59 protein-coding genes and 3 riboswitches (1 of these 62 only partly in view) are annotated in these 56,815 nt (G+C 42.7%); of the genes, 14 read left to right on the top strand and 45 right to left on the bottom strand.

Going from position 1 to position 56,815, the window contains the following annotated elements:
- Positions 1-270 precede the first annotated feature (270 nt).
- Complete coding sequence (locus ACTHRG_RS07795; protein ID WP_076258795.1) at positions 271-1,263, top strand: M23 family metallopeptidase; 993 nt, start codon at positions 271-273, stop codon at positions 1,261-1,263.
- Between the two features lie 38 nt (positions 1,264-1,301).
- On the opposite strand, the gene ACTHRG_RS07790 is transcribed toward ACTHRG_RS07795, so the two are convergent.
- Both ACTHRG_RS07790 and ACTHRG_RS07785 read right to left on the bottom strand, forming a co-directional pair.
- Positions 1,302-1,409 carry a methionine/alanine import family NSS transporter small subunit gene (locus tag ACTHRG_RS07790; protein WP_076258797.1) on the bottom strand — a complete coding sequence of 36 codons (108 nt, stop codon included), beginning with the start codon at positions 1,407-1,409 and terminating at the stop codon, positions 1,302-1,304.
- Positions 1,409-2,926, bottom strand: coding sequence for a sodium-dependent transporter (locus ACTHRG_RS07785; protein WP_076258799.1), 1,518 nt, complete (start codon positions 2,924-2,926; stop codon positions 1,409-1,411). Before ACTHRG_RS07785 ends, ACTHRG_RS07790 begins: the two co-directional genes overlap by 1 nt.
- 461 nt (positions 2,927-3,387) lie before the next feature.
- On the opposite strand from ACTHRG_RS07785, the gene ACTHRG_RS07780 reads away from it, so the two are divergent.
- A complete protein-coding gene (locus ACTHRG_RS07780; RefSeq protein ID WP_076258801.1) occupies positions 3,388-4,254 on the top strand; it encodes a YsnF/AvaK domain-containing protein in 867 nt (288 codons plus the stop codon).
- Between the two features lie 94 nt (positions 4,255-4,348).
- Here the strand turns inward: ACTHRG_RS07780 and ACTHRG_RS07775 are convergent, their stop codons facing one another.
- From ACTHRG_RS07775 to ACTHRG_RS07650, 26 genes are all read right to left on the bottom strand, one after another.
- Positions 4,349-5,926 (bottom strand): Na+/H+ antiporter NhaC family protein, encoded by a 1,578-nt coding sequence (locus ACTHRG_RS07775; RefSeq protein ID WP_076258803.1) that lies wholly within the window; start codon positions 5,924-5,926, stop codon positions 4,349-4,351.
- Between the two features lie 159 nt (positions 5,927-6,085).
- Positions 6,086-6,292, bottom strand: a riboswitch (Lysine riboswitch).
- 64 nt (positions 6,293-6,356) lie between these two features.
- Positions 6,357-7,103: a sporulation protein YunB gene (gene yunB, locus ACTHRG_RS07770; RefSeq protein ID WP_048011994.1), complete on the bottom strand. Its 747-nt coding sequence runs from the start codon at positions 7,101-7,103 to the stop codon at positions 6,357-6,359.
- 220 nt (positions 7,104-7,323) lie between these two features.
- The gene (locus ACTHRG_RS07765) at positions 7,324-8,418 is read right to left on the bottom strand and encodes an HD-GYP domain-containing protein (protein WP_076258806.1); all 1,095 of its coding nucleotides are present in this window, start codon (positions 8,416-8,418) and stop codon (positions 7,324-7,326) included.
- Between the two features lie 221 nt (positions 8,419-8,639).
- On the bottom strand, positions 8,640-8,942 hold the full coding sequence (locus ACTHRG_RS07760) for a YunC family protein (protein WP_035329361.1): 303 nt from the start codon (positions 8,940-8,942) through the stop codon (positions 8,640-8,642).
- Between the two features lie 116 nt (positions 8,943-9,058).
- Positions 9,059-9,904 (bottom strand): DUF72 domain-containing protein, encoded by an 846-nt coding sequence (locus ACTHRG_RS07755; protein WP_076258808.1) that lies wholly within the window; start codon positions 9,902-9,904, stop codon positions 9,059-9,061.
- Between the two features lie 179 nt (positions 9,905-10,083).
- A complete protein-coding gene (gene sufB / locus ACTHRG_RS07750) occupies positions 10,084-11,481 on the bottom strand; it encodes a Fe-S cluster assembly protein SufB (protein ID WP_076258810.1) in 1,398 nt (465 codons plus the stop codon).
- A 106-nt stretch (positions 11,482-11,587) separates the two neighbouring features.
- Entirely contained in the window at positions 11,588-12,037 is a 450-nt protein-coding gene (gene sufU / locus ACTHRG_RS07745; RefSeq protein ID WP_076258812.1) for a Fe-S cluster assembly sulfur transfer protein SufU, read from the bottom strand.
- Positions 12,027-13,256 (bottom strand): cysteine desulfurase, encoded by a 1,230-nt coding sequence (locus ACTHRG_RS07740; RefSeq protein WP_076258814.1) that lies wholly within the window; start codon positions 13,254-13,256, stop codon positions 12,027-12,029. Before ACTHRG_RS07740 ends, sufU begins: the two co-directional genes overlap by 11 nt.
- Positions 13,256-14,566, bottom strand: a complete 1,311-nt coding sequence (gene sufD, locus ACTHRG_RS07735; RefSeq protein ID WP_440230957.1) for a Fe-S cluster assembly protein SufD — start codon at positions 14,564-14,566, stop codon at positions 13,256-13,258. The genes ACTHRG_RS07740 and sufD overlap by 1 nt, the downstream gene beginning before the upstream one ends.
- Before the next feature lie 17 nt (positions 14,567-14,583).
- Positions 14,584-15,369, bottom strand: a complete 786-nt coding sequence (sufC, locus tag ACTHRG_RS07730) for a Fe-S cluster assembly ATPase SufC (RefSeq protein ID WP_035329355.1) — start codon at positions 15,367-15,369, stop codon at positions 14,584-14,586.
- A gap of 333 nt (positions 15,370-15,702) precedes the next feature.
- Entirely contained in the window at positions 15,703-15,855 is a 153-nt protein-coding gene (locus ACTHRG_RS07725; protein ID WP_169799774.1) for a hypothetical protein, read from the bottom strand.
- A 294-nt stretch (positions 15,856-16,149) separates the two neighbouring features.
- Positions 16,150-16,521, bottom strand: coding sequence for a carboxymuconolactone decarboxylase family protein (locus ACTHRG_RS07720; RefSeq protein WP_440230956.1), 372 nt, complete (start codon positions 16,519-16,521; stop codon positions 16,150-16,152).
- 123 nt (positions 16,522-16,644) lie between these two features.
- Positions 16,645-17,490: a MetQ/NlpA family ABC transporter substrate-binding protein gene (locus tag ACTHRG_RS07715; RefSeq protein ID WP_440230955.1), complete on the bottom strand. Its 846-nt coding sequence runs from the start codon at positions 17,488-17,490 to the stop codon at positions 16,645-16,647.
- A gap of 12 nt (positions 17,491-17,502) precedes the next feature.
- A complete protein-coding gene (locus ACTHRG_RS07710) occupies positions 17,503-18,171 on the bottom strand; it encodes a methionine ABC transporter permease (RefSeq protein WP_335687128.1) in 669 nt (222 codons plus the stop codon).
- Positions 18,164-19,189 (bottom strand): methionine ABC transporter ATP-binding protein, encoded by a 1,026-nt coding sequence (locus tag ACTHRG_RS07705; RefSeq protein WP_335687127.1) that lies wholly within the window; start codon positions 19,187-19,189, stop codon positions 18,164-18,166. The genes ACTHRG_RS07710 and ACTHRG_RS07705 overlap by 8 nt, the downstream gene beginning before the upstream one ends.
- 152 nt (positions 19,190-19,341) lie before the next feature.
- Positions 19,342-19,445: riboswitch (SAM riboswitch) on the bottom strand.
- A gap of 140 nt (positions 19,446-19,585) precedes the next feature.
- The gene (locus ACTHRG_RS07700; RefSeq protein ID WP_076258826.1) at positions 19,586-20,902 is read right to left on the bottom strand and encodes an O-acetylhomoserine aminocarboxypropyltransferase/cysteine synthase family protein; all 1,317 of its coding nucleotides are present in this window, start codon (positions 20,900-20,902) and stop codon (positions 19,586-19,588) included.
- A gap of 85 nt (positions 20,903-20,987) precedes the next feature.
- Positions 20,988-21,089: riboswitch (SAM riboswitch) on the bottom strand.
- 51 nt (positions 21,090-21,140) lie between these two features.
- The gene (locus ACTHRG_RS07695; protein WP_440230953.1) at positions 21,141-21,479 is read right to left on the bottom strand and encodes an SCP2 sterol-binding domain-containing protein; all 339 of its coding nucleotides are present in this window, start codon (positions 21,477-21,479) and stop codon (positions 21,141-21,143) included.
- Between the two features lie 143 nt (positions 21,480-21,622).
- Positions 21,623-22,894 (bottom strand): MFS transporter, encoded by a 1,272-nt coding sequence (locus ACTHRG_RS07690; protein ID WP_440230952.1) that lies wholly within the window; start codon positions 22,892-22,894, stop codon positions 21,623-21,625.
- 146 nt (positions 22,895-23,040) lie between these two features.
- Positions 23,041-23,349: a thioredoxin family protein gene (locus tag ACTHRG_RS07685; RefSeq protein WP_076258833.1), complete on the bottom strand. Its 309-nt coding sequence runs from the start codon at positions 23,347-23,349 to the stop codon at positions 23,041-23,043.
- Positions 23,350-23,364: 15 nt separating this feature from the next.
- Positions 23,365-23,718, bottom strand: a complete 354-nt coding sequence (locus ACTHRG_RS07680; RefSeq protein ID WP_076258835.1) for a toprim domain-containing protein — start codon at positions 23,716-23,718, stop codon at positions 23,365-23,367.
- 577 nt (positions 23,719-24,295) lie between these two features.
- A complete protein-coding gene (locus ACTHRG_RS07675) occupies positions 24,296-24,535 on the bottom strand; it encodes a YusG family protein (RefSeq protein WP_440230951.1) in 240 nt (79 codons plus the stop codon).
- Positions 24,536-24,695: 160 nt separating this feature from the next.
- Entirely contained in the window at positions 24,696-25,079 is a 384-nt protein-coding gene (gene gcvH, locus ACTHRG_RS07670; protein WP_076258840.1) for a glycine cleavage system protein GcvH, read from the bottom strand.
- Positions 25,080-25,153: 74 nt separating this feature from the next.
- On the bottom strand, positions 25,154-25,513 hold the full coding sequence (locus ACTHRG_RS07665) for an arsenate reductase family protein (protein WP_076259007.1): 360 nt from the start codon (positions 25,511-25,513) through the stop codon (positions 25,154-25,156).
- Between the two features lie 209 nt (positions 25,514-25,722).
- Positions 25,723-27,507: an acyl-CoA dehydrogenase family protein gene (locus ACTHRG_RS07660; protein WP_076258842.1), complete on the bottom strand. Its 1,785-nt coding sequence runs from the start codon at positions 27,505-27,507 to the stop codon at positions 25,723-25,725.
- Positions 27,508-27,572: 65 nt separating this feature from the next.
- Positions 27,573-28,748, bottom strand: a complete 1,176-nt coding sequence (locus ACTHRG_RS07655; RefSeq protein WP_076258844.1) for an acetyl-CoA C-acetyltransferase — start codon at positions 28,746-28,748, stop codon at positions 27,573-27,575.
- A gap of 39 nt (positions 28,749-28,787) precedes the next feature.
- Entirely contained in the window at positions 28,788-31,169 is a 2,382-nt protein-coding gene (locus ACTHRG_RS07650; protein ID WP_076259009.1) for a 3-hydroxyacyl-CoA dehydrogenase/enoyl-CoA hydratase family protein, read from the bottom strand.
- A 263-nt stretch (positions 31,170-31,432) separates the two neighbouring features.
- On the opposite strand from ACTHRG_RS07650, the gene ACTHRG_RS07645 reads away from it, so the two are divergent.
- From ACTHRG_RS07645 to ACTHRG_RS07635, 3 genes are all read left to right on the top strand, one after another.
- On the top strand, positions 31,433-31,564 hold the full coding sequence (locus tag ACTHRG_RS07645; RefSeq protein ID WP_076258846.1) for a YuzL family protein: 132 nt from the start codon (positions 31,433-31,435) through the stop codon (positions 31,562-31,564).
- Positions 31,565-31,708: 144 nt separating this feature from the next.
- The gene (locus tag ACTHRG_RS07640; protein WP_035329342.1) at positions 31,709-31,981 is read left to right on the top strand and encodes a hypothetical protein; all 273 of its coding nucleotides are present in this window, start codon (positions 31,709-31,711) and stop codon (positions 31,979-31,981) included.
- Between the two features lie 15 nt (positions 31,982-31,996).
- Positions 31,997-32,344, top strand: coding sequence for a spore coat protein (locus tag ACTHRG_RS07635; protein ID WP_053433798.1), 348 nt, complete (start codon positions 31,997-31,999; stop codon positions 32,342-32,344).
- Positions 32,345-32,590: 246 nt separating this feature from the next.
- On the opposite strand, the gene ACTHRG_RS07630 is transcribed toward ACTHRG_RS07635, so the two are convergent.
- The 5 genes from ACTHRG_RS07630 to ACTHRG_RS07610 form a co-directional block, all read right to left on the bottom strand.
- Positions 32,591-32,839: a YusU family protein gene (locus ACTHRG_RS07630; RefSeq protein ID WP_076258848.1), complete on the bottom strand. Its 249-nt coding sequence runs from the start codon at positions 32,837-32,839 to the stop codon at positions 32,591-32,593.
- The gene (locus ACTHRG_RS07625) at positions 32,832-33,599 is read right to left on the bottom strand and encodes an IucA/IucC family C-terminal-domain containing protein (RefSeq protein ID WP_286148611.1); all 768 of its coding nucleotides are present in this window, start codon (positions 33,597-33,599) and stop codon (positions 32,832-32,834) included. The genes ACTHRG_RS07630 and ACTHRG_RS07625 overlap by 8 nt, the downstream gene beginning before the upstream one ends.
- Positions 33,596-34,420 carry an ABC transporter ATP-binding protein gene (locus ACTHRG_RS07620; RefSeq protein ID WP_076258855.1) on the bottom strand — a complete coding sequence of 275 codons (825 nt, stop codon included), beginning with the start codon at positions 34,418-34,420 and terminating at the stop codon, positions 33,596-33,598. Before ACTHRG_RS07620 ends, ACTHRG_RS07625 begins: the two co-directional genes overlap by 4 nt.
- An 81-nt stretch (positions 34,421-34,501) precedes the next feature.
- Positions 34,502-35,557, bottom strand: a complete 1,056-nt coding sequence (locus ACTHRG_RS07615; RefSeq protein WP_076258857.1) for a FecCD family ABC transporter permease — start codon at positions 35,555-35,557, stop codon at positions 34,502-34,504.
- Positions 35,557-36,558 (bottom strand): FecCD family ABC transporter permease, encoded by a 1,002-nt coding sequence (locus tag ACTHRG_RS07610; RefSeq protein WP_076258859.1) that lies wholly within the window; start codon positions 36,556-36,558, stop codon positions 35,557-35,559. The genes ACTHRG_RS07615 and ACTHRG_RS07610 overlap by 1 nt, the downstream gene beginning before the upstream one ends.
- Positions 36,559-36,763: 205 nt before the next feature.
- Between ACTHRG_RS07610 and ACTHRG_RS07605 the strand changes: the two genes are divergently transcribed.
- The 4 genes from ACTHRG_RS07605 to ACTHRG_RS07590 all read left to right on the top strand — a co-directional run bounded on the left by ACTHRG_RS07605 (position 36,764) and on the right by ACTHRG_RS07590 (position 41,704).
- A complete protein-coding gene (locus ACTHRG_RS07605) occupies positions 36,764-37,732 on the top strand; it encodes an ABC transporter substrate-binding protein (RefSeq protein WP_076258861.1) in 969 nt (322 codons plus the stop codon).
- 268 nt (positions 37,733-38,000) lie between these two features.
- The gene (locus ACTHRG_RS07600; RefSeq protein WP_076258864.1) at positions 38,001-39,494 is read left to right on the top strand and encodes a spore germination protein; all 1,494 of its coding nucleotides are present in this window, start codon (positions 38,001-38,003) and stop codon (positions 39,492-39,494) included.
- A gap of 54 nt (positions 39,495-39,548) precedes the next feature.
- On the top strand, positions 39,549-40,649 hold the full coding sequence (locus tag ACTHRG_RS07595; RefSeq protein ID WP_076258866.1) for a GerAB/ArcD/ProY family transporter: 1,101 nt from the start codon (positions 39,549-39,551) through the stop codon (positions 40,647-40,649).
- Positions 40,646-41,704: a Ger(x)C family spore germination protein gene (locus ACTHRG_RS07590; protein WP_076258868.1), complete on the top strand. Its 1,059-nt coding sequence runs from the start codon at positions 40,646-40,648 to the stop codon at positions 41,702-41,704. The genes ACTHRG_RS07595 and ACTHRG_RS07590 overlap by 4 nt, the downstream gene beginning before the upstream one ends.
- A gap of 31 nt (positions 41,705-41,735) precedes the next feature.
- Here ACTHRG_RS07590 and rodA read toward each other — a convergent pair whose 3' ends face one another.
- The 4 genes from rodA to ACTHRG_RS07570 all read right to left on the bottom strand — a co-directional run bounded on the left by rodA (position 41,736) and on the right by ACTHRG_RS07570 (position 45,691).
- On the bottom strand, positions 41,736-42,908 hold the full coding sequence (gene rodA / locus ACTHRG_RS07585; RefSeq protein ID WP_076258871.1) for a rod shape-determining protein RodA: 1,173 nt from the start codon (positions 42,906-42,908) through the stop codon (positions 41,736-41,738).
- A 245-nt stretch (positions 42,909-43,153) separates the two neighbouring features.
- On the bottom strand, positions 43,154-43,936 hold the full coding sequence (locus tag ACTHRG_RS07580) for a DUF4931 domain-containing protein (protein WP_440230949.1): 783 nt from the start codon (positions 43,934-43,936) through the stop codon (positions 43,154-43,156).
- Positions 43,937-44,325: 389 nt separating this feature from the next.
- On the bottom strand, positions 44,326-45,081 hold the full coding sequence (locus ACTHRG_RS07575; RefSeq protein WP_286148617.1) for a FixH family protein: 756 nt from the start codon (positions 45,079-45,081) through the stop codon (positions 44,326-44,328).
- Positions 45,082-45,235: 154 nt separating this feature from the next.
- Entirely contained in the window at positions 45,236-45,691 is a 456-nt protein-coding gene (locus ACTHRG_RS07570) for a hypothetical protein (RefSeq protein ID WP_286148618.1), read from the bottom strand.
- A gap of 122 nt (positions 45,692-45,813) precedes the next feature.
- Between ACTHRG_RS07570 and spoIIP the strand changes: the two genes are divergently transcribed.
- A complete protein-coding gene (spoIIP, locus tag ACTHRG_RS07565; protein ID WP_440230948.1) occupies positions 45,814-46,947 on the top strand; it encodes a stage II sporulation protein P in 1,134 nt (377 codons plus the stop codon).
- A gap of 209 nt (positions 46,948-47,156) precedes the next feature.
- Positions 47,157-47,927, top strand: a complete 771-nt coding sequence (locus tag ACTHRG_RS07560) for a (S)-benzoin forming benzil reductase (protein WP_286148621.1) — start codon at positions 47,157-47,159, stop codon at positions 47,925-47,927.
- Positions 47,928-47,960: 33 nt separating this feature from the next.
- Here the strand turns inward: ACTHRG_RS07560 and ACTHRG_RS07555 are convergent, their stop codons facing one another.
- On the bottom strand, positions 47,961-48,596 hold the full coding sequence (locus tag ACTHRG_RS07555; RefSeq protein WP_076258878.1) for a histidine kinase: 636 nt from the start codon (positions 48,594-48,596) through the stop codon (positions 47,961-47,963).
- Between the two features lie 265 nt (positions 48,597-48,861).
- Positions 48,862-49,689 (bottom strand): DUF2935 domain-containing protein, encoded by an 828-nt coding sequence (locus tag ACTHRG_RS07550; RefSeq protein ID WP_076258880.1) that lies wholly within the window; start codon positions 49,687-49,689, stop codon positions 48,862-48,864.
- A gap of 126 nt (positions 49,690-49,815) precedes the next feature.
- Between ACTHRG_RS07550 and ACTHRG_RS07545 the strand changes: the two genes are divergently transcribed.
- Positions 49,816-49,947 carry a hypothetical protein gene (locus tag ACTHRG_RS07545; RefSeq protein WP_258751946.1) on the top strand — a complete coding sequence of 44 codons (132 nt, stop codon included), beginning with the start codon at positions 49,816-49,818 and terminating at the stop codon, positions 49,945-49,947.
- Positions 49,948-49,985: 38 nt separating this feature from the next.
- On the opposite strand, the gene def is transcribed toward ACTHRG_RS07545, so the two are convergent.
- From def to ACTHRG_RS07525, 4 genes are all read right to left on the bottom strand, one after another.
- Entirely contained in the window at positions 49,986-50,564 is a 579-nt protein-coding gene (def, locus tag ACTHRG_RS07540) for a peptide deformylase (RefSeq protein WP_076258883.1), read from the bottom strand.
- Complete coding sequence (locus tag ACTHRG_RS07535; RefSeq protein WP_076258886.1) at positions 50,557-50,748, bottom strand: helix-turn-helix transcriptional regulator; 192 nt, start codon at positions 50,746-50,748, stop codon at positions 50,557-50,559. Before ACTHRG_RS07535 ends, def begins: the two co-directional genes overlap by 8 nt.
- 211 nt (positions 50,749-50,959) lie before the next feature.
- On the bottom strand, positions 50,960-52,450 hold the full coding sequence (locus ACTHRG_RS07530; protein WP_076258888.1) for a potassium/proton antiporter: 1,491 nt from the start codon (positions 52,448-52,450) through the stop codon (positions 50,960-50,962).
- Positions 52,451-52,794: 344 nt separating this feature from the next.
- Positions 52,795-53,337, bottom strand: a complete 543-nt coding sequence (locus tag ACTHRG_RS07525) for a GNAT family N-acetyltransferase (RefSeq protein ID WP_076258890.1) — start codon at positions 53,335-53,337, stop codon at positions 52,795-52,797.
- Positions 53,338-53,608: 271 nt separating this feature from the next.
- Between ACTHRG_RS07525 and liaG the strand changes: the two genes are divergently transcribed.
- Complete coding sequence (gene liaG, locus ACTHRG_RS07520) at positions 53,609-54,463, top strand: LiaG family protein (RefSeq protein WP_440230947.1); 855 nt, start codon at positions 53,609-53,611, stop codon at positions 54,461-54,463.
- A 333-nt stretch (positions 54,464-54,796) separates the two neighbouring features.
- Here the strand turns inward: liaG and ACTHRG_RS07515 are convergent, their stop codons facing one another.
- Positions 54,797-55,795: an LLM class flavin-dependent oxidoreductase gene (locus tag ACTHRG_RS07515; RefSeq protein ID WP_076258895.1), complete on the bottom strand. Its 999-nt coding sequence runs from the start codon at positions 55,793-55,795 to the stop codon at positions 54,797-54,799.
- A 139-nt stretch (positions 55,796-55,934) separates the two neighbouring features.
- Here ACTHRG_RS07515 and ACTHRG_RS07510 point away from each other — a divergent pair, with 139 nt between their 5' ends.
- Positions 55,935-56,651 (top strand): 3-ketoacyl-ACP reductase, encoded by a 717-nt coding sequence (locus ACTHRG_RS07510; protein ID WP_076258898.1) that lies wholly within the window; start codon positions 55,935-55,937, stop codon positions 56,649-56,651.
- Positions 56,652-56,749: 98 nt separating this feature from the next.
- On the opposite strand, the gene ACTHRG_RS07505 is transcribed toward ACTHRG_RS07510, so the two are convergent.
- Positions 56,750-56,815, bottom strand: partial view of an MMPL family transporter gene (locus ACTHRG_RS07505; protein WP_076258900.1) — the end only. Its footprint extends 3,063 nt past the window's final position; 66 of the gene's 3,129 nt are visible here — the last part of the coding sequence; its start codon lies beyond the right edge, outside the window; the stop codon is at positions 56,750-56,752.

Here is a 56,815-nt window from a genome sequence, read left to right as displayed (position 1 = left end):
CCTTGTCCGCCCCTGAGGAAACTTCGAGGGGGTTATGCTGCTTGAGCTAGACAGTTTTCTGACTTCAGAATTTATACTTTCCTGCCCATTAAAAAAGCCAGTCATAAAACAAATCCGACTAAGCTGATTAGGCTTCACCTGATGCCACTTTATCATAATGAAATGAAGAGGACAAGCCGAAGATTCTGGTATTACCATTAATTGATATTTATTAAATTATCCATTCATCACAAACTATATAAGCAGACCATCACAGAAGGGAGGATTTCCGTGCGGATTATATTTACCGCTGCTGCAGCCTTATCGTTTTTTCTGATTTCCTTATGTACAGTCAGTGCCGAAGAAAATGCAGCTGATATATATACACAAAGAATGGCCTTATATAAAAGAGTTGAAGCGGTTACGAACATTCCCTGGTATTACCTTGCGGGGATTGATCAGTATGAAAGGAATGTCCGGCAGTCAAGAAGGGATATTCCCAAAGCTGAAGGCATTACAGGAATCTATTTCAAACCTGAAGAATGGGCGGGGATTTTGAATCCAAATCCATCTGATGAAAACCCTGCATCCATACAATTTTTCGATGGAATAGGATTTGACGGGGACGGGGACGGTAAAGCCAGCTTGAAAAGTGATGAAGATGTTCTTCATTCCTTTGCAAATTTCCTTCTCTCCTATGGTACAGACCATGATAATTTAAAAATTGGATTGTGGAATTATTATAAGCGGGATAAAGCTGTAGGCATTATCATCGGCAAAGCCCAAATTTACAAACAGTTCGGCCGCCTTGATCTCGATGATCACGCCTTCCCTGTCCCTTTGAGGAGCAATTACAGCTATAGAAATACCTGGGGTGACGCAAGGGGCTGGGGCGGGAGACGGATTCATGAGGGAACCGATATTTTCGCTGATTACGGGGTACCCGTCCGGGCTACTTCCTACGGAATAGTGGAAATGAAGGGCTGGAACAAATATGGAGGATGGAGAATTGGCATCCGTGACATTAATAACAATTACCATTATTTTGCCCACTTAAGCGGGTTTGCAAAGGAGCTAAGAGTCGGTCAAATCGTTGAACCCGGCATGATGATAGGCGGAGTAGGAAGCTCCGGATATGGGCCTCCGGGTACATCAGGCAAATTCCCGCCACATCTTCATTATGGCATCTACAAAGACAACGGCTATACTGAATGGTCCTACGATCCATATCCACACTTAAGATTATGGGAAAGACAAGATAGGATAAAAGCCAGAAGAAAATAAATAAAGGACTGCCCATTAGCCAGGCAGTCCTTCATAAGTTATTTAGCTTTTTTTGCTTTGGACACAGCATTTATGATACTTGCTGCAAGGCCGCCCCAGATAATGAGCATCCCAACCACCATCATTGTAATTGCACTTCCAGACATTATTGAGATACCTCCTTATCAGCTGGTATTCTAAGCTTAGACTGTGTATCATTCTTTTTAATAGCCATAAACACAAATCCTAAGATAATGGCTCCTATTGCTACTCCCCAGCCGGAATAAAGAAGGAAGCTGGTAGGGTACCCTTCATAATTCTCTTTAATATTTGTAATAATGTTTTGAATCATCATATAGCCAAGCACGATTGGTGTAATAGCTGTCAAGCATATCTTCCACCAGGAACCCAGTCTAATATCAGATACAGCATCTGCATGATTCTGAAGATTCTTGAGCTCTTTAAGCACCCATCCTACAATAACTACCTGTACCAGTCCTGCTAGCGCAACACCAAATTGGTTGATGAAGTAGTCCGCTGCATCCAGGAAGTATAGACCGCCCTGAGTCGCAAAGAGGATGGAAATAACAGCAGATAAACCGCCGCCTACAAGAACAGCTTTGTTACGTGAAACATTAAACTTATCCTGTACTCCGGCAACAAACGTTTCAACAATTGAGATTAACGATGTTAAACCGGCCAGTGTTAAACAGATAAAGAAGAAAGAACCGAATAAGCCATTTAAAGCAGGGAATTCGTTAATGATCTGCGGGAATACAACGAATGCCAATCCTACACCTGATGATACAACCTCATTAATGCCTACACCCTGCTGTGCAGCCATGAATCCAAGTGCAGCAAAAACACCGATACCAGCAAGAAGTTCAAAACCGGAGTTTGCAAAGCCGGTAATGAAAGCACTGTTTGTCAAATCCGTTTTCTTTGGAAGGTAGCTTGAATAGGTTACCATGATGGCAAATCCAATTGATAAGCTAAAGAAGATCTGGCCGTAGGCCGCTACCCAGACTTTAGGGTCCGCTATCATTTCCCAGTTTGGCTTAAAGAAAGCATCCAAACCAGCAATAGCTCCATCAAGAGTCAATGCGCGAACAACGATAATTAAGAATAAAACTACAAGAACTGGAATAAAGATTTTGTTCGCGATTTCGATACCTTTTTTAATTCCCTTGAACAGGATTCCAAGTGTCACAGCCCAGACAATAACTAACGGTATGAAGACTCCCGGTACAATTCCGCCTACATCTCCTGGTGTTTCTGCAAGCTTTAAATATTCTCCAAATAGGAATCCGTTTGGATCGTCTCCCCATTTAAGATTAAACGAGAAGCCTGCGAATGACATTGCCCATGCGATGATAACTGCATAATATGTTGAAATGACAAATGAAATGGCGACCTGCCACCAGCCCAGCCATTCGTATTTTTTACTTAATCTTGCGTAAGACAATGGTGCTGATCCGCGGAACTTATGGCCAATTGTAAATTCCATAATCAAAAGCGGTATACCTGCTGTCAGCAAGGCAAACAAATATGGAAAAAAGAATGCTCCCCCTCCATTTTCATAAGCAACTGCCGGGAAACGCCAAATGTTTCCTAGACCAATTGCAGAACCCACAGCTGCCATAATAAACCCAGCTCTGGATCCCCACTGCGGACGATTATCCATAGTAAATCCTACCCCCTGTAGATATCCCCAATTAAAAAGAACAATGGGAACTTTTTATATTTTCAGATAATTAAATCTAACTAAGCCTAGTATAGCTAGTTTTTGATATTCTGTCAAAACATTATTTTCCTAATAGTAATATTTTTCGAAATAATTAGTTTTAGCACAATACCAGAGTAAAGCGTCTAAGAAAATTAATATATTCCTATTTTAATTTCCATTTGGATTCCACCCGGTCAGGAGTTATCTTAACAAAACTGACCAAGTTATTCCTGTCCTCACCTCCTTTGTAAAATTTATTCCTAAAACTTAAAAACTTTCGCAGTTTATTCAGATAATTCTAAATACACAACCATGGATGTCAAAATTAACCTCGTTTGGTCTCGGTGGCCTCGGGAATATAACCAATGTGCTTAAAAATTTCCAAATATAGAATGAAAATCATAAGGAGGTTTTTACAAATGGATACCAATATTATCGGAGTTTATAATTCACAAAGGGAAGCGGTAAATGCCGTTCAAGAACTGCAAAATGAGGGATACCCTGTTCAGGAGCTTTCGATCATTGCGCAGTCAGAACATCTGGATACATCTCTTGAAGATAAAACCGGTGTTCATACAGAAACCTTCGAGACTAAGAATAGAGACAGCAGTGAAAGTGCAGGCTTCTTAAACAGTCTGGCATCCTGGTTTGATGATGACCGCATGAGCAGCAACTCTGCAGGTGAAAAGTTCAGAGAACTGGGCATGTCAGATGATGATGCCCGCAAGTATGAAACGTATGTGAACGAGGGGAAAATCATTTTATACAGTGAAAGAATTGATACTTCAACTGGCTTTGCCAATGCAGGAACTGCTGAAGCCAAAGAGCACAGCACTTACACTGACGGATATGATGAGCTAAGAAATTCAGCTGCAGATGATGAGCAATCATTAAAACTGCGGGAAGAACAGCTCGATGTGTCGAAGGAACGTGTACAAGCCGGAGAAGTTGAGATCCAAAAGGACGTAGTTGAAGAACAAAAAACAATAAATGTACCTGTCGAGCATGAAGAAGTATATGTAGAAAGAAGAAAAGTGGATGATCCGGATGGCGCCGGCGTCTCACCAATATCGGACGATGAAACAATCAGGATTCCTATTACAGAAGAGCGTGTGGAAGTCTCCAAAAAGCCCGTGGTCACCGAAGAGATTGTCGTAGGCAAACGGGAAGTTCAGGAAACACAGCAGGTCAAGGAAAATCTCAAGAAAGAAGAAGTGCATTTTGAGGGAGGGCATGAACACATTACAGAAGATGAAGACTTAAATAGAAAAAATAATAACCTATAAAATTAAAAGGGTTCCCTCCAGGGGAACCTTTTCATTTATGTTGGACAGCATCTAAAAAAGCCTTCTCTCAAAGAGAAGGCCTTTTTTATAGTTTCTAACTTGCCCTGTTCTCCTGCCAGGCTTCTTTTTTGCCGCGTCCAAGGAAAGCAAATGCCGCTACAAGAACAGCCACTGTAAGTAATGCGATAACAGTGCTGCCAGTAAATCCGATGACCAGATATCCAACAGCAGCGATTCCCGCTGAGATCAAGGCATATGGAAGCTGAGTCATCACATGGTCCATATGGTTACAGCCTGCACCTGTTGAAGAAAGAATCGTTGTATCTGAAATCGGTGAACAATGGTCGCCGAATACGGCACCGGCAAGGACAGCAGACATAGCCGGCAATAACAGAGAAATATCTGTTGCAGCGGCAATGTCTCCAGCAATCGGAAGCAGGATGCCGAAAGATCCCCATGAAGTTCCGGTGCTGAATGCCATAATTCCCGCTATGACGAAAAGTAAAAACGGAAGCCATGATGTGCTCATATTTGAGCTTTCCACAAGACCGGCTAAATACTTTCCAGTTTCCAGACGGCCGATTAAATCAACAATCGCCCAGGCAAACAGCAAGATATAAACAGCTGGAAGCATGGATTTAATGCCTTCCCATACTCCTTTCCCAAAAACATTCGGGTTAACGCCCTTCAAGGAGAACGCCTGACGGAAGAATAAACCTAACGAAACCAATAGACCCACGAGGCCACCAAGGATTAGGGATTTAGAGACATCCGTGTTCTCAAATATTTGTAATACAGTCGCATTTCCTTCAACCGCCTGTAAACCCGTCCAAAACATTGAGCCCACTGTACCAATGACAAGAGCAATGATTGGCCAGACAAGATCGCCGACAGATCCTTTCGAACTTGTTGGAAGGTCGTCCTTCAATTCACCAGGTGCAGGCTTCTCTGGATCCATTACAAGCCCCTCTTCAACTGCCCGCTTCTCATGTACTTTCATTGGCCCAATCTCTATGCCTCTTAACGCCACGATAAATACAATAGCAAGAGTAGCCCATACATAAAGGTTCATGGGAATCATTTGAATAAATGCCGAGAAAGCTGAATACTCGGTAACATTATGTGCAGCAAGGATTGTCCCGATCAGCGCAATAATGTATGCTCCCCAGCTGGAAACCGGTGAAACCACACAAACAGGTGCTGAAGTCGAATCAATCAGGTACGCCAGCTTTGCACGGGATACGCGCTGGCGGTCTGTAATGGGACGTGAAATCTGACCGACTGCAAGAGCATTGAAATAGTCGTCAATGAAAATGATAATACCTAAAACAGCTCCAACAATCTGTGCGCCTGCACGGGTCTTGACCCGCTTCATCGCCCATTCTCCAAAAGCGCGGCTTCCGCCTGAGATAGAGATAAATGCAGTAATAACTCCTAATACAAGCAAGAATAGAATAATATATACATTCCAGGTGTTCAGCTCTCCGTCCGAAACAAAAATTCCTTTTACAGCATCCCAAATGATGCTGAAGGTTTCTGTGATGCTGAATTCAGCCAGCAATAGTGCGGCTGTTACAATCCCCACTCCCAGTGACAGCAATACGCGCCTGGTCAGGATAACCATAGCGATTGCTACCAAAGGCGGCAGCAGGGAGAAAATCGTGTTAGTCATTTCTTGTCCTCCTCTTGTTTTTTTTGGATCACCGCCACGCGGCATGTCCGTTTTGCAATCAGGGGAACAACAAGGATGATGACAAAAACCAAAATAAAAAAAGAGTAACGATAGAGAAAAATCTATCATTACTCTTTTGAAGTAATTAGTTTCTCCATCACGATCTGTAGCTCCCCATTATGAAGGCTTTGACAAAGTATATTCATACTTTCCCCTCATAATGACAGTGTTACTCCTATTCGAAGTAACCCCAGCAAAAATAGTTCTGACTCACTAATCTTGCTTCGGCAACATTCCCTTTCGGCTGCGGTCGTCGTTGTCATCCTCACACAGCATACTTATGAACCCTGCACCTCTACCCCATCGGATATGATAAGGTTTTATGAAATTATAGTAGAATCTTATCAAAATACCAATCTATTTGCAAGCTTTATTGGCCGGCCGGTATTTCGATTGATGGCGAGGTACCCCCTCCGCCATTGTAAAATTGCGGGACCTTTCCAGGATAAATGCCATAAGCGGCCAGCACATCTTCCTGTACTGTGATAATTTTGGTGGCAAAAGGAATGATAATTTGAACCTGTACGTCCAGGCGGACCAGCACCTTCACTTCCACATTATTTATTCCGTGATCCTTTGTTTCAGTTATGAAATTGGAGGTAACGGAACCGACTGCATTAAACTTCACCGGTATACGGGGACCCAAATTACCAAGGAGGGCATTATTGGTTGCCTGGCCAAGCGGCACGTAATAGACAATTCCATTTGAGTGCTGCATTTCCTCCGTGTTGATTTCCACGTCTGTAAAGGACTCCAACGCATCCAAATCGCCCTTTTCCGCTTTTTTAATATTATCCTGAACCAGTTCGGTTACTTCCGCTTTGACTCTGTTCAGCTTTTCCACGTTTATGCTGACCACACCGCTCTCGCTCGCTTCAAACATATCTTCCAAATCCATCACATTGGTAATTTTTTTATTAATCGCATTGTTTATCACCAATGATGCGATTTTCCTTGTCTGTGAATCGGCATAGCTCATAAGTGTTGGTTTAAGCCCTTCATTGATAATCCAGAGGCCGGCAGCTGTTGAGATAACAAAAAATACAAAGGTCAAAAGAAATACATAACGAAATGGAAGAGGACCTTTCCGGGGCAGCCGGCCGCGAAATTTTGCCAAAACAAATCCCCCCTTTACAAGCTATATGTATGCTGTAAAGGAGGGAACTAGGCTCAAAAATCCAAAATAGTTTATCTCAGTCTAACGGGCAGTAAGACCCCACTCCAGACTCAGCGGAATCAAAGGAGGATAAGCGGGGGTCAAACTGCCCGTAATGGCCCGATTGGTTCAACTAACAATCAGCGGGGGATAAAGCCCCCCCACTGATTGAAGTTTCACTTTATTGTTGTACTAAAGTTGTATCACAGCCTGTAATAACAGAATTCAATTCAAGCCTTAAATCTGCTTCATATGGGACCACATTCCTGCCCTTTTCTTCAAGTATCCGGATAACAGGCCTGTCGCTGAGACCCGCGTTCTGCCGGCAGACAACACCTTTTCTTCCATCATTCAGCTCGACTGTAACACCAACTGGATACACGGCTACTGCCTTACGGAAAACTTCAATGACTTTCTTATCAAATAATTTTCCGGCCCCTGCATACAGAACTTCCAGCCCTTCGTGGGGGAGCATAGCCTGCCTGTAAATGCGGTTGGATGTTACTGCGTCAAACACATCGGCAATCGCAATTATCTTGCCGAATTCATGAATCTCGTTCCCCTGCAGGCCGCGCGGATAGCCTGAACCATTTAATCTCTCATGATGCTGAAAGGCGCAATGTGCAACGAGGAGAGGGATCGTCTCTACTTTTCTTAATATATTAAATCCATCTTCCGGATGCTTCTTTATTGATTTAAATTCGTCTTCTGTCAATTTACCCGGTTTCATAAGAATATCTGCAGGCACCTTCATCTTTCCGACATCATGAAGAATAGCACCCAGCCCCAGGATTTCAAGTTCCTTTGGCAGGAGCTGAAGCTTCATCCCGATTGCCAGTGAATAAAGAGTCACATTCAGGGAGTGTGTGAATATATAGTGATCATATGTATAAACATCTGATAGGATCGTAAGAAGCTCTTTATTTCCCCTTATTTCACTGATCAGCTGACGTATCAGCCCTGAGAGCCGCTTGGAGGCATTCTCAATTACCAGAGAGCCTGATAACTCTTTATTTGCTTGTACTTCCTTCAGAACGGTTTCAATGGTTTCGATAGCCTGTTTGCGCATTTGGGGAGTCAGAGGGTCCTTATATTGGATATCCTCAGTGCGTAAATCCTTGATATACACATAGGTAATACCCATTTCCTGCAGTTTATGTATTAATTTATCTGCCAGCTCCACACCTTCATGCAAAAGGACCTGACCCTTGTCATTATATATAGCTTTGGCCAAAACACTGCCAGTCTCAATTGTATTGGTTGCTGCTAATCTCATATGTATCTCCCATATCCATTTTTCGGTGCTACTTTATATTTCGGGCATTATTTGGTTTTATTTACATTATACGACAAATTTCCCAGCTTGAGAGTGGGTTTATGATATATTTCCGGATAGAAAGATTTATGTAAGTATAACCCGCTTTTACTTGCGGATAGAATAATTTATGTGAAAAGCGCCTAATGCATAAAAAAAGACAGGCCTATTCAGGCATGCCTTTAGATCATTTTGAGAAGTGCTTCTTTTCCGATCGTTCCTTTAACAATTCCCAGCTCCTCGGCCTCATAAGTGACAGATTCAAGCGGGGCATTTAACAGCTGATCTATCGTTTTTACACCGACAGCCCTGCCGGCAATTACTTTGCGGTCCTTAAGCTTCTCATTCAGCAAAGCTACATCCAGGGCTCCGCACATGATATACCCTTTATCATTCGTTACCACCAGCAGATTGGTCTTCGGCAGCTGCACCGAAACACTCAAAAAAGTGTGGCCATCTATATCAATCGGCTTCAAATCAATCATACCTGCACCCACTCCTTTCCTTTTCCCTTACACAATATGTGCGGACAAAGAAAAGGGTGAACGTGGCAGGCACCTATACCAGTTGGCTGAAGTGGTATAGGTGCCTATCACCCGGTTTAAAATAAATCTAGCTGTCTGGGAGCAAGCTGCTGATATTCGATTTCAAGCATTTCGATCATTTGTTTAGCGTTGTCTGCCGCGTCACCGCCGGAGTTGTTGTTGAAAACGGCGAATACATTTTTACATTTTTTCTCGAGCATTTTTAGATGTTCTGCCCATTCTGCCAGTTCTTTTTCGTTATAGCGGTAAAGATAGCGGACCTCCCGCCAGTTGTCCGCATTCTTTTTCTGCCAGCCGTGAACGTTTCGGCCGTGAAACCGAACAAGAACCTTATCATGACTGGTTGTTTCCAGAACCATTGGAATAGAACCCTCACCGGCTTGCGGCTCGTCACAGATGCTGTGAATCCAGTCTTCCTCTTTCATAAAGCTTAGCGTGCTTTCCCTAAACTCCGGCCGAAACCATGATTGATGCCTGAACTCCAAGGCACAGGGGATATCCTCCATCTGCTCCTTGCACCAGCGAAGGTAATCGACATTGGCTTTTTTGCAGTCAAACCATGGCGGAAATTGAAACAGCACCATAGCGAGTTTGCCGGATTCGATATAAGGCTCCAAAGAATCTTTAAACGCTTCAAACATTTCTTCCTTGCTTTCAAAAGGAATTTCGCCTCTCTGATGGCCCGTCATGCCCTGATAGGCTTTTACAATGAATTGAAAACCATCTGGGGTGTCTTTTACCCATCTGGCGGAGTTGCGCTTCGGCTGCACATCATAAAATGCGGAGTCCACTTCCACTGTCGGGAAATGGCCGGCGTACTCCTTTAATTTATCTCTCGGCGAAATGGCGCCTGTATAAAGACTATCATGATCGCCCCAGCCTGTTACGCCTATGATAATCATTGAAACACCTCCGTTTGGCCTTAGTCTTGATAAATTAAAATGAAAACTGATTTTGCTTTTATCAAAGTGATATATCTCCACTTTAGCAATTTATTCATCATTTTTCCAAAAATAATAGAACCTATTCTATTTAAAAACCCGTTTACCATGGCCGGTAAACGGGTTTTCTAAAATAGCTATTAACCGATGGAACCTTCCATTTCAAACTTGATCAGGCGGTTCATTTCTACTGCGTATTCCATTGGAAGCTCTTTCGTAAATGGCTCAATGAAGCCCATTACGATCATTTCTGTTGCTTCTTCCTCAGAAACTCCGCGGCTCATAAGATAGAATAGCTGTTCTTCTGATACTTTTGAAACCTTCGCTTCATGCTCAAGAGAGATGTTGTCGTTCAGGATTTCATTGTATGGAATCGTATCCGAAGTTGACTGGTTATCCATAATTAACGTATCACACTCGATATTGGCGCGTGCACCTTCAGCTTTGCGGCCGAAGTGAACGATTCCGCGGTATGTTACTTTACCGCCCTGCTTGGAAATCGATTTCGATACGATCGTTGAAGAAGTGTTCGGTGCAAGGTGAATCATTTTCGCACCTGCATCCTGATGCTGCCCTTTGCCTGCTAATGCAATAGAAAGGGTCATGCCGCGAGCGCCCTCTCCTTTAAGAATAACTGCCGGATATTTCATTGTCAGTTTTGAACCGATGTTTCCGTCAATCCATTCCATTGTGGCGTTTGATTCACAAACAGCACGCTTCGTAACCAGGTTGAATACGTTGTTTGCCCAGTTTTGAATGGTTGTATAACGGCAATATGCGTCTTTTTTGATGATGATTTCAACAACCGCACTGTGTAGTGAGTTAGTTGTGTACACAGGTGCTGTACAGCCTTCTACATAGTGTACATGTGCCCCTTCATCAACGATGATAAGGGTACGCTCAAATTGCCCCATGTTTTCAGAGTTAATGCGGAAATATGCCTGTAATGGCGTATCAACCTTAACCCCTTTCGGAACATAGATGAACGATCCGCCAGACCAAACGGCTGAGTTTAATGCAGCAAATTTGTTGTCTGTTGGAGGGATGACTTTTGCCCAGTGCTCACGGAAAATATCTTCATTTTCGCGAAGAGCGGAATCTGTATCCTTGAATACGATTCCTTTTGCTTCAAGGTCTTCCTGCATGTTATGGTAAACAACCTCTGATTCATACTGTGCAGAAACACCAGCAAGATACTTCTGCTCCGCTTCTGGAATACCCAATTTATCAAATGTCTGTTTGATTTCTTCAGGAACTTCATCCCAAGAGCGTTCAGTTTTTTCAGAAGGCTTTACATAATACGTAATTTCATCAAAGTTTAATGACGCTAAATCTCCGCCCCATTGCGGCATAGGCATGTTATAGAAATGGTTCAATGATTTTAAACGGAAGTCAAGCATCCATTGTGGCTCTTCCTTCAATTTTGAAATCTCTTCTACAATTTCTTTTGTCAAACCGCGTTTTGATCGGAAAATGGAAACGTCTTTATCGGCAAAACCATACTTGTAATCGCCGATCTCAGGCATCTTTTTTGCCATCGTCGTATTCCTCCATTCATATAGGAAAGGGTTCACACCCTATCAATTCATAGTTTTTTAGCACACAAGGCAGACGAAAAAGTTTTTAATCAAACGTTTGATTGATTTATTCCTGTTCTTCTTTCTCCGTGCCAACGCCTTTTTCCATTGCTTTCCATGCTAAAGTGGCGCATTTGATTCGGGCAGGAAATTGGGAAACTCCCTGAAGAGCTTCGATATCGCCAAGATCCAGATCATCTTCATCATATTCTTTTCCCAGCATCATGTCAGAGAAAACTTTGGAAAACTTTAAGGCTTCTTCAATATTTTTACCCTTGATGGCTTGGGTCATCATGGAAGCTGAGGACATGGAGATGGAACATCCTTCTCCTTCAAATTTCGCATCAGCCACTTTGCCGTCCTCAAGCTTCAGCGTCAATTGAATACGGTCCCCGCAAGTAGGGTTATTCATATTGATCGTCAGGCTGTCATCTTCAAGTACCCCTTTGTTACGAGGGTTTTTATAATGATCCATTATAACCTGGCGGTAAAGGGTATCTAAATTTTTAGAAGACATCGCTGAAATACTCCTTTGTTTTGACAAGCCCTGAAACAAGCTTATCAATATCTTCTTCCGTATTGTACAGATAGAAGCTTGCACGTGCAGTTGCCGACACCTTAAGCCACTTCATCAGCGGCTGTGCACAATGATGGCCGGCGCGGACTGCAATTCCTTCTGCATCCAATACAGTAGCCACATCATGTGGATGAACATCGTCTATATTAAAGGTAACCAGACCGGCCCGTTTCGAGGCTTCTTTCGGCCCATATATGGTCATTCCGTCTATAGCAGACATTTTTCCCATAGCATAGGCGGCCAGTTTGTGCTCATATGCCTCGATTTCGTCCAGGCCAATCTGCTCAAGGAAATCAATAGCAGCACCCAGCCCAATGGCACCTGCAATAATTGGCGTGCCTCCTTCGAATTTCCACGGAAGCTCCTTCCATGTTGATTCATAGAGGCCGACAAAGTCGATCATTTCGCCGCCAAATTCAACCGGCTCCATTTTTTCAAGGTGCTTTTTCTTTCCGTAAAGAACACCAATGCCGGTAGGGCCACACATCTTATGACCGGAAAAAGCAAGAAAATCACAATCCAGGTCCTGAACATCTATTTTCATATGCGGAGCACTTTGTGCACCATCCACAACCATAATAGCGCCATTTTCATGGGCGATTTTTGCAATTTCCTTAATCGGGTTCATAACACCAAGTACATTCGATACCTGCATGATCGATACGATTTTGGTATCGGCTGTTACGGTTGTCCTGACATCCTCAAGGGAGATGGTTCCGTCTTCCTGCAGGGGAAGGTACTTTAATGTGGCACCCGTCTGTTTCGCTACCTGCTGCCACGGAATGATATTGCTGTGGTGCTCCATATAGGAGATCACAATTTCATCGCCTTCTGAGAGGTTAGCGCGTCCGTAGCTTGCTGCAACTGTATTGATGGAAGTTGTTGTTCCTCTTGTGAAAATAACTTCCTCAGTAGATTTTGCATTAATGAATTTACGCACCTTTTCCCTGGCACCTTCATAGCCATCGGTTGCTCTCGTGCCTAGCGTATGGACGCCTCTATGAACATTCGAATTATATTCCCGGTAGTATTTATCAATCGCCTCAATTACCGGAACAGGCTTTTGGGAAGTAGCGGCACTGTCCAGATAAACAAGAGGATTTCCATTGACTTCCTGATCCAGGATGGGAAACATTTGCCGAATCTCACGGGCATTCATTATTTTACTTTCCTTTCAATAACGGCAGTCAGCTGCTTTTTAACGCCTTCAATTGGAAGAGCATTAACAACAGGCGCCAGGAAGCCGTGAATAACAAGACGTTCAGCCTCTTTTTGGGAGATGCCGCGGCTCATTAAATAATAAAGCTGCAATGGATCCACACGGCCGACTGAAGCTGCGTGTCCTGCTGTTACATCATCTTCATCGATTAATAAAATCGGGTTGGCATCCCCGCGCGCTTTTTCGCTTAACATCAGTACGCGTGATTCCTGCTCGGCATTTGACTTGGAAGCCCCATGTTCAATTTTACCGATTCCATTAAAGATGGATGAAGCAGAGTCTTTCATAACCCCATGCTTTAAAATGTAGCCTTCAGAATTCCTTCCGAAATGAACTACTTTCGTTGTAAAGTTTTGAGTCTGTTCTCCGCGTCCTACAACAACTGTTTTAGTATCCCCGAAAGAACCGTCTCCAACAAGGTTAGTTGTATTCTCTGAAACTGTATTGCCATCGTTCATAAGTCCAAGAGCCCATTCAATGCGGGCATCACGGCCTGCAACCCCGCGGCGGTTCACATAAGCTGTTGTTCCTTTAGCAAGTGTGTCAACCGCACCATATTGTACTCGTGCATTTGCACCTGCAATGACCTCTGTAACAATATTGAAGATGCCGTTCGCTTCCTCAACTACAGAAAGATAGTTTTCCACGTAAGTAACTGAGCTGTTATCATCAGCTACAACCAATACATGGTTGAACAGGTTTGCCTCTTTATCATCATGGATATATACAGCTTGAATCGGCGCTGAAATTTCCACATTTTTCGGAACGTACAAGAACGCTCCGCCGTTTAAAAGAGCCGCGTGCAAAGAAGTTAAACGGTGTTCGTCCGTTTTGACGCCATCCTTCATAAAATACTTCTGTAGCAGCTCACTGTGTTCTCTTGCCGCTGTAAAGATGTCTGTGAAAATAACACCTTTTTCCTGCAGTTCTTTAGATACAGTCAAATGCGTTGGTCTATTATTGCGCTGAATATATAAATTCTGATCGCCAGCTTCTGTATCAATCAGGTTTCTTACATCTTCAGGAAGGTCGTTTAGAGACGCAAAGTCTTCACTTCCGACAATGTGCTTTTCGAACTGTGTGAAGTTCCATTTATCTATTTTAGTTTTATCAGGCTTTGGCATTGGCAGGCTTTCCGCGTCTGCAAGCGCATTTAGACGGAGTTCTGTCAGCCATGCCGGCTCGCCCATATCTTTTGAAAAGGAACTAACATATTCCTTATCAAATGGTAGTTTTATTTCCGTTGTCATAGTGATCCCCCTAACGCTTACGCTTCTTGCCCAACTGTTTCGTCTTCAATGCCCAATTCTTTCTTAATCCAGTCATATCCTTCAGCTTCTAAGCGCTGTGCAAGCTCCGGTCCGCCTGATTTTACAACGCGGCCCTGCATCATGACGTGAACATGGTCAGGTGTGATGTAGTTAAGAAGGCGCTGATAGTGTGTGATGATTAAGCATCCGAACTCTTCTCCGCGCATTTCATTGATTCCTTTTGAAACAACTTTCAATGCATCGATATCCAATCCGGAATCGATTTCATCCAGGATAGCCATTTTAGGTTCAAGCATCATTAATTGAAGAATTTCATTGCGCTTCTTTTCTCCGCCTGAGAAACCTTCATTAAGATAACGCTGAGCCATGTCAAGATCCATTTCAAGGAATTCCATCTTGCTGTCCATTTTGCGGATGAATTTCATAAGAGAAATTTCATTTCCTTCTTCAAGGCGGCTATTAATTGCAGAACGTAAAAAATCGGCATTTGTTACGCCGCTGATTTCACTTGGATATTGCATTGCAAGGAATAGGCCGGCACGTGCGCGCTCGTCAACTTCCATTTCAAGAACATCTTTACCATCTAAAGTGATGCTTCCCTGTGTTACTTCATATTTTGGATGGCCCATGATAGCAGAAGATAAAGTAGATTTACCTGTACCGTTCGGCCCCATGATTGCGTGAATTTCTCCGCCTTTAATCTCAAGGTTTACACCTTTTAGTATTTCTTTTCCCTCAATAGCAACATGAAGGTCTTTAATTGTAAGTACTGATCCTGCCATAATATATACCTCCGTCAATAAAAAAAGATTTGTAAATCGGTTTCATCCGCAAATCTCTATTCTCATTTTATTCTCATTACAATCTTATAACAAATCAAATATCATAGCAACTCTTTGAGACCATAAACAAACTTTTCAAACGAAAATGTTTAGAAAGCCTGCAGATATAGATTTTATCATATAAAATCTTTGTCATCAAAGAGTGAAATTACCGGAAACCAGCATGTCCTGTCTATTTTTTCCCGGTACTGTAATTTCATGTACTGCAAAAAGAAAACCAGTGCATCATTGGCACTGGTTACTATTTACTTCATTATTATATATACCTTTAACTTAGGAATGAATTTTTCTTTCAAGATCTGCAACTAACCGCTGGCTTTGAAGATAATCTTCTTCACGTCTTTTTTCAACTTCCATTCGAATATCATGTTTCCGGCTGTACACTTCATATCCAACTCCATGGGCAGCTTGCATAGCTTTTTCCATTTCACTCGTGTAGTTCAGCTGTAACTGACTGATAATGAATCAATCCTTTCGGTTTTTATGCTTTTCAGCATTTGGTTTTACATCTAAAATCTTAACACTCACACTATACCCCGCACAAAGCGGAAAAAACCTGATTTTTTTAGCAAAATAAGGAATGAGAACTGGTGAAACGCTTTCATACTTCCTATCCTTAGAATACTGGCCGAATGCTCTGGATTAATGGTTGTTTTTATAAATTTTCTGAAAAATCATCATTTCAAAAGAAAACTCCTGCTGCTAAGCAGGAGAAGATTTTCAGTGATTTCGCTGATTCAATTCGGTCATGGCCTCCTGGACAAGCGTAACTGCCTGGCTCATTGCCGCTCCGCCGCCAAAAGCTGCTGTTACTCCTACTGCCTCAAGAATCTCTTCTTCAGACGCACCTTGATCAATGCAGCCTTTCATGTGGTAAATAATGCAGTACTCATCCTGAGAATATAAACTGATGCCGAGGGCGATCAGCTGCTTCTCTTTTTGGGATAACACTCCTTCTTTAAAGCAGGCTTCTGTAAAAGCATTATAATGCTTTGCCAAATCCGGCATTTTTTCAGTAAAAACACCTAATCCGACTTTATAATCATGCAGGGCTTCTTCTATTGAGTTTGAAGGTTCCTGATAATGTTCCATCGATCTCCACTCCATTTCAAATAGTATCAAGGTTAGTATGTTTGATTGCTTTTCAATCTATACGGGAAGCGGGATTGCTGATCCACAAAAAAAACAGGCGCTGTGAACGCCTGCATTTCTGCTTTACTCAGATACCGGCACAACGGCACCTTCATATTTTTCAAGAATGAAATCCTGGATTTCCTTGGAACGAAGCACTTCCACAAGAGCTTTAATTCCTTCTTTTTCTTCATCACCTGTGCGTACTGCAATTACATTTACATATGGTGAATCTTTATCTTCGATTGCAATTGAATCTTTAAGAGGATTTAATCCTGCATCGATTGCATAGTTGGAGTTAATCAGGACTGCGTCTCCTTCTCCATTATTGTAAATCTGAGGAAGAAGTGATGCTTCATATTCAGTATCAAACTTTAATTTTTTTGGATTTTCTTTTATATCTTCCAGTGTTGCTTCCGTTTTTTCCACATCTTCATTTAAAGTGATAAGTCCCTCAGCTTCAAGCATGGAAAGGATGCGGCCATGGTCTGCGACTGAGTTGCTCATGATGATGGTTGCACCCTTTGGAAGCTCCTCAAGTTTTTTATACTTTTGGGAATACACACCGATTGGTTCAATATGAATTCCGCCTGCATTCGTAAAATCATATCCATGCTCAGCCTTTTGTGACTCAAGATAAGGAATGTGCTGGAAGTAGTTAGCATCAAGTTCTTTAGACTCTAGAGCCTGGTTTGGCAATACATAATCCTGGAATGTTACAACATCAAGTTCAAAGCCTTTTTCTTCAAGTAATGGCTTTGCTTCGTCAAGAATTTCAGCATGAGGGACATTGGAAGCCCCCACTGTAATCTTTTTGCTATCTTTACTATCTCCGCCTTCTCCGGCATTGCCGCCCTCTTCTGAAGTGCCGCAAGCTGCAAGAACAAGTGCAACTGCCAGTGCAAGAGCAAGTGATAACCATTTTTTCATGTCAATCTCTCCTTATCGTTTGTCTAATTTTGTTGTAATGATATCTCCAATAAACTGGATGATAAATACGATGATTAAAATAATGACGGTCGCCATAAGCGTTACATCACTTCGGCTCCGCTGGAATCCTTCCAGATAAGCCAGATTTCCAAGTCCCCCGGCACCGATTACACCAGCCATTGCCGTGTAGCCAACCAGTGCGATAGCTGTCACAGTAATTCCCGAAACAAGGGCGGGCATTGATTCTGGAAGCAGAACCTTCCAGATGATCGTGCTTGTTTTTGCGCCCATAGACTTGGCAGCTTCAATTACCCCTTTGTCAATTTCCCTCAAGCCGATTTCCACCATTCGGGCATAAAACGGGGCAGCACCAATAATTAATGCAGGCAATGCCGCATCCTCCCCAATCATTGTTCCAAGCAAAAGCTTCGTGAAAGGAATCAGCAATACAATCAGGATAATAAATGGAATCGAACGGAAAATATTGACGAACGCAGAGATAACTTTATTGACTGCTGCATTTTCCCATATATTCCCTTTCGAGGTCAAAAAGAGCAGCAGCCCCAAAATCGCTCCTAAAATAAAGGTTGCAATAACAGAAATAGCTGTCATATAGAGAGTTTCCACAGTAGCTTCCCACATGGAGTCCCATTTCACATTTGGAAACCATTCATTAAGCATTGGAAATCACCTCCACGCCCACTTGCTGAGAATGGATATATTCGATTGCTTTTGCAACTTCCTCTGGTTCTCCATCAACATGGATGAATAAGGTACCGTAGGAACCATTCTGCGTCTGGGAAATCTTCCCCTGAAGAATATTAACAGTTACCTGGAAGTGACGGATCAGGTTTGTAATCAATGGCTGTTCAGCTGATTCGCCGACAAATCCTAATTGGACTACTTTTCCTTTTGGATACAAATCGACCAGATGATCAATTGTTTCCTTCGTTTCTTCAGGCTCTGTCACCTGCTGGACAAAGCGCTTTGTAATCACAGCTTTCGGATTCTTAAAGACATCCAATACAGGTCCGATTTCCACAATCCGGCCGCCTTCCATAACAGCAACCCGATGGCAGATTTTACGGATTACATGCATTTCATGTGTAATAAGGACAATGGTTAAGCCCAGTCGTTCATTGATGTCTACAAGCAGCTCCAAAATGGAATCTGTTGTCTGAGGATCAAGGGCAGATGTCGCCTCATCACAAAGCAGCACTTTTGGATTATTGGCAAGGGCTCTGGCAATTCCGACCCTTTGCTTTTGACCTCCGCTAAGCTGAGAAGGGTAGGCATCTTCCCTTCCTTCCAGACCGACGAGTTTAATGAGCTCGTCTACTCTTTTGAGCCTTTCCTGCCGGGAAACACCTGCGATTTCAAGCGGAAATGCAATATTTTCTCTTACTGTTCTTGACCATAACAGGTTGAAATGCTGGAAAATCATGCTTATTTCCTGACGAGCTTTTCTCAGCTTGCTTCCCTTTATCTTTGAAACCTCATTGCCTGCTACAGTAACACTGCCATGGGTAGGAAGCTCCAGCCCATTGAGCATGCGGATTAAGGTACTTTTACCTGCACCGCTATATCCGATAACACCGAATATTTCTCCTTCTTTTACCTCCAGGTTTACATCATCAACTGCTTTAACCTGGCCTTTTTTTGAAGAAAATATCTTCTGTACATCCTTTATGGAAATCAACGTGATAGTCACCTCTTTTATCGAAAGATACAGATAATAATTAATAGACTGCTTTTATTCCCTTATCTTTTACTCCTCATAGGCTTTCATGCGCAAAAGCAAAAATGCCTTTCTGCACATGAGCAGAAAGGCATAAAGAGATTTAGTCCTTTCTCTCATCTATCAAAGCTATGCTTTGAGTGAATTGGCACCATTTCAACTAATTGACGGTTGCCGGGCTTCATAGGGCACTTCCCTCCACCTCTCTTGATAAGAGCGTTACGTTCTATATTCAATTAATACTTTAAATGAATTAAGCAGTTTTTTAATTACGTTTGCTATCGTATCATAGCCATTAAAAAGGTGTCAACGATGAAATTTCAAACTTTCGGAAAAAAGTGAATGGTAAATTTCCCTTTACGCTTTTGCAGCAAGTGATGTGAGACCTGCAGCTGCTTCTATCGCCTGTTCCAGGTCTTCAATTAAATCTTCTGCATTTTCGATGCCGATCGAAATCCGAATTAGATCCTCCGAAACTCCCGCAGCCTTTAAGCCTTCTTCATCCAGCTGCTGATGAGTAGTGCTTGCAGGGTGAATAATCAGGCTCTTTGCGTCCCCGACATTTGCCACATGTGCCCATAGCTGCAGGCTATTGATCAGCTTGGCTCCAGCCTCTCTTCCGCCAGCTATTCCAAATACAGCCACTGCTCCGGCTCCTTTTGGCAAATATTTATCTGCCAATTCTTTGTCCGGGTGGCTTTCATGACCTGGATAGAGCACCCAATTAACGGCCGGATGCGCCTCCAGATATTCCACTACCTTTTTAGTATTGGCAACATGCTCCTTCATTCTTACATGCAGAGTCTCAAGGCCCAATGTGAACTGAAATGCACTTTGCGCACTCATTGCCGGCCCTAAGTCTCTTAACAGCTGTACACGGGCTTTGATAATATAAGCTGCTTCGCCGATTGCTTCGCTATAGACAATATTATGGTAGCTCGGATCCGGCTCTGTGAATCCCGGGAACTTAGGGGAATTCCAGTCGAATTTTCCGCCGTCAACTATTATTCCCCCCATAGTGGTACCATTGCCGAGCAGCCATTTTGTCGCAGAGTGTATGACAATATCAGCTCCATGTTCAATAGGCCTGCAAAGATAAGGGGTAGCAAAAGTGTTATCGACAATCAGCGGCACACCTTTTTCGTGTGCAATTGCGGCAACCTTTTCAATATCCAGGATTTTCAGGCTCGGGTTTCCAATCGTTTCGGCAAAGACAGCCTTTGTTTTATCTGTAATGGCGCTGCGGAAATTTTCCGGATCCTTTGGATCGACCAGTTTCACCTTTATTCCATACTTGGGAAGTGTGACTGCAAACAAATTATAAGTACCTCCATATAAATTGGATGCAGCAACAATTTCATCACCAGCTTCGGCAATATTTAAAATGGCAAGCGTAATAGCAGACTGGCCGCTGGCAAGAGCCAGCGCACCCACTCCTCCTTCAAGCAGGGCCACTCTTTCCTCAAATACACTGACAGTGGGATTATGTATTCTGCTATAAATATATCCCGGCTCTTTCAGGGCAAAGAGATCTGCTGCGTGATCTGTATTCTTGAACTGATAAGCATTATTCTGATAAATTGGGACCGCCCTCGCGCCAGTTACAGGGTCAGGCTTCAGCCCCCCATGTACTCCAATTGTTTCAAAGCGGTAATTTTTCTGTTTGTCCGTCATCGCTATCTCTCCTCTATAAAAATGATTGTATCTAATTTAGAAAAGCTGAAAAACCCCCTTCATAAGAAGAGGGCTGTATCGACTCTTCTTATCTTCCAGAGCATTCTGCTCTGCTGGATTTAGCACCGTGTACTTTACCGGTTGCCGGGCTTCGCTGGGCCAGTCCCTCCGCCTCTCTTGATAAGAATATTCAGTTAATTAATATTAAAATGATATTATCATACTATTTAAAAAACGGTCAAGTATTGTGCAGTGAAATTTTCCCTAAACAGAAAAAAGACTCGAGCAGCAACTTTTTTCTGTAAGTGGTTTCCGTCAAAATTTCATTTCGGGAGATGGCATCTCTTAATGTTACTTCTCCTGTAATCAGTGACAGTACAGCTTCTTCTGATCCCGAGATTTCCACATCAAAGTGGCGGGTGTGGCTCGCCTTCCGTATTTCTCCATTCGAAATCTTCAATGGAATGCATATATTTCCCGCTTTAATAAGCAAAGAAAAGTTTGATTTTCTTAAGAAAAATCCAAGATGCCCTTTTACCTTTAATTCCCGGATGAATACATCAGGTAAATCCCTCACAGCCTCACCTCTTTGAATGGGGTCAATTACTTTTATATTCAGTAATAAAAAGCATTAATCCTTTATTTTTCATTCGACAAAACCTGAAAGGCAATGCCTGTTTAATTGGCATTGCCTTTTCATTTCCCGAGAAATATGTCAGATCATACTATTTTCACAGAGGGGGCTGCAGTTTTTGTCTTTTTATAGCCTCTGAATACAAAGAAAAAGTAGAGAGAGCCAATCAAGTATAAAGAAGCTGTAATGGTGAATACGAGTGCATATCCCCAATAATCTCCATATCTCATGACGATTCCTGTTGAAACCGGGCCCATTACAGCCCAGCCCAGATTGAACACCATCTGATTGACTGAGTTTGCCAGTCCTTTCATCGAATCATTTACCTTTGACATCATCAATGACATTTGTATAGGATTTCCCGCATTCATCAGCGCCTGCCGGAACAAAAAGCCGATGGCAGCCAGCCAAAGATTTTCAGTATAAGCGGTTAAAAGCAGGAAAGGAAGTGACATAAGCTGCAGGATTACAACGGCTTTAACCTCTCCCACTTTTCTTACCACAACCGGTCCGATAATCATGGCAAAGGCCGTGGCAGCCTGCCCTAATGAAATAATTATGCCAATAGCTGAATTGGAGGCATCAAAGCGGTCTGCGAAGTATAGATTCAGATACGGAATAACAAGTCCTGCGCCAATTCCAATTAGAAGCTGAGCAAAAGCAAACATCGCGATAATTTTGACACCGTCATTTTTAGCTGAGAGGTTTTTGAATGACCAGCCTTTTATGCCCTTTGCATCGTGTTGATCTTTCGAAACCTCTGCGAAACGCAAAATTGGAAATAAGCCGGCTATGAAAAACACACTTGCAATCAGATGGGTGATGCGGATGCTGGTGAGCTGATCCGTAAACAAAAGAAATACATCCGTTAAGATGCCCCCGCTTAAGTTCCCGATCACATTTGCGCCCGTCAATATAGCAAAATGGATACTGAACAGATGAACCCTTTGGTCAGCCTTTGAATTTTCAGCCAGCCATGGTATGCCCGATACCTGAAGAAAGGCTGTTGTCAGCCCGGTTAAAAATGCAAATAAAATCAGGAGTTCCTGCATTTCAACTATACTTCTGAAGAGCATAACTACACCTGTTGCAACTGCACCAAACATCATCGCTTTTTTTCTGCCAATTCGGTCGCTGGCGATCCCTGCCGGCACAAGAATCATTGCTGTCGCGAGAGCAGTCATGGATATGATTTGTCCATTAACACTTTCTGAGTAGCCGAGCTCCCTTATGTAGAAATTATAGATTACCATGAATATCCCAAAACCAATTTGTGTAAGGATATTCGCCATAAAAGCCAATTTTATGTTGCGGTTATAACCTTTAAACTGACCAGCCCACTCCCTGTAAAATGCCATGCGGATCCCTTCCTGCACTTTATGATTTTTATTTCGATTCCCTAAGTATCATACTCTTTCGGAATGGATTTGTAAATATATTTCGAATAGTGAAAAGACCTTTTTAAAACATGCAAAAAACCAGGCTGCTATGCTCCTGGTTTGTGCTAATCGATGCTTCTGATTTTATCCAATAAATAGGGTACGGATCGGAAAGCATATAATTTTTCATGTAAAGTTCCTTTTCTGAAGATGAGGAGGCAGGGTACGCTTTCCACTCCCCACTTTTCAGCCAATTGCGGCATATAATTTAAGTCCGCTTTCCCCATTTTTTGATCTGGCAGTAATTGTTCTGTAACTGCCAGCATCTTTCCTGCCATCTGGCAGGTTCCGCACATAGGCGTATACAAATAGATAAGAATCGTTTCTTCTCCGCTAATCGCTTCCTCAATGTCCTGCTGCGACCATTCCTGCATTTTATCATCCTTACTTTATCTGTCCAGATATTGTGTATAAATGTCAATGTTAGCTCCGAGCAGCACTGTTGCCAAATGGTGTTCAGGTGCTGTCGCTACTTCTCTGTACATTCTATCGATGTATAGATGCTCTGCCTCTGGAAATTCCCTTCTGAATTGTTTCCTCAGCTTTTCACCTGCTGAATCGGCATCCACCAATATATATACATCCTTATCAAACAGTGTGTCAATTAATTCATCCAGTTTGGTAATGCTTATTGTTCCATTTGTGCAGATAATTTCAACAGGCTCTCTTATAATGCTTTTAACTTTTGTTTTATCTGACTTTCCCTCGACAATAATCACTTTTTCCGGAATTCCATCGTTCATCGTCATCACCTGAAAGGGGTTATTTTGAAACTGTTCGTTAAAGTTAAGCTCTTTTCGTATAAAATGTTTTATTTTGCGCATCAATGCTGTCCGTTGATTTTCGCACCAGGCTGCTCAGCGAACCGCGGGGCGGGCGGTGAGCCTCCTCGACGCTGCGCGTCTGCGGGGTCTCACCTGTCCCGCTACTCCCGCAGGACTTTGAATAAGCTTCCTTGAGTAAACAACCGCACGAAGAAAATACGAATGCATTTTCGAGGATCTCACACCTTCCGCTACAATCAACTCAGCATATAATAAATAAAAAACATCATACCCTTCGAAAACAGCCAAAGTTAAAGCCAGTCATGCATTGGTTTTTATCTTAATATATTCATTATTCTTGGTTATGGTGTGAATCTCCTGCCCATTTTGGAGGTTAGGGCTGTGCTGATTTATATATTCCTTGCCCGGTTTAGGAAAGAAAAAATGTTTTTGAAGAAAAATATATATTTTAAAAAGACTTATTTCATTGTATGCCCGTTCAAACTGCTTTAGCCTATTAAATAAACAGCGGAAGTTATTCCGCTGTTTACAGTAGTCAGCACCAGCCGCCTTCGTCACAGTCTGTGTAGCGTGATTGCGCTTGATCCGGGACGGAGACATTCTGGTATATTTTTTGGTGTTCGGTTTCAAAATGATGGGACAAGTTGAAAGAAGATCCTTCCGGAAGGCTGATTTGTCCAATTTTTTCGTTTTCAAGATAAAGATCTATCCCATTATTGTTAAGTTTGCCGACGACCCGGTCAGTTATATCGATTTTCTGCTGCTTCAATGTCATGGGTAATCATTCCTTTCATGCATCTGGGTACCCATAGTTTTGCCATGTCTCTGTAAAAGAAAAATAGCAATTAAAGGTAAGAACAAAATGCAGAAGCAGCTGGACATGATATACCCTAAAAGACGCAAAAAACCGGTTCGGAAGTGAACCGGCTCTCTAATTAGTCTTGGTTTGTCATTTCTTCATATTGCTCAGCAGTCATCAAGCTTTCTACTTCGCTTAAATCTGAAGGCTCCACCACAACCATCCATGCTTTTTCATATGGAGATTCGTTTACGAACTCAGGGTTGTCGTTAAGGTCTTCATTTACTTCAACCACTTTACCGCTTAGAGGCGCATAAAGTTCAGACACTGTTTTTACAGATTCTACGCTTCCGAATGGTTCGTTTGCACTCAGCTCATCGCCAACTTCAGGAAGCTCAACAAATACGATGTCACCAAGTTCTGATTGCGCGAAATGCGTAATCCCAATGCGTACTTTCCCATCTTCTGTTTTTACCCACTCATGCTCTTCTGAATAACGTAATTCTTTTGGTGTGCTCATTATGTATCCCTCCATATAAATATTTCAATTTATGATCAGTAATCGATCTCATGGTTAATGGTGGCTTCCAGCTATTAGGAAAGCCATGTCTTTTCATATTCCTCATCTTTGAAGCCAACTGTTACTTTCTCTCCATCTGTCATCAGCGGCCGCTTGATCAGCATGCCGTCTGTTGCCAAAATGTCGAGCAGTTCTTCATCAGAAGAGGTTTTTACTTTGTCCTTCAAGCCGAGCTCCCTATATTTTTGGCCACTCGTATTAAAGAACTTTTTTAGTTCCAAACCGCTGTTTTTATAAAGCGCTTCAAGTTCGCTTCGGGAAGGCGGATTCTCTGTAATATGTATTTCTTCATAGGACAGATTATGTTCGTCAAGCCATTTCTTGGCCTTACGGCATGTCCCGCATTTAGGATACCAATAAAAAGTCAACGCCATTTTTTCACCACCCATTTTAGCAAATTCAAGCTTATCCAAAATTGCTGCCTTTTAATTGAATAGTAACATAAAAGGGTGACAAAGCATAACCTTGATCACCAATTTAATATTCGACATTTTTCTATTTGTTCCTGCATGCCGGAAAAAGTTTTTGAATGGTTATTTTTACAATAATAAAGCCCCCTTCATCGGAAGGGAGCTAAGCCAGATTAAACGGTAAAACGTTCCGCGTCGATCAGTTTTTCTGATGCTTCACGCTTCTTGGTAATCACATTGATTGGCGTATGGCGTGTGAATTTGCGCAGTGCTGACATCATCATGCGCAGTGCATCGCCGTTTTCAACTGCCACAAGTGTTTCCTTTGCATCCTGCTCGATTTCGTTAAATGCCTCCTGGCAGAAGATTTGAGTGTACAGGAGCTTTTGTTTGCTCTTTTCAAGGCCGGCTTTTTCAATAGCCTTTTCAGTACGAAGAACAACAGATTCCATTGCATAAGCATTCGAAATAATATCCGCAATGTTTACGAGTACTTCCTGTTCTTTATCAAGAGCCTTTCCATACTTTTGTGCTGCCAGACCAGCAGCAAGCAATCCGATCTTCTTCGCGTTCTTAACCAGATATTTTTCCTGCGCAAGCGGCTCGTCACCAGGCTCTTCAGGCATCATCATCATGAGCTCTTCCTGCAGCGCCTGAGCTTTCTGAAATAGTGGAAGCTCTCCTTTAAGTGCTTTGCGAAGGTATGTGCCCGGTACTAATAGACGATTGATTTCGTTTGTTCCTTCGAAAATACGGTTAATGCGTGAGTCACGATAAGCTCTTTCAATCTCATATTCAGCCATGAAACCGTAGCCCCCGTGGATCTGAACACCTTCATCTACTACGTAGTCGAGGACTTCCGTATTGAAGAATTTATTCATGGAGCACTCAATGGCATATTCAGCAATTGACTTTGCGACTTCCTTGCCATCTTTTATTTCCTCATCTGTAAGCTTGCTCATACGGTCCTCGAACAAACCCACTGTACGATACACTGCGCTTTCTGCTGCATAAATTTTTGAAGCCATTGTGCCAAGTTTTTCTTTAGTCAAATTAAATTGAGAGATAGGTGTCTTAAACTGCTGGCGCTGGTTCGCATACTGAACAGCCAGTTCGAATGCACGCTTCGCTCCGCCAACTGCTCCTACACCTAACTTATAGCGGCCAATATTTAAGATATTAAAAGCAATCACATGGCCCTTGCCAAATTCACCCAGCAGGTTTTCCTTTGGCACCTTGGCGTCTTCAAGAATTAACGTACGGGTAGAAGAGCTCTTGATTCCCATTTTCTTTTCTTCTGCCCCTACAGATACACCTGGGAATTCTCTTTCAACGATGAATGCAGAAAAGTGTTCGCCGTCAATTTTTGCATATACTACGAATACATCTGCGAAGCCTGCATTTGTTATCCATTGCTTTTCACCGTTTAATACATAGTGTGTGCCCTCAGCATTCAGCTTGGCGGTTGTTTTTGCCCCAAGAGCGTCAGAACCTGAGCTTGGCTCTGTCAATGCATAAGCGGCAAGCTTTTCACCTGTAGCAAGTTCAGGAAGGTATTTTTGCTTTTGCTCTTCATTTCCAAATAGAACAATCGGAAGAGAGCCAATGCCGACATGTGCGCCGTGAGAGATGGAAAAGCCGCCTGCACGCGCCATTTTTTCTGCAATAAGTGCTGAGCTTACTTTATCTAATGCAAGTCCGCCGTATTCCTCTGGAACATCTGCGCCTAATAGGCCAAGATCTCCAGCTTGCTTCAATAGTTTTACCGAACGGTCAAATTCATGGTTTTCAAGATGTTCAATTTGCGGTACAACTTCATTCACTACATAATCTTCAGTCGTCTTAGCAATCATAACCTGCTCATCTGTATAGTCTTCAGGTGTAAAAACCCGGTCATAGGAAACATCTTCGATTAAAAAGCTTCCGCCTTTGATAAGATTTTCAGTTTGATTTGACATTTACTTTCCTCCATTCTGTTTTTGCAGAGAAAAGCCTGTGGCTTCTCTCCAATTTTCGATTCATCTTATAAAAGTTCAAATACTCCGGCTGCGCCCATGCCGCCACCGATGCACATTGTTACTACTCCGAATTGCTGATTGCGGCGTTTCATTTCATGAATTAGAGACAGAGTGAGCTTGGCTCCGGAACAGCCCAGCGGGTGCCCGAGTGCAATAGCGCCTCCGTTAACATTTACTTTCTCTTCATCCAATCCCAGCTCACGGATAATTTGAATGGATTGGGATGCAAAAGCTTCATTCAATTCAAATAAACCAATATCCGAAAGCTCCAGCCCTGCAAGCTTTAATGCTTTAGGAATGGCCACAACCGGGCCGACACCCATGATCTCAGGAGGGACACCGCCTACGGCAAAGCTTCTGAATTTAGCCATTGGCTTCAATCCTGATGATTCTGCTTTTTCCCGGTCCATAACCATTACGGCTGCTGCTCCATCACTTGTCTGAGATGAATTTCCGGCTGTGACACTTCCGGTTACCGAGAATGCGGGACGCAGTTTTCCAAGTGATTCCATCGTGGAATCTGCACGAACACCTTCATCCTGGCTAAATTGGATTGTTTTTTCTGTAAGCTTATTGTCTTTTCCAACAGATCTGAACGTTACGTCTACAGGTACAATTTCATCTGCAAATTTTCCTTCCTGGATTGCCTTAGCAGCCTTCTGATGACTTCTGACAGCAAATGCATCCTGGTCTTCACGTGTAATGCCATACTTTTTTGCAACCTCTTCAGCTGTATGTCCCATACCCATATAATATTGAGGAGCTGTTTCCGCCAGTTTGGCGTTCGGGCGGACTACATGCCCCATCATTGGCACCAGGCTCATAGATTCTGCTCCGCCGGCGATAATTGTATCTGCATGGCCAATCATGATTTTTTCAGCTGCATAGGCAATTGCCTGCAGGCCTGAAGAACAATAGCGATTGATCGTTATCCCCGGCACTTCATGTGAAAGTCCGGCAAGGGCGCCGATATTCCTGGCCATGTTCAGCCCCTGTTCTGCTTCAGGCATAGAACATCCGATAATTAAATCATCGATATTTCCTTCATAATTTCCTGCACGCTTTAGGGTTTCTTTTACTGCGAGTGCTCCTAAGTCATCCGGCCTGACATTTGCAAGCGTACCTTTTTTGGCTTTGCCGACCGGTGTCCTGGCACCTGCAACTATAACCGCTTCTCTCATCATGTTCCCTCTCTTTCTATTAATGTCCCACTCTATCACTTAATTGCGCAATGGTTTCCCTTTTAAAAGCATGTGCTGCATACGCTGCTGTGATTTTGGTTCCGCAACAAGGCTAAGGAATGCTTCGCGCTCCAAGTCAAGCAAGTATTGCTCATCAACTTCTGTTCCGTATGGCACTTTTCCGCCTGCAATTACATAGGCAAGCTTTTTGGCAATTTTCAAATCATGCTCTGAAATATAGCCGGAGTAAAGCATTGCCTGTGCTCCCAGCAGAAGGGTTGCATAACCTGTTTCACCGACAACAGGCACCTTTTTGCGGACAGGGGGCTTATAACCTTTCTCATGCAGTGCAAGGACAGCCTGCTTTGCATCATAAAGGAGATGATCCCCATTCACACTGATGCCATCTGCCAGGTTCAGGAAGTTATTGTCTCTTGCTTCCTCGCCAGATGTTGAAACTTTTGCCATTGCAATCGATTCAAACACTTTATTCGCAACCTTTTGAAGGTCAAATTCCACACCATTTGGCATATTTTCAAGATGCTTCAAATAAAGCTCCTTGTTTCCGCTTCCTCCCGGGATCAGGCCGACACCCGCTTCAACCAGCCCCATATATGTTTCGCTTGATGCCTGAATATGTGCAGCAGGCAGACATACCTCAGCCCCGCCGCCAAGTGTCATGCCAAATGGAGCGGCAACAACCGGCTTTGCGCTGTACTTAATTTTCATCATGGCATTCTGGAAGTGGCGGACTACCATATCCAGCTCATAAATATTGTCATCCTGCGCTTCCATGAGAATCATTCCAAGATTGGCGCCTACACAGAAGTTCTTGCCCTGATTCCCGATTACAAGCCCTTTGTAGTTCTTCTCCACTTCGTCTACCGCAAAGTTGATCATCTGGATAATATCCAATCCAATGGCATTGCTCTGCGAATGGAACTCCAGCAATGCAACCCCATCGCCTATATCAACAAGGCTTGCACCGGTATTCTTTTTAATAACACCTTTTTGCTTCTTAAGCTGTTTTAAATTAAGTACTTTAGGGTTTTCCTCGATTAATCTGTACTCGCCATTATGATAAAAATATTTCCGTCCCTCTTCTTCTTTGTAGAAGGAATTAATGCCTTTTTCCAGCATCTCTTTTACCCATGCCGGCACTTCTTCGCCTGCTTCCTCCATTTTTCGAACCGATTTCTCTACTCCAATGGCATCCCAGGTTTCAAACGGGCCCAGTTCCCAGCCAAAGCCCCATTTCATCGCACGGTCTATCGCTGTCACATCATCAGCTATTTCGCCGTGAAGCTGTGCTGAATAAAGAAGAGCCGGGCTTAGAATGTTCCACAATAATTGGCCAGAGCGATCATCTGAGTATACAAGCGCTTTCAATTTTCCCGCAGTGCCTTTTTCCTGTTTGGCCAGTTCAGTCGAAGCTGTCTTAAGCTTTTGGCGCGGGCCATATTCCAAAGTTTCCGGATTCAGCTCCAGAATCTCTTTGCCTTTTTTCAGGAAAAATCCTTGCCCTGTTTTGCTTCCAAGCCAGCCTTTTTCCTGCATCACTTTCATGAAGTCCGGAACTTCAAAAACATCCTTTTCTTTCCCATCCACCTGGCCATAAACATTGTTTGCCACGTGTATAAATGTATCAAGCCCTACCACATCAAGTGTTCTGAAGGTAGCACTTTTCGGCCTGCCTATCAGCGGCCCTGTGATGGAATCTACTTCGCCGACACTGTATCCGCCCTTCAGCATCTCCTGCACTGTAACCAGCAGGCCATACGTGCCGATCCGGTTGGCGATAAAGTTCGGTGTATCTTTTGCTTCAACTACTCCTTTACCCAGTACATCTTCGCCAAACTGCTTCATAAATGACAGCACTTCAGAAGAAGTGTTTTTAGTAGGTATGACTTCAAGAAGCTTTAAGTAGCGGGGAGGATTAAAGAAGTGCGTTCCCAGGAAGTGTTTTTGAAAATCTTCCGAGCGCCCTTCTGACATTGCTTCAACAGATATCCCTGACGTATTGGAGCTGACAATGCTCCCAGGCTTACGGTGCCGGTCTACTTTTTCAAAAACCTGCTTCTTTATGCTGAGGTTTTCCACAACAACTTCAATAATCCAATCGACATCCTTCAGACGCTCCATGTCATCTTCAAAGTTTCCTGCCTCAATCAAAGCCATATTCTTTTTAGAAGTTAATGGGGCGGGCTTTTGTTTTAACAGCTTTTGGCGGTTCCCTTCACTGATTCGATTGCGGACTGCTTTATTTTCAAGAGTAAGACCCTTCGCCTTTTCGGCATCCGTTAATTCGCGAGGCGCGATATCCAGTAAAAGTGTTGGAATTCCGATATTGGCCAGATGGGCTGCGATCCCCGATCCCATTACTCCTGAGCCTAAAACTGCCGCCTTTTTTATTTGTTGGATCAACTTTGTTTCCCCCTTTTGCTTTTTTGAATGAATACTCATTCATTTTATTTTCAAAAAAAATATGCTTCTCTTCTGAATGAGTTCTGTTAGTTATAACTATAAAATATTTGCAAAATTTACGCAATGATTTTAAGCGGAAATTTAAAAATGTTTTGAAATTTTATATTGTCTCAGCTGTAATTTTTTTGTGCAATTTGTGATAAGTGTTTTGGACACTCTAAAAAGGAAACATTTTTAATTCGTGAGCGGAGGTGAAAGAAATGGGAAAAATGAAAAAAGATCCTTCTAAGGCAGGAGTCAGCGCTGCTAGTGTCCAGGGAGATGCAGGCCCGACTGTTGAGAGGGAAGGACCTAAGAAAAGAAATAGCCAAAATAATCAATATAAGCGATGAGCCGTTTTTTTTGAAAACAGGCTGCCTTCGGTCTTTTTATAATTTGCATTATGCAGATAGGTAAATCATCTTCAGCAGAATAGCAAACATTTTTCAGAGGCAAGATATGTTCGAATAACGCTATTAGAATTGGAGGAACAAATTATGCAGCAGCAAAATATGAACATGCAGAATCAGCAGGGCATTATGCAGCAGCCTCCTGCTGTCATTTCCACTAAAGATGCCCTTTACTTAACAGACATGCTTTCATGGAATCTTCTGGCATGTAAAAAAGCGCATTTTTACGCGCAGCAATGCCAGGACCAGGAGCTAAAAACACATTTCGAGCAATGCGGCCAAATGCATCAGCGTCACTATGAACAGCTGCTTGTTCATTTAAACCAGCAAAGTCAGCAAAACTTTATGGGAATGCAATAGGAAGGAGCATTGAAAATGAACCAGAACCAGAATCCCAATACGATTCAAAATCCCGAAACACAGGTAAATAAAACACCCCAAATGAATGAGCGGGATTTTACAAATGATATTCTATCTACTGAAAAGTATATGACAGATGCCTATTCGGTTGCCTTAAATGAGGCAAGCCACCAAAGCCTGTATCAGGATATTCTTGCGGCATTTAATGAAACACAAAACCAGCAGAGAGAATTTTACAATCTAATGTTCAGAAAAGGCTGGTATAAGGTTGAAGCTGCAGATCAGCAAAAGCTCCAGCAATCCTATCAGCAGTTTCAGGGCTACACCAATCAATTGCCTTATGGCAATGGCCAGATGCAATAAGAAAAGCGGAAGCGCCTTGTCCACCCCCGACAAGCACAAGACGAGCCTCACGGAAAGGCGTTCTTTGCCTTTTTGGGAGGCTTGGCTTGTGACCTCGAGGGGGTAGGCGCTCCTCCTAAAAGCTAACGCTTTTAGTCGTGCGATGATGTTGCTGTCGAAGTGTTCCTTGTGGAGCTAGACAATTATTGCAATATGCTAAAAGAACCGCTGCTTTTGATGGCAGCGGTTTATTTAAATACATAAGGTTTACTTTTTTTTGCTTCTCATCTCTTCATTCAGTGTTTTTATTTCAGCTATGAGAGTTTTCATTTCTTCTTTTGCATCAGGATAAGTATCATTCCAGTGCTTAGCTAAAGGCGGCATGGATTTCGCAATAAAAGAGTACAGTGCCCATGCTTCAACCTTTTCTTTTAACTCCGGAGAGGCCTCGCCGATTAGGAGTTCGGTATATTTTTCAAGCAGGCCATCCAGCTGTTCCTTCAAACGATCATTCATCAGGAATCCTCCTTTTACTGTTGCAGGAAAGTGGACAAGTCCCGCATCGTTTACCGCTGCTGGTCAAGTAGGAGTAGCAGCATGTTTTCCTGGGCCTTACTGCTGTGCCGGTGTTTTCAATTACAATTTTCCTGCTGTCAAATTTCTTTAAGGGATTCGTATTTTCATCGCCGAATAAATTGCCCGGAGCTTGCTCCAGGATAAACCTATAATCTTCAGCCGCCCTTTCCGAATGTGTTTCCAGGGGTAAAATCTTTTCGTAAAGCCAGAACAGATAAATGGCTATATTCTCCCAAAGAATTAGTTTAGAGACTTTTCCTTCGCTAGCTATTCTATTGATCAGCGGAAAGATATGGCCATTAAAAAGAGTCCTCACCGCATCCTCTCTCCATTGATCCCTATCCATCCCGGCCCCTTGGCCCTGAAGGCGGGTAAAGTGAAAGCCCGGAAGCCACAGACCGTCTATTTCCTGACTTAGAAATGTTATATTTTCATGGCTGATATCCAATTTCACGTTCCAGGATGACATGCAATACAAGTAAATGACAGGCAGAAAGGCATACCTTTTTATTAAAATAGAAGCTGCCGTTTTATTATCAGGTGCTCCTAAATGGTTTTTCACTTCCTTCAGATATGCCCCCGTTTGAGATGGGTCCAGCAAATTTTCCACTTTAATGGTTAAAGGAGAGCTTTCCCCTGAATCCCGGGCAAGTCTGAATTTCCCGAGAGCTTCTGCCTGTTCTCCTGTTAATTTAATCATCCCTGAAGTCCTTGCCCCTTTAAAATACATCGCCCTTTTCCATACGGGATGCATAGCGGTGTGCCGAATAATGGATCTATCGTCACTTCGCATTCCATGCCAAACACGTTTTTAACCAATCCGCAATTAATGACATGTTCCGGCTTGCCCTGAGCAAAAACCTTTTGATCCTTTATCGCAACAATATTATGAGCATAGCGGCAGGCCAAATTCAGATCATGAAGCACCATGACGATGGTACGCTGTTCCATTTCATTCAGCTCGAATAATAAATCAAGGATTTCAATTTGATGTGTCATATCCAAATAGGTTGTTGGCTCATCCAGCAGAATAGTATCTGTATCCTGTGCCAAAGTCATGGCAATCCAAGCCCTCTGACGCTGCCCCCCTGATAGGGAATCGACTGTCCGGTCTTTCAATTCTTCCATACCTGTTGCCTTCAAAGCATTTCTGACTTTTAATTCGTCTTCAGTAGACCATTGCTTCAGCCATGTTTGATAGGGGTATCTTCCCTGTTTGACAAGCTGAAGAACTGTAAGCCCTTCCGGAGCTGAAGGAGATTGTGGCAGAATCGCCATCTTTCTGGCAACATCTTTTGTGGAAAGTTTGGCTATAGCTTCACCTTCCAATAATACAGCACCAGATTTCGGCTTTAGCAGCCTGGCAATAGATCTTAGCAATGTCGATTTCCCGCAGCCATTTCCACCAATAAATACAGTGATTTCCCCTTTAGGTATTTCCAGGTCCAGTTCATTAATAATAATGGTGTCTCCATATGACAAGGTTAAGTCTTTGGTAGCGATTGCTTGCCCTGCTGTCATCTCTGCCCTCTCCTTTTCCTAATATTTATATCTATAGGCTCTCCAGTTGCCTGTATCATACGAGTTTCAAGCTTTTCCAGCTTATGCGTTTCTTGTCTTGAAAAGCAGGTAAATGAAGTAAGGTGCGCCAATGCTTGCTGTAAACACCCCCGCCGGAATTTCAAGCGGCGAGAACAAAGTCCTGCCTATCAGATCGGCTGCCATGACCAGGATTCCTCCAATCAATGCAGAAGCCGGAAGCAAAGCGCCAAAAGCAGAGCCTACCATCCTTCGTGCCATATGAGGAGCCATTAAGCCGACAAAGCCTATCCCTCCGCCGAATGCGACAGCTCCGCCAATTAATGCCGTGCTGACCATCAGCAGCAGAAAACGGTATTTCTGTACAGTGCTGCCTACACCCATGGCAATATCATCGCCAAGTTCCTGGATATTGACATTACGTGACAGAACAAACGCCAGTACCAGAAACACGAGCGTCCAAGGGACCAATATGGCGACATTATCCCAATTTGAACCGTAAACTGTTCCGGTTATCCAGATATTCGCCTGGCTGGCCTGGTAAATTGGTCCAAAGACCATCATCAAAGTGGTCAGCGCCTTCATTAAACTTGCAAGTCCAATTCCAATTAAAACAAGGCGTATTGGCGACACTCCATCCTTGTAGGCCAGAAAATAAACAAGGAAAGCCAGAATAGCAGCACCCGCAAAAGCTGCAAGAGGCATCCAATTAATACTTACAGTTAATGCATTGTTTTTATCACTAAAGAAAGCAAGAAAACCTACAACTGCTACAGATGCTCCCCCTGTAATCCCGATAATATCAGGAGATGCAAGCGGATTTCTAATAATCCCCTGCAGAATGCCCCCCGCTGCAGCAAGCGCCATTCCCACCATCAAGGCAACGATGATTCTTGGAAGTCTGAATGACTGAATGATCAGCCTATCCATATCCGAACCACCGCCAAAGAATACCTGCACTACCTTTAGAGGGCTGATCTTCATTTCACCCGTGCCGGTGCTGATCACGAATACTCCAGCAGCAGCTGCTACCAATAATAAAAATGTGATAAGTGCTTTCCTGTTTACTAAAAAAGATATCTTATCGCCAAAAAAGCGCAAATTATAATATTTTTTCATTATTTATTGAACCCCCTTCTGGCAATATATACAAAGAAAGGAGTTCCAATAACGGCGGTCATGACACCGACAGGTACTTCCTGCGGCATGATGATGTACCTGGATGCTATGTCTGCAATCAGAAGGAGCATCCCGCCGAGAAGACCCGCATAAGGAATAACCCAGCGATGATCAATGCCTACGACAGCCCGGGTCAAATGTGGAATGACAATGCCGAGGAAACCAATGGGACCTGCGACAGCTACCGCCCCTCCTGACAGAAGAACAATAACAATGCCTGCACCCAATTTAAGCAATCCTGTTTTCAAGCCCAGCCCCTTCGCAACATCCTCACCCATTGACAGGACGTTCAATTTTCCAGCAATGATGAGTGAAAAGATCCAGCCGGCCAGTAAATATGGGAATACAGCTGCGAGGGTCTCAAGCTTCCTTCCGGATACAGACCCCGCCAGCCAAAACAGCACCTGCTCAAGGGCAGTCTCATTAATGACGAGAAAGCCTTGTGTCATTGAAGCAAACATGGCACTCATCGCCGCACCGGCAAGGGTTAATTTCATAGGCGTCAGCCCTTCCCTGCCGATAGAGCCGATAATATATACAAATATAAATGAAACAGCTGCTCCCAGAAATGATACCCATGTAAAGACCTGCAGATTACTGATGGAAAATAGCGTTACTGTAATGACAACTGCAAATCCGGCACCTGCGTTAATTCCGAAGATTTCAGGAGCAGCAAGAGGATTCTTTGTTAATGACTGGAGCAGGACACCCGCAATGGCTAAGCTTGCCCCTACCGCCGCGGCAATCAAAGCTCTCGGCAGACGGACAGATTGAATGATTATGTGTTCATTCGTTCCATCAAAGTTTGTAAATGCATCAATTGCCATCTTCCAGGTTGTGTCGGTATATCCGTATACAATACTGAAAGACATTAATACTAATAAAAGGAGAACAGCTGCCAATAGCCCAGCCCATCTCAGAGAATTTGTTTTTAATAGCATAGCGAGACCCTTCTTGCGTCTATTTTATAAGGTATAGTTACATTTTCAGTCTATTGTACAGAGGATTAGCTGTCAACGAGTTTGAAAATCATTTTCAATGAAAATGATTTTCAATTACCTATTGACAATATAAAGCGTTCACATTAGTATAAAAATATCAAATGAAAATGATTATCATTAACAACGAAAAATGGAGGAGTACATAATGAAATTCAAGTCTTTACTAGCCATTCTTTCAGTTTTCACAATCTTGTTCCTGGCTGCCTGCGGGAATAACAGTGAACAGGATGAGAAAGCCGATAAGGAAAAAGAAGGAACCAAAACAGAAGATACAGGCTATACAGTTGAGCATGCAATGGGCACAACTGAGCTTGATAAAGCACCTGAAAAAGTTGTCATTTTGACTAACGAAGGTACTGAAGCATTACTTTCCATGGGTGTTACTCCAGTTGGTGCCGTTCAGTCCTGGACTGGCGATCCGTGGTATGACCATATCGCTGATGATATGAAAGATGTTCAGATTGTTGGTACAGAAAGTGAAGTCAATGTAGAAGCAATAGCAGCGCTGCAGCCGGACCTTATTATCGGCAACAAAATGCGCCAGGAAAAAATCTTTGATCAATTAAATGACATTGCTCCTACTGTCTTTGCTGAAACATTACGCGGAGACTGGAAGGAAAATTTCGAGCTTTACGCAAAAGCTATCAATAAAGAAGAAGAAGGCAAAAAAGTCCTTGCTGATTATGACAGCCGCATCGAAGAAATTAAAACGAGCCTTGGCGATAAATTAGACCAGGAAGTTTCCATTGTCCGCTTCATGGCTGGGGACGTCCGCATCTACCATAAAGACTCCTTCTCAGGCGTCATTCTTGATCAAATTGGACTTGCACGTCCGGAAAGCCAGAATGTTGATGACTTCGCTGAAAAGAATGCTACGAAAGAGCGCATTCCTGCCATGGATGGAGATGTTTTATTCTACTTCACATATGAAACAGGGGATGGCGAAGCAAATAAACTTGCTAAAGAATGGATTGAAGATCCATTATTCAAGAACCTTAAAGTAGCTCAGGAAGGCAATGTTCATGAAGTCAGCGACACCATCTGGAATACTGCCGGAGGCGTTATTGCTGCTAACCTGCTATTGGATGACATTGAGAAATACCTTGTGAAGTAATGCAAAACTTGTGATTGCGCTCCCATAATACCCCCTCTTTTATGAGAGCTCAAATATATATTAACTTCGGCGCCTGCCTAACGGACTCGAGTGGCCAGGCACCGGAGCTTAATAAAAAAGGAACCTGACCCAGGTTCCTTTTTTATTTGCCCTCACTATCTTCTTAAAGTACCCCGACACCTAAACATTATTTTTGTTGCCTTCCATTCATAAGTTTTCCAAAACCGGCAACAATAAGCGTAATGCCGAAAATGATGGTGATTTACCTATGAGGAAATGGTTGAAGAATAAACGGATTAAAGAGGATATAGAGCATAAGGAATGGGAGCAATCCTTCATTAAATCCAAAGACTTTAAAAAAATCTTTTATTATAACCAAAAAACGAATGTGCGTTTTGGACTTACTTTCATGGCTACGTTAATCGATGAAAATATTATCCAGGATGGCATTCTCCCAAACCTGCTCGAAGACGAGTTTCGGGAAATCGAGGACATTAAACAGCTTGTTCCTGTAGCTGATGTGCAGATTTGCGACGACCCTTCTTTAATTGAACAAAAGCTGATGAATGGCTACGTCATGCTGACGATTGAGACAGAGCTCAAACATTTCGGCTTTATAGCTGCGCAAAAAGAAATAGTCAGAGGTTTAAGCCAGCCTGAGGTTGAGTTTTCTGTTATCGGTCCCAAGGAAGCCTTTGTAGAATCAATGGGCCAAAATTTGAATTTAATCCGGAAACGCCTGCCTGTAAAAGAACTGATCATTGAAGAATTCACACTGGGAAGTCTGTCAAAGACTTCAGTCGCAATTCTTTATATGGAAAATATCACGAATGAGGATAATGTAGACACTGTCAGGCAGAGACTTAAGAACGTACAGTTTGATGCCATCACAGACAGCTCTTATATTGTCCAGCTGATTAGCGATAACTCCAATTCCCCTTTCCCTCAGCTGCTTGATACAGAGCGGCCTGATAGGGTCGCGGGGATTTTGGCAGAGGGAAAAATCGCTATTGTGGTTGACGGATCACCCCATGTATTAATAACGCCAACCACCCTCGTTGAGTTTTTCAGCTCTTTTGAAGATTATTTTTTAAATTGGATTTTATCTTCTTTTTTCCGGCTTATCCGCTTGTTCGCGGTTGCGTTTTCTATTCTGATTACACCTATTTATGTAGCAACTCTTTCATATCATTATGAATTGATTCCAAAGGATTTGATGAGTACTTTAATCACATCAAGGCGAGAGATTCCGCTTCCTCCTATTCTTGAAGCGCTGTTTTTAGAGCTTACGATTGAATTACTTCGCGAGGCTGGAGCACGTCTTCCGACGAAGGTCGGCCAGACAATCGGTATCGTGGGAGGAATTGTAATAGGAACTGCATCAGTAGAAGCAGGCCTGACGAGTAACGTCCTGCTGATTATTGTAGCCCTTGCAGCTCTCGCTTCCTTTACAACACCTGTATACAGGATGGGCAATACGATTCGTTTGCTTCGCTTTCCTTTTCTGTTTTTCGCAGAGTTATGGGGCCTGCTCGGAATTGTATTTTGCTTCTGTGTACTGTTGACTCATTTAACCAGGCTGACTTCACTTGGAAGGCCATTCCTTGAACCGCTCTACCCCCCTCGGGTGGTGGATATGAAGGATGCCCTTATCCGGCTTCCATTTGAAGCACAATCCAAAAGGCCGATTTTTTTAAGAACTAAAAATCCTATCCGTTTTAACAAGAAAAAAGCAAAAAAGAAAAAAGATATTGATGAATAATGAAGCAGGTATCTGCGCAGAGCGTTTTGAGATTATCATATGGAGGTGAACCAGATGAAGGAACAGCCTATACCAGAGAGATTACAAATATCCCCCTTTTTAGTATTTTACATGGTTATGTCCATACAAATCGGAATTGGCGTGTTAGGTTATCAGAGAATTATTGCAATGGATGCAGGATATGATGCCTGGATATCCATTTTATTTGCCGGCGGATGCATTCACGTAATTATTTGGTTAATCTATAAAATCTGCGAGACTGCTGGCGGTGATATTGTAACTGCACATAAATACGTCGCAGGAAACTTTATTGGCAAAGCACTCAGCGCCATTTTCATTGGCTATTTTATCCTTTTTTCCTTAACAGTTTTAAGGACATTTATAGAAGTCATTCAGGTTTGGATGTTTCCGGAAATCAACACCTTCTGGTTCTCCTTCGGCTTTTTGGCGCTTTGTGTATACATTATTTTTGGGGGATTTAGGACTGTCGTGGGTATCGCATTCTTTGGGCTTGTTTTGCCGGCCTACCTTCTCCTTACATTTGGCTGGGCGCTTAAATTCTCCAATTTTTACAATCTGCTGCCCATTTGGGATCATTCCGTAAAAGAGCTGCTTACAGCTTCTTTTCATATGTCCCTTACTTTTATTGGGTTTGAAAGTATCATTTTTTTCTATCCTTTTATTAAAGAACCAAGGAAATCCCAGAAATGGGCTCATTTGGCCGTAATGACAACTACTCTTATATATACAATTTTAGCCATCATTACCTTTGCCTATTTTTCCGAAGACCAGCTGTCTAAACAAATTTGGGCCAGTTTAACAATGTGGAAAATAGTGGAGATGCCCTTTGTTGAACGTTTTGAATATATTGGAATCGCCAACTGGAACTTAATCATTCTTCCTAATATATGCATATCTGTCTGGATCGCCTCACGGCTCATTAAAAGGGTTTTTAATATCCGCCAGAAAGTGGGCGTATTTTTTGTTGTTGCCGCAGTGCTATCCATTATTACTTTCATGGATACAAGAGAAAAAATTAATATGCTTAATGACTATGTTGGTAAAATGGGATTTATTTTTAACTTTATTTATATTCCTTTGCTTTTCGCTGCGGTTATGATTGCCAAAAAGCTGAAAAAGGGGAAGAAGAAATGAAAAATCTGCTGCTTATTTGTTTAGTGCTGCTGCTAGCCGGCTGTGTGGACAAAGAAATACTGGATGATATTAACATTGAAGTAGGAGTTGGCTACGATTTAGCAGAGGATTCAAAAGACAAATACAGAGGGACAGTATTATTTCAGGAATTTCAGCCTGATAAAAGCGTGATAAACCGGACCTTTTCAGGAAATGGTAAGCTCCGCCAAGATCTTTTATTAGATGTAACCCGGCAATCATCTGAGCCGGTTGTGACAGGCGGATTAAAGGTGGCGGTCTTCGGGCCTAAAATTTCGAGGCAAGGGATCTATGACCTTATAGATTCTTTTCAAAGAGACCCAAGTATTGGTGCACGGGTATTTGTTGTGACTTCGGAGGATAAAGCGGAAGACGTAATGATGGGAGAGTATGGAACAAGGGGAAATTCAACTTACATATATAATTTGATACAGCATAATATTGAGCATCGGGATATTCCGAAAACCAACCTCCACATTGCTTCCCGTAATTATTACGAGAAAGGGAGAGACACATTTCTTCCCCGCATCAAAAAGATTGCGGATGATAAAGTGGAGATCATTGGAGTTAGCCTTTTCGACCAGGATAGGGAGGTAGAAATCCTGCCTTTAAAGGATTTGTTCTTTTTTAAGCTGCTGGTTGACAAATATAGTGAAGGAAATTTCGACGTTAAGTTAGAAAAAGGAAATCTTGCTGCTGTAAAGAGCATTAAATCCAAACATAAAATTAAAATTACTGATAATCATGCTTCCATCAACATTAATATTGAAGGCATTATCCGTGAGTATACCGGCACTAAACTGTCTTCAAAGGTGGTTAAGGACGTAGAAAAAAAACTGGAGAAAAAGGTTGAAAAGGAATGTCTCAAGCTGCTTAAACAGTTTCAGGAGCTTGGAATTGATCCAGTTGGACTGGGCCAAATTAAAAAAACACAGCACAGGAATTTTGATTATAAAAAGTGGGAGGATGAATATAAAACGCTTAATTTTGATGTAAAATGCAATGTCACTGTCGAAGAAACCGGCATTATTGAGTAAGAACGGGCTGTCATAAGCCCGCTCTTTCTATTTAATCACTAGTTGAGAACATATATTTTTTATAATGGTAGCGAATCGAGAATATCAGTCCCATGGCCAGCATATTCCCCATCAGCGAGCTTCCCCCATAGCTGATGAAAGGAAGCGGAATGCCTGTGATAGGCAAAAGGCCGATGGTCATTCCGATATTCTGAAAGACATGGAAGGTAACCATGCTGATAACACCTACACAAATATAGGTATAGAAATTGTTCTTCGTTTCCATGCCAATCTTGGTAATATGGTAAATCAGCAGGAAGAAAAGGCTGACCACAATGCTAGCCCCTACAAAACCAAATTCTTCGCCTACAATACTGAAAATAAAATCGGTATGGCTCTCAGGCAGATAGACTTCCCTCGTTCCATATCCTTTCCCGCTTGTTTCCCCTGATCCAATGGCAAGGAGAGAACGTGTCAGCTGAAACCCGGTTGAACTTTGGTAATTATAGGGGTCAATCCAGGAATAGATGCGCGCAAACTGATATTCCTTTACTCCCAGATACTTCTCAAGGATATCCGGATGCCATAAAACAAAATATAAAATGGTGCCTGCGAGAGCCGCACCTGTTCCAAATATAGGCGCAAGCAGCTTCCAGCTGATTCCTGAAATGAAGATCATGCCAAGCATGATTGCCAGAAAGACAAGGCTTGTCCCTAAATCGGGCTGCTGCATAACCAGCAGCAGAGGCACCATTGTTAATCCAGCCAATTTAATCAGCAGCCATAAATCAGTCTGCATGGTTTTGTATTGATTTTTTTGATGATGCTCATCGATCGTTTTCGCTAATACCAGAATAATGAACACTTTAACAAGCTCAGCTGGCTGAAGGGATCCCATCCCAGGAACCTTGTACCATGCTTTTGCCCCATTAATGACAGGAGCTATGCTTGCTGGCGCCACAACCAGGAATCCAAGCAGTACAATGCCGAGGCCATACACATACCAGGAAATTTTCTTCAGCTGATCGGAATCCAGTGTGATTACGGCAGCGATGATTCCTGTTCCAACGGCATACCAGACAACCTGCTTCAATAGGAAGTTTTCTGTATATTGTCCTGTAGTCTGTGCGCTGTAAATAGAGATAGCACTTACCAGGAATAGCAGCATCAATATTAATACTAAGCCCCAATCCAGCTTAGGAGGTGTATATCGATTTGAGGTCATGATCATTCTCCTTTAAAAAACAAAACCATTTACCTTTTAAGGCATAACGGAGCACAGTGCAAGGAATAGCATATGTACCTCACAATATTCCTCGCTACAATATTTCATTATATTTTTTATAGAGACAAATCACAACTTCTAAAAGCGAATGGTTATTATTTCAAATTTTTACGATTACTGAGAATAGTTATTTACGGCCATATTCAGCACAGTCTAAGATTCTCTTTTTTCGGATGCAAAAGGCATTAAGACCCGGTTCTAAACTCTCCGCTAAAATATCTCACTTTTATATCATCTCTCATCCACTCGAGATTATTAGGCACCTGGGGGATGCTGTATCCAATGAAAATAGGCGTAGTAATATAGCGCGGAACAATTTTCGCGTAAATCTCCCTGCCCAGCTTGTAGAAAAACAAGTTATAACTATTACTTGGAAAAGGGAAGGCATTCAGAATATAATGCGCTGCAGTCTGGATGCATTTCGCAAAGTACGGAATATCATCCTGATCGGCAAGCTTCACATTAAATTCATAAAAGCCGATTCTCGGGGAAGTCGATAAAGTGAACACCGTTCCGCTTTCCTCATGAATAAGGAGCCCTTCAAAATCCTGCACCTGAATTTTTTCCTTGTAATCAATATTTTTTAATCCCACAATCTGCATATGCGGGTGGGCGATACTTCCCCCGGATAATGGCCCATGGTTTTTGAAAAATAATACAGATTCATATTCCCCGCTTTCTTCCATTAGCAGCCAATGTTTTAAACCAAATGAAATTAACCTGACCAAATGCTCTTCAGGATAAACCGACAGCTCACCGTCACATTGATCCGTTTCAATCAGCACCGTCTGATAGGAGTTTTCCAGAACAGGAAACTTATTTTTCAGCAAAATAATTGAATCCTCTACGGCAATGATATCGGTCAGCTCCTCCCTTGCACAAAAAGGGCAGCTGATATCCTTATTCCGAATGCTATTAGGCTTTTGGACCCCAATCCCCGTATTAAAATGCAAATGTGTATCTGACATCTCTTTGACACCTGCTTTTCTGTAATCTCTCCTTCTATATTATCATGAAACTGTGAGTGGGGTATCTGTGCCAGTTTCATCGGTGCTCTTAATCGATGATGCTCTTGGGGGCCGGGGAGGGGTTCGGACATTCATCAGATTTTTTCGGGGGTGAGTCTGAAGCTGCACCCTGTTCGGACTCAAACTGGCCGGTTCCTGCCGCTTGTGTCTGAAGTTGCTCTGACTTCCGACTCAAATTGACTTTATCCTGTGGTTTGTGTCTGAAGTTGCTCCGACTTCGGACTTTCACCGGGCTTTTCGGGGGTTTTGTGTCCGAAGTCCCCGCCAAAACTTTATCTGGTAAACTAAAAGAATCAGCGGGGTAATTAATCCTCCCCGCTGAAAAGTATTTAATGCACCGTTAATTCAGTTTCTGTGTGCTCGTGAATGTCGTCGCCTTTTTCGACATGTGTCGTGATGGTGTATGTGCCTGCATTTGTAAACTGATGGCCGGCAGTGTATTTGCCCGGTTCTGGTTCAGACATATTCACCCATTGAGGTGTTTCACCATTCAGCGAGATTTCAAGTTTTACTTTAGCATCCGCGAGCGGTTCCCCTTCATTATCAACCAGGGCAGATAGTTGTGTTTGTTCGTTTGCATGGACTTGGTCAGGGGCCTGCAGCTCAATGGACACCTCACCGCCATGGCCGTGAGAGTGGCCATCTTCATTTTCTTGATCATGCCCCGTTTCTGAGTCCCCTGCTTTGACTTCACCCACTTGTACCGAAACCATTGGCATCGTATGCTGGCTTCTTGCCGTAACATGGGACTGAACATAGTAAAGGCCTTCTTCTGCGAAAGCATGTTCAGCGGTATATTTCCCCTCTGACCCGTGCTTTGCCTCTATCATTTTACCGTTTTCTTTTTGTCCTTCCTGCCAGACTTCAAATTTCACCTCATCCGCATCTTTTACGGCCTCCCCGCCTTGTTTGACAGTGACAGCAAGGGTCACCCTCTCACCAGGATTAATGGTTTCAGGCACCTCGATGACAGCTTCAATAATCTGCGGCACTTCGTCGTTTTTTGCAGGCTTTTCTTCATCAGATTGGCTGCATCCGCCAAGAACCAGCAATCCCGCCATTAGGCTGAATAATATCTTTTTCAATTTAGTGTCCCTCTCTTTATCTATAATGTTCTTTGATAATCTAACTATAAAAGCCATTTGTGATAAAACAATGAAATCTTTTCAAAAAATAAAAGGCCCTTTCAGGCCTTTTGAGATTTAGTACAAAGGATTGCTTTTTATTATGTATTTTATACTAAATGGTTGCAAGATCATTCAGAACCACTTTTTTGTCCTCTTCTTTTGCGATCTCTTCGGCAGCCTCGAAAGCAAGCTTTTTATATTGCTGTACATTTTCTTCATCGCCGGCTATTTTATAGGCGCGGGCCAACGCTTCATAGGCGAATGCCAAATCAAAGTCCCCAATTTTGTTAGAAAGACAAATTTCAAGATTTCTTTTAGCATGAAATAGAGCGGGTTCAGCCCGGTTTAAGACTGTATATACCCTGGATATCTGCCACTCTCCCCTTGAAAGGTTAACAGGGTGCCCGACAATTCCCCAATGATAGCGCGATGTATGTACCATATGGATCATTTCGAGGTTTTCTTCTTCCGTTCTATCAGGATTTTCCATCAGGTCCCATACTTTGTTGAATAAGCTGATGGCCAATTTTCTATGTTCGTCTTTTTCCATTAATACTTGCTGTACCATTTCAGTCATCTCCCTTTTATAGACTCTTTTAATAAATTCGTTAAAAAGCCCGATTTCCCTTTGGCTCTCTTATCTTCTAATTCAGCTTATCCGTCATATATTTAGAGAGTGGAGGGATTGATATGAATTCTAAATTAAGCGTCCATTCTCTTTTCTTTTATATAAACAGCTGGCTTTTCAGTATTTGTGCAGTCATGGCGCTTGCCGGGGCTGTTACGCTTTATCCGGCTGCCTTTTCTTCGTCACATATGAATGTGCTGCTAAAGGATATTAAAGCCGGCCAGCTCTTCATTCACTTTTTAAAAGCTGAGAATCATTATTTTTATAAGGAAGCTCCTGCCGAAAGCTACTCCCTGTCCGGAACCCTATTTAAGCTGGCAACCAATACACAGCCGCAGGATATTAGAACGTTCCTTGGCCGGGAGCTCCCTGGTTTTTCGATTTTTGATACCAGTATTGCCGTTGCCGGAGAGGGTACCGATTTCACCAACCTGCCAGTGGAATCCGCCCCTCCCCTTGAAGTTCTTTTAAAAGAAAAAGAACTGGCTATGAATAACGGCCAGAGTGAGGAAAATGGTGCTCCCCCGGTAATTCCGGACGAAAAGGGGGTTTTCATTTACCATTCCCACAGCTGGGAATCGTTTGCTCCATTATTAAAAGATGTAAAAAATACAGATGAGGCCGTCAGCCCCAATGAACAGGTGAATATTATTGCTGTCGGGAAAAAGCTTAGTGAAGAATTGGCTAGAAAAGGCATAGGTGCGGAGCATGATAAAACCAACATAGCCGCAGAACTGAAAAAGAAGGGCTGGAACTGGGAAAATTCCTATGCGATGTCCAGAGAAACTGTCCAGACTGCCATGACAGAGAATAAAGATGTTAAATTCCTGATTGATATCCACAGGGATTCACTGCCTCGCGGGAAGACTACCGCATTAATTGGCCAGGAGCCATACGCTCGACTGTTTTTTGTCGTGGGCAAGGAGCACAAAAGCTATGAGCAGAACTTAAAAGTGGCTACGGAGCTCCACCAGGCACTGGAAGCAAAATATAAGGGAATTAGCAGGGGGGTCATTGTGAAAGGAAAAAGTGAAGGCAACGGCATATATAACCAGGATCTTTCCGAACGGGCCCTTCTGCTGGAATTCGGAGGTGTGGAAAATAATCTGGATGAACTGAATAACTCCATTAAAGCTTTTGCGGATGTATTCAGTGATTATTACTTGAAGGCAGAGCCGGTCAATGCGAAAGATTAGCGCATGCCACTATTGTCTCCTGTTTACTTTTTTCAGCACCTGTTTTCTTTACCTTCTGTTTGGCATAAGCACGATTACGGTTGCCTGCCTGTTTTCAGGAATGTCCCTCTCCATTATCAATTTAATAGAGGATGAAATGAAGGCATTCAGACAGGAACACAATGGCCGATACAGGAAAAAATAATTGTTTTCTGCTTTAATAGGAGATAATGAAGCAGAAAATAGGAGTGATGAAAGTGAAATTGGCTATTATAACAGGCGCATCAAAAGGGTTAGGAGCGGCCATTGCGAGGAGAATGATGTCTGAAGGAACAGGAATCATATCTGTATCAAGGACCGAAAACCCAGAATTGGCAAAAATTGCTGCAGAGAACAACGTGTTCTTCGCTCAATATTTCTGCAACCTGTCCTCACCGGATGAGCTTGAAACTGTTTTCAGCAAACTGACAGCCTTATTGCAGGAAAAAAATCCGGAGACCGTATATGTATTTAACAACGCAGGGATCATAGATCCAATCGGGACAGCCGGGAATCTCAATCATGCGGCATTAATTCAAAATGCTCATGTTAATTTGATTGCTCCTATGATGATTTCGAACATCCTGCTGCGTGAAGTTTCAAGTGAAATGATCATTATCAATATTACTTCAGGCGCTGCAGAAAGGCCCATACAGGGGTGGAGTGCTTACTGCAGCACCAAGGCCGGAATAAATATGTTCACGGAAACTGCTGCACTGGAATTGCAGACAGCAGGAAGCAGCCATAAGATTATTGCCTTTAGTCCAGGTGTCATGGACACAGATATGCAGGGAACCATTCGCTCTTCAGCAAAGGAAGCATTTCATGATCTGGAGAAATTCCAGGAATATAAGGAGAAAGGAATGCTAAGGGATACGGAAACTGTGGCAAACGCATTGGCAGGTCTGCTTCATAAGGAGATTGAGAGCGGAAAAGTTTATTATGTAAACGACTTCATTTAAAGATGTCAAAAGCCGGCTGGCGGGCCGGCTTTCTTATTTATCTTCCAATATATTACTATCGACGACACCATGGTGAATACGCAGCACTTCATGGTTATTTTCTCTTTGTATAACAAAAAAACCATTTGAGAAGTCGGAGGATAATTCTTTAAAAAAGATGCCCATTATCCCATTCTCATTACTTTCTCCAATGACTAGATGATAATCGGAGCCTTTTTTGACGATCTGGGCCGGCAGCCCTTTATCAGTATCATCAGAAGGATCATAGACCTTTCTGGAAACTTCTGCGACAAGAATATCCACCCCATCAAGCAGCTGGAATAATTCATTGACCAGGGAAGGCTTTACCATCCGCTCCAGCCTGGTTTGAACAGCCTGTCCAATAATAATCTGGGTAATTTTGTACTCCTGTACCACATCAGCGATCACCTTGGCTGTTTTTTTGCCCCCGGCATACTTGGCGAGCATCTCCAGCCCGTATTTCTCTGCTAAACTTTCGAACAAGTATTTTGTCTGAAGCTCGTTAAAGTTAAACTCTTCCTGTTTCCGGTTTTCTACGGAGAGTATATAGCCCTCTCCCTGAAAAGCTTCCTTCAGTTTTTTTCCTCTCTGGGCCAGTCTTTCCGCATGATTGGGATTGCTTACACAAATTAAAATATTTTCCTTCATTTTAACACCTCTCCACCGGATTCTATTTTCAGTATAGCACGAATACCATGGAATAAACCTGGGGCACAAGGGAACCAAAAGTTTGAATCAAAACTTTTTTAGAAAATATGAATAATAATTTTTTTGTCCGGGCATACTAATCCTACAAGTGTAAATCCCCCTTTTTTCAGCTTCCTTTCAAGGAAGCATTTTTTTTGCAAAATTGCCTATTTGCCCGCCAATACAAAAAATAACCCGCCTTTTTAAGAGAGGGTTCCACTAGATATTATCCATAAGACGGTTTTTTTAAAGAACATTTTGAAGCTTCTCCCGCCAGCTCGGGAGCATAATAACTGAGCTTTTTAATTAAATAGCAGGCTTCCGGGAAATGATGCTCGAGAAATCTCAGAGTCGTTTTATTGAGAATTCTTTTGCCGGCATATTTTTGGACTATACCTTTAATATATTCATTCATTTCAATGACAGCAGCTCCCACGTCCCTCGCCATTTCCTGCTGGCGCGGAAACCCCGGCTCCGTGAATCGGAGATACCCCTTCATATGGCGGTTCTGCACGAGGAACCCCTGAAAAATCCTCGTATAAATTTGAGCCTGTTCCTCTACAAAAACCTCAATTGGATCAATTGAATTCCTCAAAAGAATAATATGCCCCAGCTGGTCCTCGAGCCACAAATCCAGCAGATCAAAAAGAGATTGCGGCGGAGCTGTAAGCCCTTTTGCATAATAAAAAAGAAGCCTCAGATATTCCTGATTCTCACTTAATGTGCCGTTAAAATACGTGGGCGAAAGATTAATATTGATCATGTTTTTGATTCTAAGGTTCTGAATTTTTCCTTCAAATTGAAAATAGCCATTTGCAATTGGCCATATCTCCATCACCATTGCAACAGCCTCCCGGGATTCTGCCTGTACAGATGGGGATAATTCGTTAAGCCTAATCCTGAGATCCCGGAAGGCTTGTCTGTAATCATCCGCTCTTTTTACATACTTGCCTTCAGCCGGAGAAAGATGGTCCCTGACAAAAATCGCATGATCTTCAAGAATCTCCAGCCAAAAAGCATGCTCCTCCCACGGTGTCAAACCTATTTCATTCATCCAAATCCCCCCAAAATAATCCTTGTAAATGTATATGCAATTTAAAAGGAAACATGAAGGCCGGTCCGGATAAAAAGGAAGTAATTCAGAAAAAATAAGGTAGCAATCAAAGAAAGGAGAATCGCCATGACAAAGAAGTTCAACAAAGGCAGTAATAATCAAAATTCACCAAGAGGGAATCAATCCCCGATCAGCGGTGATAACAGCAAGGGCAACAAGAGGAATAAGGACCAAAAAGATAAGACTGATTTGGATTAAGAGAAAACCGGCTTCCTGTTGGGAGCCGGTTTTCAATATTAAAAACTATCCATAACTGAGTTTTCCGGAACTTTGAACGGGTCGTTTTTATCAATTCGATCATAAAACATAATTCCGTTCAGGTGGTCGATCTCATGCTGCATGATGATAGACGGAATCCCCTTAAACCGGAGTGTCACTTCCTCGCCATCAAGATTATATGCTTTTACCTTAATGCGCTCATAACGGGGCACATACCCTTTTACATCACGGTCTACAGACAGGCAGCCTTCACCCTCCGGAAGAAAAATGACACCGACAGAGTGGCTGATAATTTTTGGGTTAATTACATAATGTTCCTGTGGCTCACCTTTTTCATTGGTAAAATAAGCTGTAAACATGCGCTTGTTCAGGCCAATTTGGTTGGCGGATAGCCCAATGCCCGGACGCAAGCCATATTTCTTTGCAGGTGCAGGGTCCTGGCTGTTCTTCAAATACTGCATCATCGCAATCAGCGTTCCGCGATCTTCTTCAGTCAAAGGCATTGTGACTTCTTTTGTAACTTCACGCAGGATCGGATCACCCTCACGTACAATATCCTTCATCGTAATGATTGTATCAGCATTAAATTTACTCATAAATAAACAATTCATCTACCTTTACTTTTAGTGTTTTAGATATTTTAAAAGCAAGCTCCAATGTGGGATTATATTTATTATTTTCTATGCAGTTAATTGTCTGCCTGGCCACACTGCATTCTTGAGCGAGCCTTTTCTGAGTTATTCCCAGCTTTTTTCGTATTTCCTTTATTTTATTTTTCATCCTGCCACCTTATGGGCCGAAACTGTTCTTATGGTAGCATTTCAGATGTGAGGATGTCTAATAGTTTGGACATTCACAGCTCCACAAAAAATTTTTTCGTGAAAAATGGAAGATAACCTCGAAATTTTGATTTTTTCCGTTATCTAACTTGCTTATCCGTGAAAATGCAAAAAGCCAGTGCAGATCTTCTCCACACTGGTTCCCTATTTGACTACGCCTCTGCTTCAACCAGAGTTTCAGCTGGTTTTTTCTTTTTCAGCAGCAGCTTTAGCTCTCTTTTATATTTTCTCTTAGTAAGGATGTAAAGAAAATCTCCCTCCTCAATCTGGGTGTTGCCTGTTGGAGTAATTAACTCATCTTTACGAATGATTGCATTGACGAGTGCTCCTTCAGGAAAAGGGATCTCCATCAGATTTTGCCCGATAATGAATGCATCTTCTTCGATTTCGAATTCAATCATTTCAGCATCTGCTTTCCCAAGGGAAACCAATTCCAGGGAATGCATCGGAGTAGCCTTCTCAGGCCCAGTCAGACCGAGCTTTTCAGCTAACAATGTTATGGTTGATCCCTGGATAAGAGCGCTGGTCAGGACAACGAAAAAGACAACATTGAAAATTTCGTGACTTCCTTCCACGCCGGATAGCAGCGGAAAAGTGGCCAGCACAATTGGCACAGCCCCTTTTAATCCTGCCCAGGATAAGAAGATCAATTCTTTCATCGAAAAGCCCATTTTAATGGTGGTTAGAAAAACAGCAGCAGGTCTGGCAACAAATATGAGAAGTGCTGAAAGAGCCAGGCCTTTTAGCAAAATGTCAGATTGGAAAAGTTCATTCGGAAAGACCAGAAGGCCTAAAATAACGAACATCGCAATTTGCATCATCCAGGCAAAACCTTCCGTAAAACGGAAAACAGAGTGGCGATAGGCAATGTCTGCGTTGCCAATCATAATACCGGCCACATATACAGCAAGAAGGCCGCTGCCTCCCAGATAAGCTGTTATTCCATATGTCAGCATGGCAAAACCAGTTGCAAACACAGGATAAAGGCCGCTTGAATCCAAGTTAATTTTATTCAATGACCATATTGCGAACTTGCCAAACAACAGACCGGCTATTGCTCCCACTCCCATTTGGATAAAGAAGGAACCAACAAGTGCGAAAATGCCGGAGCCGGGAGTCATGATCAGCTCAATCATGGCAACTGTCAGGAACACTGCCATGGGATCATTGGAGCCGGACTCGGCTTCCAGTGTTGCGGAAATCCTGGGCTGTATATTTTGCCCTTTTAAAACAGCAAAAACGGCAGCTGCATCAGTTGAACCGACAATCGCACCAAATAGCACTGCGACAGGCCAATCTACACCGAGAATAAACTTTGCTGCCACAGCAACAAGTCCGGTGGTAATCACAACACCTAAGGTTGCCAATGATAAAGAGGGTACAATGACCGTCCGAGCTGTTTTCCAGTTCGTCTGCAGTCCGCCTTCAAACAAAATAATGATAAAGGCTAAAACCCCAATCATCTGCGCAATTCTCGCATTATCAAAATAAATGAATTGCCCCAATCCCATTCCGACCGCGATAAACAGAACAAGAGCTGGGACGCCAAGCCGTGCAGAAAATTTAGTTGTCATTACTCCAATAATAAAAAGAATAGCAGCCAGCAGGATAAGTGCATCTGTGTGCCAAATAAATTCAGCCAATACGATCACCTTCTTTATTCAGATTTAATCAAAGGATATAGGTTATAAAAAATGTTTTTTCTTTGTTGAGGATTACTTTTTATTGCACCAGGAACAGGATAATGCCAGGAGAGATGATGACAGCAGCTCATTGCGGATCTAGCATGGCGCAGAGCTGCTATTAGAAAGAAGTGACAGTGAGTCGCTGGCTTTGTTTCCCGTATACGAGTATCTTTTGCAGCTTCCACTGTCTTTATCGGTTGTTAATGTAACATAAATACATTATAACATACATTATGTAACATCTCACTTCATATGCATGCTTTTTTTTAAAAAAAAATCGGACTTGCCCTTAGGCAAATCCGCTAAATTTCTTTGTATAGATGGATCATCTCATCTTCCACTTTAAACTCCTTATATCCGCAGCGTTTATAGAGGTTTACCGCACTATCCCAGGCAATATTTGTTTCCAGGACAATTTTTATGTAACCGGCTGCTTTGGCATGATCCTCCAGTTTCCGTACCATCATTCCGGCAAGGCCATGACCCCGGAATTCCTTTTTTACAGACATTCGCTGCAGCCTGCACTCCCCATTGCCTTCATGGGTAATTGCACCTGTACACACCAGTTCATTATCAATTAAACCAGCCAAAAAAAGGGCACCTTCAGCGTTATATGTTTCTATAAGGCAGTACAAATCAGGATTTAAGGAATGGTCAATAAACCCGAAGCGTTCCTGGAATCCATTCAATATTAATTCTTTTGCAGCAGTTTCGTAATCTTTTGAGAGCGGTACAATCTTTAAATGCGATTTAATTTTTTTCAGTTCAGCAGCAGTCTGCTTTATTTCACATACCTCAGTCAAACCCACATTAATTGTTTTTCCATTAACAGTTGTTGTTTTCATAGATTCTCCTGTTTTTTCCTTTTATAATAAGGTATTAGCAGTGAAAAGAGAATTCATTCTAGAGAGTAAATATAGACAGAGCTTCTCTCTGGAATTTCTGCTGTTCTGAATACACTCAGTTTCCACTTCCCCGCCAGACGAAAAAGCGTAATCCTATATCCCATACGCCTCAAGTCCTAGCAGGAAATAAAGCTGCGGCTCAATGCGCAAAGACTTCGCCTTTTGTAAGATATACTTAAGAAATCTATAGAATGAAAGCAGGGGAATCACTTTGAAAAGGATACTTGTAATATTTATTATTTTAATCAGTTTCTATTTGCTCTTTACCGGCGTGAACAGCTGGCTCAGCTTTGGAGGCAACAGTACCGAAGCTTCTCTCAGCAAGAGGATAAATACTATCAGCATAGATGTATCAAGCTCAGATACAGTCATTATTCCTGAAAATAGAAATGATGTCAGAGCGGAGCTTGACGGTAAAGGCAAAGTGACCGTAAATAAGTCTGGAAACGAAATTCGTGTAGAATATAAAAGAAAGTGGCTGGATGGCTTTCAGTTTTTCAATAACAAAAGCAATCTGAAAGTTTACGTTCCTGAAGATTTCAATAAATCCATGTCCATTGACATCGGTTCCGGCCGTTTGAATTTCGCCGGTGAATCTGAGAGCAAGCCTTTCGAGCTTGAGAGCCTGGATGTTAATATGAGCTCGGGAAAAGTCAGCCTGGCCAACATTAAGACGGATGAATTTGAGCATGAAGGCTCCTCGGGAATGATGGATGCCAATCACTTATTTGCCCGATCAGGCGAAATAGATATGAGTTCAGGCAAAGTGAAGATCCGCAACTACCAGGGCAAGCTTGACGCCGGGGTCTCATCTGGACATCTCGATATAATGGTCGGCAAGCTGATTGACTCTATTAAAGTGGAAGCCAGTTCAGGCTTTGTCCGCCTTGACTTGCCTGATGATGCAGACTTCATCTTAAAAGGCAAAGCAAGCAGCGGCCATATCAGCAGCACTTTCGAATTGGATGATGAAGAGCGGGATAAAAATGATATTTCAGGCAAACATGGATCAGGTGAACACGACATCCGCATCTCTGTATCCAGCGGGAAAGCCGAAATTAATTAAGTCCGGGAAACCGGGCTTTTTTTGATGCTGAATGAGGATAAGGAGAGGTTCATTGCCGGATGGGAACAGATAGGAAGACAGGCAATTACTTATGTGGAAAAATAAAAAGACGGCCATGAATGGGGATAACTTTTTATCCCGGTTATGATTACCTATGTGGATAACTCTATTTTCTCCATGAATTATCCACGCTGTGTGGATGAAACGGGCAAAAAACAACTTTAATTGTGGATACTTCTGAAAAATTCAAAAAATCAATGAATTAGTTATTCACATTTTGAAACAGCGGGAAGTTAATCCTCAACCGCTGGATTAATTGTGGATTACAAATACTCAACTTAATCCGAAAGCTTCAGCCAGCATTGTGTATGAATTTAGCTTGCCCTGAAAATCATGGATATTGGTGATGATCATAAACTCATCTGTTGCGTAGATTTCGCTGAGCAGCTGCAATTCTTCTTTTATTTTTCGGGGAGTACCAACCAGCATTCTTTTGCGGTTTTCAGCTATTTTCTTTTTTTCCGCATGTGTGAGCTGGATACTTTCAGATTCTGTGCTTGGGATTAATCTAGTATCCCTCCCTTTTTCAACTGCCAGAAGCCACATATCCTGGCTCAATGCCAGCTTTTCAGCCTCTTCCTGTGTCTGTGCGCATACAATAAAAATACACACATTTGCTTTCGGTTCAGACAAAGCTGCTGAAGGCTGGAATTGACTGAAATATGTATCCATTACTCTCTTTCCATTGGCAGGATTGATAAAGTGCCCATACGTAAAGGCAGCTCCCGCTTCCGCAGCCAGCCTTGCTCCGCGATGTGTGATTCCAAGAAGCCACAATAGTGCAGGGTCTTCAGCCTCTGGAAAAGCTTTGACTTGCTGATAAGGATGTCCTTCTGGAAGCTCCTTGTTCAAAAACCCCTGCAAATCCCTAAGCTGTCTCGGAAATTCATTCAGACTTTTCCTTACGCCATCTGTCAGGGCAAGCCGGGTGGATGCGGATCCTCCGGGGGACCTCCCAACGCCCAAATCGATTCTTCCAGGAAATAATGTCTGGAGAACATTAAAATTTTCGGCAATTTTATAAGGACTGTATTGCGGCAAAAGTACACCGCCTGAACCAACCCTGATTTCGCTGGTGCTTGATGCAATATGTGAGATAAGAATTTCCGGTGAGGAGCCAGCCATTCCATTCGAATTATGATGCTCAGCCACCCAAAAACGAGTGTAGCCAAGCTGTTCTGCCATTTGAGCTAGCTTGACTGTTTTACGAAAAGTTTCAGCGGCAGTATCCCCTTTCGCCACGACTGATTGATCCAATACACTGAGCTTCATGAGAACTCCCCTTTCATTGAAGTGATCTTATCATAATGTCTGCAGCTTCCTCAAACGTGTCAGCTGCGCAAGCGGTTTATTAGGAAATTCACCTCCTTTCTGGTAGTATATGAATGATTTTTTTAGAGGAGGAAAAACGATGCATACATTAAAAGGCAAAACAGCTCTCATCACGGGAGCAGGCAGAGGAATCGGCCGTGCAGCAGCCATAGCGCTCGCAAAAGAAGGCGTCCATATTGGTTTGCTTGGCCGCACGATTGAAAATCTGGAAAAAGTGGCGGATGAACTTAGCCAGTACGATGTGAATGTATCTGCTGCAGCAGCCGATGTTGCCGACCTCGAAGCTGTTACTCATGCAGTCGAGCATATTAAGTCAGACCTTGGCTCTGTGGATATCCTGATTAACAATGCCGGAATCGCCAAGTTTGGAGGATTCCTGGAGCTTTCTCCCGCTGAGTGGGAAAGCATCATTAAGGTCAACTTGATGGGTGTTTATAATGTTACAAGAGCGGTTCTTCCTGAAATGATTGAACAGAAGTCCGGAGATATTATCAACATTGCATCCACAGCAGGCCAAAAAGGTGCGCCTGTCACCAGTGCATACAGCGCATCCAAATTTGCCGTTTTAGGCTTAACAGAGTCCCTGATGCTTGAAGTTAGAAAACACAATATTCGAGTTAGCGCGTTGACTCCAAGTACGGTTGCCACTGACCTTGCGATTGAAACAAACCTGACTGACGGCAACCCTGAAAAAGTCATGCAGCCGGAAGATCTGGCAGAATTCATGGTAGCACAACTGAAATTGAACCCTCGGGTGTTTGTGAAAACAGCCGGCATGTGGTCGACAAATCCATAAGGTTTAGCAGAAAGCCTCAATGCATAATTGGGGCTTTCTGCTTCTGCTTGAAATTAACCATCAAAAAAAGACTGCCATAAAGACAGTCTCCACTTAAATTAATTTGCATTTCTTTTAAACGGCCACCAGTTTGCCTGACCGAAGTTTTTGACCATGACCGGTAT

Origin of the sequence: Cytobacillus sp. SAFR-174 (assembly GCF_051964675.1) — a bacterium.
In the GTDB taxonomy this organism is placed as follows: Bacteria; Bacillota; Bacilli; order Bacillales; family Cytobacillaceae; genus Cytobacillus.
The sequence above is the reverse complement of the archived record's forward strand: the minus strand, read 5'-3'. Positions and strand labels throughout refer to the sequence as shown.

Bases quoted from the DNA above. Each gene is read 5' to 3' on its own strand.
- ACTHRG_RS07790 (WP_076258797.1), bottom strand. From the start codon at position 1,409: ATGTCTGGAAGTGCAATTACAATGATGGTGGTTGGGATGCTCATTATC.
- ACTHRG_RS07785 (WP_076258799.1), bottom strand. From the start codon at position 2,926: ATGGATAATCGTCCGCAGTGGGGATCCAGAGCTGGGTTTATTATGGCA.
- ACTHRG_RS07780 (WP_076258801.1), top strand. From the start codon at position 3,388: ATGGATACCAATATTATCGGAGTTTATAATTCACAAAGGGAAGCGGTA.
- ACTHRG_RS07775 (WP_076258803.1), bottom strand. From the start codon at position 5,926: ATGACTAACACGATTTTCTCCCTGCTGCCGCCTTTGGTAGCAATCGCT.
- ACTHRG_RS07765 (WP_076258806.1), bottom strand. From the start codon at position 8,418: ATGAGATTAGCAGCAACCAATACAATTGAGACTGGCAGTGTTTTGGCC.
- ACTHRG_RS07760 (WP_035329361.1), bottom strand. From the start codon at position 8,942: ATGATTGATTTGAAGCCGATTGATATAGATGGCCACACTTTTTTGAGT.
- ACTHRG_RS07755 (WP_076258808.1), bottom strand. From the start codon at position 9,904: ATGATTATCATAGGCGTAACAGGCTGGGGCGATCATGATAGTCTTTAT.
- sufB (WP_076258810.1), bottom strand. From the start codon at position 11,481: ATGGCAAAAAAGATGCCTGAGATCGGCGATTACAAGTATGGTTTTGCC.
- sufU (WP_076258812.1), bottom strand. From the start codon at position 12,037: ATGTCTTCTAAAAATTTAGATACCCTTTACCGCCAGGTTATAATGGAT.
- ACTHRG_RS07740 (WP_076258814.1), bottom strand. From the start codon at position 13,256: ATGAATGCCCGTGAGATTCGGCAAATGTTTCCCATCCTGGATCAGGAA.
- sufD (WP_440230957.1), bottom strand. From the start codon at position 14,566: ATGACAACGGAAATAAAACTACCATTTGATAAGGAATATGTTAGTTCC.
- sufC (WP_035329355.1), bottom strand. From the start codon at position 15,369: ATGGCAGGATCAGTACTTACAATTAAAGACCTTCATGTTGCTATTGAG.
- ACTHRG_RS07725 (WP_169799774.1), bottom strand. From the start codon at position 15,855: ATGGAAAAAGCTATGCAAGCTGCCCATGGAGTTGGATATGAAGTGTAC.
- ACTHRG_RS07720 (WP_440230956.1), bottom strand. From the start codon at position 16,521: ATGGAACATTATCAGGAACCTTCAAACTCAATAGAAGAAGCCCTGCAT.
- ACTHRG_RS07715 (WP_440230955.1), bottom strand. From the start codon at position 17,490: ATGAAAAAATGGTTATCACTTGCTCTTGCACTGGCAGTTGCACTTGTT.
- ACTHRG_RS07710 (WP_335687128.1), bottom strand. From the start codon at position 18,171: ATGCTTAATGAATGGTTTCCAAATGTGAAATGGGACTCCATGTGGGAA.
- ACTHRG_RS07700 (WP_076258826.1), bottom strand. From the start codon at position 20,902: ATGACGGACAAACAGAAAAATTACCGCTTTGAAACAATTGGAGTACAT.
- ACTHRG_RS07690 (WP_440230952.1), bottom strand. From the start codon at position 22,894: ATGGCATTTTACAGGGAGTGGGCTGGTCAGTTTAAAGGTTATAACCGC.
- ACTHRG_RS07685 (WP_076258833.1), bottom strand. From the start codon at position 23,349: ATGCAGGAATGGTCGCAGCAGGACATTGAGGAAGCGATTAGCGGAGAA.
- ACTHRG_RS07680 (WP_076258835.1), bottom strand. From the start codon at position 23,718: ATGAACGATGGAATTCCGGAAAAAGTGATTATTGTCGAGGGAAAGTCA.
- ACTHRG_RS07675 (WP_440230951.1), bottom strand. From the start codon at position 24,535: ATGACATTGAAGCAGCAGAAAATCGATATAACTGACCGGGTCGTCGGC.
- gcvH (WP_076258840.1), bottom strand. From the start codon at position 25,079: ATGAGCACACCAAAAGAATTACGTTATTCAGAAGAGCATGAGTGGGTA.
- ACTHRG_RS07665 (WP_076259007.1), bottom strand. From the start codon at position 25,513: ATGGCGTTGACTTTTTATTGGTATCCTAAATGCGGGACATGCCGTAAG.
- ACTHRG_RS07660 (WP_076258842.1), bottom strand. From the start codon at position 27,507: ATGTCAAATCAAACTGAAAATCTTATCAAAGGCGGAAGCTTTTTAATC.
- ACTHRG_RS07655 (WP_076258844.1), bottom strand. From the start codon at position 28,748: ATGAGAGAAGCGGTTATAGTTGCAGGTGCCAGGACACCGGTCGGCAAA.
- ACTHRG_RS07645 (WP_076258846.1), top strand. From the start codon at position 31,433: ATGGGAAAAATGAAAAAAGATCCTTCTAAGGCAGGAGTCAGCGCTGCT.
- ACTHRG_RS07640 (WP_035329342.1), top strand. From the start codon at position 31,709: ATGCAGCAGCAAAATATGAACATGCAGAATCAGCAGGGCATTATGCAG.
- ACTHRG_RS07635 (WP_053433798.1), top strand. From the start codon at position 31,997: ATGAACCAGAACCAGAATCCCAATACGATTCAAAATCCCGAAACACAG.
- ACTHRG_RS07630 (WP_076258848.1), bottom strand. From the start codon at position 32,839: ATGAATGATCGTTTGAAGGAACAGCTGGATGGCCTGCTTGAAAAATAT.
- ACTHRG_RS07625 (WP_286148611.1), bottom strand. From the start codon at position 33,599: ATGATTAAATTAACAGGAGAACAGGCAGAAGCTCTCGGGAAATTCAGA.
- ACTHRG_RS07620 (WP_076258855.1), bottom strand. From the start codon at position 34,420: ATGACAGCAGGGCAAGCAATCGCTACCAAAGACTTAACCTTGTCATAT.
- ACTHRG_RS07615 (WP_076258857.1), bottom strand. From the start codon at position 35,557: ATGAAAAAATATTATAATTTGCGCTTTTTTGGCGATAAGATATCTTTT.
- ACTHRG_RS07610 (WP_076258859.1), bottom strand. From the start codon at position 36,558: ATGCTATTAAAAACAAATTCTCTGAGATGGGCTGGGCTATTGGCAGCT.
- ACTHRG_RS07605 (WP_076258861.1), top strand. From the start codon at position 36,764: ATGAAATTCAAGTCTTTACTAGCCATTCTTTCAGTTTTCACAATCTTG.
- ACTHRG_RS07600 (WP_076258864.1), top strand. From the start codon at position 38,001: ATGAGGAAATGGTTGAAGAATAAACGGATTAAAGAGGATATAGAGCAT.
- ACTHRG_RS07595 (WP_076258866.1), top strand. From the start codon at position 39,549: ATGAAGGAACAGCCTATACCAGAGAGATTACAAATATCCCCCTTTTTA.
- ACTHRG_RS07590 (WP_076258868.1), top strand. From the start codon at position 40,646: ATGAAAAATCTGCTGCTTATTTGTTTAGTGCTGCTGCTAGCCGGCTGT.
- rodA (WP_076258871.1), bottom strand. From the start codon at position 42,908: ATGACCTCAAATCGATATACACCTCCTAAGCTGGATTGGGGCTTAGTA.
- ACTHRG_RS07580 (WP_440230949.1), bottom strand. From the start codon at position 43,936: ATGTCAGATACACATTTGCATTTTAATACGGGGATTGGGGTCCAAAAG.
- ACTHRG_RS07570 (WP_286148618.1), bottom strand. From the start codon at position 45,691: ATGGTACAGCAAGTATTAATGGAAAAAGACGAACATAGAAAATTGGCC.
- spoIIP (WP_440230948.1), top strand. From the start codon at position 45,814: ATGAATTCTAAATTAAGCGTCCATTCTCTTTTCTTTTATATAAACAGC.
- ACTHRG_RS07560 (WP_286148621.1), top strand. From the start codon at position 47,157: ATGAAGCAGAAAATAGGAGTGATGAAAGTGAAATTGGCTATTATAACA.
- ACTHRG_RS07555 (WP_076258878.1), bottom strand. From the start codon at position 48,596: ATGAAGGAAAATATTTTAATTTGTGTAAGCAATCCCAATCATGCGGAA.
- ACTHRG_RS07550 (WP_076258880.1), bottom strand. From the start codon at position 49,689: ATGAATGAAATAGGTTTGACACCGTGGGAGGAGCATGCTTTTTGGCTG.
- ACTHRG_RS07545 (WP_258751946.1), top strand. From the start codon at position 49,816: ATGACAAAGAAGTTCAACAAAGGCAGTAATAATCAAAATTCACCAAGA.
- def (WP_076258883.1), bottom strand. From the start codon at position 50,564: ATGAGTAAATTTAATGCTGATACAATCATTACGATGAAGGATATTGTA.
- ACTHRG_RS07535 (WP_076258886.1), bottom strand. From the start codon at position 50,748: ATGAAAAATAAAATAAAGGAAATACGAAAAAAGCTGGGAATAACTCAG.
- ACTHRG_RS07525 (WP_076258890.1), bottom strand. From the start codon at position 53,337: ATGAAAACAACAACTGTTAATGGAAAAACAATTAATGTGGGTTTGACT.
- ACTHRG_RS07515 (WP_076258895.1), bottom strand. From the start codon at position 55,795: ATGAAGCTCAGTGTATTGGATCAATCAGTCGTGGCGAAAGGGGATACT.
- ACTHRG_RS07510 (WP_076258898.1), top strand. From the start codon at position 55,935: ATGCATACATTAAAAGGCAAAACAGCTCTCATCACGGGAGCAGGCAGA.